Origin of the sequence: Methylobacterium brachiatum (assembly GCF_020523825.1) — a bacterium.
Taxonomy (GTDB): Bacteria; Pseudomonadota; Alphaproteobacteria; order Rhizobiales; family Beijerinckiaceae; genus Methylobacterium; species Methylobacterium brachiatum.
The window spans coordinates 500555-556982 of record NZ_JAJALK010000003.1 but is presented as its reverse complement, the minus strand read 5'-3'; the positions used below and the strand labels follow the sequence as shown (position 1 = coordinate 556982).

The 56428-nt window shown below is 67.7% G+C and carries 51 protein-coding genes, 1 tRNA gene and 1 pseudogene (2 of these 53 cut by a window edge); 16 read left to right on the top strand and 37 right to left on the bottom strand.

Going from position 1 to position 56428, the window contains the following annotated elements:
• Positions 1-727, bottom strand: a pseudogene (locus tag LGR69_RS32170) (FAD-dependent oxidoreductase) (its annotated part extends 104 nt beyond the left edge of the window); the annotation flags it as partial.
• A gap of 135 nt (positions 728-862) precedes the next feature.
• Between LGR69_RS32170 and LGR69_RS09730 the strand changes: the two are divergent.
• A complete protein-coding gene (locus tag LGR69_RS09730; RefSeq protein WP_081948533.1) occupies positions 863-1534 on the top strand; it encodes a TetR/AcrR family transcriptional regulator in 672 nt (223 codons plus the stop codon).
• Between the two features lie 599 nt (positions 1535-2133).
• Entirely contained in the window at positions 2134-2688 is a 555-nt protein-coding gene (locus LGR69_RS09725) for a GNAT family N-acetyltransferase (protein WP_051975895.1), read from the top strand.
• A 205-nt stretch (positions 2689-2893) separates the two neighbouring features.
• Here LGR69_RS09725 and LGR69_RS09720 read toward each other — a convergent pair whose 3' ends face one another.
• Positions 2894-3712 (bottom strand): helix-turn-helix transcriptional regulator, encoded by an 819-nt coding sequence (locus tag LGR69_RS09720; protein ID WP_043378391.1) that lies wholly within the window; start codon positions 3710-3712, stop codon positions 2894-2896.
• Between the two features lie 96 nt (positions 3713-3808).
• On the opposite strand from LGR69_RS09720, the gene LGR69_RS09715 reads away from it, so the two are divergent.
• Together LGR69_RS09715 and LGR69_RS09710 are read left to right on the top strand one after the other, a co-directional pair.
• A complete protein-coding gene (locus LGR69_RS09715; protein WP_043378394.1) occupies positions 3809-4354 on the top strand; it encodes a carboxymuconolactone decarboxylase family protein in 546 nt (181 codons plus the stop codon).
• 107 nt (positions 4355-4461) lie between these two features.
• On the top strand, positions 4462-4848 hold the full coding sequence (locus tag LGR69_RS09710) for an SPW repeat domain-containing protein (RefSeq protein WP_043378397.1): 387 nt from the start codon (positions 4462-4464) through the stop codon (positions 4846-4848).
• A 1417-nt stretch (positions 4849-6265) separates the two neighbouring features.
• Here the strand turns inward: LGR69_RS09710 and LGR69_RS09705 are convergent.
• The 7 genes from LGR69_RS09705 to LGR69_RS09675 all read right to left on the bottom strand — a co-directional run bounded on the left by LGR69_RS09705 (position 6266) and on the right by LGR69_RS09675 (position 14112).
• On the bottom strand, positions 6266-6586 hold the full coding sequence (locus LGR69_RS09705) for a DUF6634 family protein (RefSeq protein WP_081948535.1): 321 nt from the start codon (positions 6584-6586) through the stop codon (positions 6266-6268).
• A 328-nt stretch (positions 6587-6914) separates the two neighbouring features.
• A complete protein-coding gene (locus LGR69_RS09700) occupies positions 6915-7670 on the bottom strand; it encodes a tyrosine-type recombinase/integrase (protein ID WP_158713260.1) in 756 nt (251 codons plus the stop codon).
• Entirely contained in the window at positions 7667-9073 is a 1407-nt protein-coding gene (locus LGR69_RS09695) for a tyrosine-type recombinase/integrase (protein ID WP_081948537.1), read from the bottom strand. The genes LGR69_RS09700 and LGR69_RS09695 overlap by 4 nt, the downstream gene beginning before the upstream one ends.
• A gap of 630 nt (positions 9074-9703) precedes the next feature.
• Positions 9704-10471, bottom strand: coding sequence for a GIY-YIG nuclease family protein (locus LGR69_RS09690; protein ID WP_139239451.1), 768 nt, complete (start codon positions 10469-10471; stop codon positions 9704-9706).
• 272 nt (positions 10472-10743) lie between these two features.
• Positions 10744-12789, bottom strand: a complete 2046-nt coding sequence (locus tag LGR69_RS09685; RefSeq protein WP_051975897.1) for an AAA family ATPase — start codon at positions 12787-12789, stop codon at positions 10744-10746.
• The gene (locus tag LGR69_RS09680; protein ID WP_043378406.1) at positions 12786-13520 is read right to left on the bottom strand and encodes a hypothetical protein; all 735 of its coding nucleotides are present in this window, start codon (positions 13518-13520) and stop codon (positions 12786-12788) included. The genes LGR69_RS09685 and LGR69_RS09680 overlap by 4 nt, the downstream gene beginning before the upstream one ends.
• Positions 13521-13683: 163 nt before the next feature.
• Positions 13684-14112, bottom strand: coding sequence for a hypothetical protein (locus tag LGR69_RS09675; protein ID WP_043378410.1), 429 nt, complete (start codon positions 14110-14112; stop codon positions 13684-13686).
• On the opposite strand from LGR69_RS09675, the gene LGR69_RS32020 reads away from it, so the two are divergent.
• Together LGR69_RS32020 and LGR69_RS09665 are read left to right on the top strand one after the other, a co-directional pair.
• Positions 14096-14674 (top strand): helix-turn-helix domain-containing protein, encoded by a 579-nt coding sequence (locus tag LGR69_RS32020; protein ID WP_179239979.1) that lies wholly within the window; start codon positions 14096-14098, stop codon positions 14672-14674. The genes LGR69_RS09675 and LGR69_RS32020 overlap by 17 nt on opposite strands.
• Before the next feature lie 509 nt (positions 14675-15183).
• Entirely contained in the window at positions 15184-15588 is a 405-nt protein-coding gene (locus tag LGR69_RS09665) for a TetR/AcrR family transcriptional regulator C-terminal domain-containing protein (protein ID WP_230365904.1), read from the top strand.
• Between the two features lie 326 nt (positions 15589-15914).
• On the opposite strand, the gene LGR69_RS09660 is transcribed toward LGR69_RS09665, so the two are convergent.
• The 5 genes from LGR69_RS09660 to LGR69_RS09640 all read right to left on the bottom strand — a co-directional run bounded on the left by LGR69_RS09660 (position 15915) and on the right by LGR69_RS09640 (position 23199).
• Positions 15915-17744, bottom strand: a complete 1830-nt coding sequence (locus tag LGR69_RS09660; RefSeq protein ID WP_043378413.1) for an ATP-dependent helicase — start codon at positions 17742-17744, stop codon at positions 15915-15917.
• On the bottom strand, positions 17710-19494 hold the full coding sequence (locus tag LGR69_RS09655) for an ATP-dependent nuclease (protein WP_043378416.1): 1785 nt from the start codon (positions 19492-19494) through the stop codon (positions 17710-17712). The genes LGR69_RS09660 and LGR69_RS09655 overlap by 35 nt, the downstream gene beginning before the upstream one ends.
• Before the next feature lie 53 nt (positions 19495-19547).
• A complete protein-coding gene (locus LGR69_RS09650) occupies positions 19548-20468 on the bottom strand; it encodes a restriction endonuclease (RefSeq protein WP_043378421.1) in 921 nt (306 codons plus the stop codon).
• A gap of 1043 nt (positions 20469-21511) precedes the next feature.
• Positions 21512-22534, bottom strand: a complete 1023-nt coding sequence (locus tag LGR69_RS09645; protein ID WP_043378424.1) for an IS110 family RNA-guided transposase — start codon at positions 22532-22534, stop codon at positions 21512-21514.
• Positions 22535-22683: 149 nt separating this feature from the next.
• Positions 22684-23199 (bottom strand): metallophosphoesterase family protein, encoded by a 516-nt coding sequence (locus LGR69_RS09640; RefSeq protein WP_043378427.1) that lies wholly within the window; start codon positions 23197-23199, stop codon positions 22684-22686.
• A 122-nt stretch (positions 23200-23321) separates the two neighbouring features.
• Here LGR69_RS09640 and LGR69_RS09635 point away from each other — a divergent pair, with 122 nt between their 5' ends.
• The 3 genes from LGR69_RS09635 (at position 23322) to LGR69_RS09625 (ending at position 25566) form a co-directional block, all read left to right on the top strand.
• Positions 23322-23564, top strand: a complete 243-nt coding sequence (locus tag LGR69_RS09635) for a helix-turn-helix domain-containing protein (protein WP_043378430.1) — start codon at positions 23322-23324, stop codon at positions 23562-23564.
• A gap of 173 nt (positions 23565-23737) precedes the next feature.
• Positions 23738-24892, top strand: coding sequence for a nucleoside triphosphate pyrophosphohydrolase family protein (locus LGR69_RS09630; protein WP_230365903.1), 1155 nt, complete (start codon positions 23738-23740; stop codon positions 24890-24892).
• A 107-nt stretch (positions 24893-24999) separates the two neighbouring features.
• The gene (locus LGR69_RS09625) at positions 25000-25566 is read left to right on the top strand and encodes a uracil-DNA glycosylase (protein WP_230365902.1); all 567 of its coding nucleotides are present in this window, start codon (positions 25000-25002) and stop codon (positions 25564-25566) included.
• 102 nt (positions 25567-25668) lie between these two features.
• Here the strand turns inward: LGR69_RS09625 and LGR69_RS09620 are convergent, their stop codons facing one another.
• From LGR69_RS09620 to LGR69_RS09585, 8 genes are all read right to left on the bottom strand, one after another.
• Positions 25669-26451: a hypothetical protein gene (locus LGR69_RS09620; RefSeq protein WP_043378438.1), complete on the bottom strand. Its 783-nt coding sequence runs from the start codon at positions 26449-26451 to the stop codon at positions 25669-25671.
• The gene (locus LGR69_RS09615) at positions 26423-27109 is read right to left on the bottom strand and encodes a C1 family peptidase (protein WP_043378441.1); all 687 of its coding nucleotides are present in this window, start codon (positions 27107-27109) and stop codon (positions 26423-26425) included. Before LGR69_RS09615 ends, LGR69_RS09620 begins: the two co-directional genes overlap by 29 nt.
• On the bottom strand, positions 27106-28119 hold the full coding sequence (locus LGR69_RS09610; protein WP_081948541.1) for an ImmA/IrrE family metallo-endopeptidase: 1014 nt from the start codon (positions 28117-28119) through the stop codon (positions 27106-27108). Before LGR69_RS09610 ends, LGR69_RS09615 begins: the two co-directional genes overlap by 4 nt.
• A gap of 3 nt (positions 28120-28122) precedes the next feature.
• On the bottom strand, positions 28123-28497 hold the full coding sequence (locus LGR69_RS09605) for a helix-turn-helix domain-containing protein (protein ID WP_043378444.1): 375 nt from the start codon (positions 28495-28497) through the stop codon (positions 28123-28125).
• Entirely contained in the window at positions 28494-28832 is a 339-nt protein-coding gene (locus LGR69_RS09600; protein ID WP_051975900.1) for a hypothetical protein, read from the bottom strand. Before LGR69_RS09600 ends, LGR69_RS09605 begins: the two co-directional genes overlap by 4 nt.
• A gap of 1155 nt (positions 28833-29987) precedes the next feature.
• Positions 29988-30062 (bottom strand) — tRNA-Gly (locus tag LGR69_RS09595).
• 108 nt (positions 30063-30170) lie between these two features.
• Entirely contained in the window at positions 30171-30635 is a 465-nt protein-coding gene (locus LGR69_RS09590) for an NUDIX domain-containing protein (protein WP_230365901.1), read from the bottom strand.
• Between the two features lie 10 nt (positions 30636-30645).
• Positions 30646-31341 (bottom strand): fumarylacetoacetate hydrolase family protein, encoded by a 696-nt coding sequence (locus tag LGR69_RS09585; RefSeq protein ID WP_230365900.1) that lies wholly within the window; start codon positions 31339-31341, stop codon positions 30646-30648.
• Positions 31342-31478: 137 nt separating this feature from the next.
• Between LGR69_RS09585 and LGR69_RS09580 the strand changes: the two genes are divergently transcribed.
• The 5 genes from LGR69_RS09580 to LGR69_RS09560 all read left to right on the top strand — a co-directional run bounded on the left by LGR69_RS09580 (position 31479) and on the right by LGR69_RS09560 (position 37748).
• Positions 31479-32903, top strand: a complete 1425-nt coding sequence (locus LGR69_RS09580; RefSeq protein WP_230365899.1) for an FAD-binding oxidoreductase — start codon at positions 31479-31481, stop codon at positions 32901-32903.
• A 681-nt stretch (positions 32904-33584) separates the two neighbouring features.
• Positions 33585-34334: a bacteriorhodopsin gene (locus LGR69_RS09575; RefSeq protein ID WP_230365898.1), complete on the top strand. Its 750-nt coding sequence runs from the start codon at positions 33585-33587 to the stop codon at positions 34332-34334.
• Positions 34335-34438: 104 nt separating this feature from the next.
• Complete coding sequence (locus LGR69_RS09570; protein ID WP_230365897.1) at positions 34439-35293, top strand: Brp/Blh family beta-carotene 15,15'-dioxygenase; 855 nt, start codon at positions 34439-34441, stop codon at positions 35291-35293.
• Positions 35294-35680: 387 nt separating this feature from the next.
• Complete coding sequence (locus LGR69_RS09565; protein ID WP_039902563.1) at positions 35681-35974, top strand: DUF2218 domain-containing protein; 294 nt, start codon at positions 35681-35683, stop codon at positions 35972-35974.
• 181 nt (positions 35975-36155) lie between these two features.
• Positions 36156-37748 (top strand): ABC transporter substrate-binding protein, encoded by a 1593-nt coding sequence (locus LGR69_RS09560; RefSeq protein WP_230365896.1) that lies wholly within the window; start codon positions 36156-36158, stop codon positions 37746-37748.
• A gap of 57 nt (positions 37749-37805) precedes the next feature.
• Here the strand turns inward: LGR69_RS09560 and putA are convergent, their stop codons facing one another.
• Complete coding sequence (gene putA / locus LGR69_RS09555; RefSeq protein ID WP_230365895.1) at positions 37806-41492, bottom strand: trifunctional transcriptional regulator/proline dehydrogenase/L-glutamate gamma-semialdehyde dehydrogenase; 3687 nt, start codon at positions 41490-41492, stop codon at positions 37806-37808.
• A gap of 134 nt (positions 41493-41626) precedes the next feature.
• Entirely contained in the window at positions 41627-42403 is a 777-nt protein-coding gene (locus LGR69_RS09550; protein WP_230365894.1) for a hypothetical protein, read from the bottom strand.
• Between the two features lie 370 nt (positions 42404-42773).
• Here LGR69_RS09550 and LGR69_RS09545 point away from each other — a divergent pair, with 370 nt between their 5' ends.
• A complete protein-coding gene (locus LGR69_RS09545; RefSeq protein WP_230365893.1) occupies positions 42774-43820 on the top strand; it encodes a saccharopine dehydrogenase family protein in 1047 nt (348 codons plus the stop codon).
• Between the two features lie 15 nt (positions 43821-43835).
• Here LGR69_RS09545 and LGR69_RS09540 read toward each other — a convergent pair whose 3' ends face one another.
• The 3 genes from LGR69_RS09540 to LGR69_RS09530 form a co-directional block, all read right to left on the bottom strand.
• Complete coding sequence (locus LGR69_RS09540) at positions 43836-45815, bottom strand: hypothetical protein (protein WP_230365892.1); 1980 nt, start codon at positions 45813-45815, stop codon at positions 43836-43838.
• Between the two features lie 361 nt (positions 45816-46176).
• Complete coding sequence (locus LGR69_RS09535) at positions 46177-47700, bottom strand: UxaA family hydrolase (RefSeq protein ID WP_230365927.1); 1524 nt, start codon at positions 47698-47700, stop codon at positions 46177-46179.
• A 134-nt stretch (positions 47701-47834) separates the two neighbouring features.
• The gene (locus LGR69_RS09530) at positions 47835-48551 is read right to left on the bottom strand and encodes a DUF1194 domain-containing protein (RefSeq protein WP_230365891.1); all 717 of its coding nucleotides are present in this window, start codon (positions 48549-48551) and stop codon (positions 47835-47837) included.
• Between the two features lie 222 nt (positions 48552-48773).
• Between LGR69_RS09530 and LGR69_RS09525 the strand changes: the two genes are divergently transcribed.
• Positions 48774-48956 carry a hypothetical protein gene (locus LGR69_RS09525; RefSeq protein WP_230365890.1) on the top strand — a complete coding sequence of 61 codons (183 nt, stop codon included), beginning with the start codon at positions 48774-48776 and terminating at the stop codon, positions 48954-48956.
• Between the two features lie 10 nt (positions 48957-48966).
• On the opposite strand, the gene LGR69_RS09520 is transcribed toward LGR69_RS09525, so the two are convergent.
• From LGR69_RS09520 to LGR69_RS09475, 10 genes are all read right to left on the bottom strand, one after another.
• A complete protein-coding gene (locus LGR69_RS09520) occupies positions 48967-49740 on the bottom strand; it encodes a DUF1223 domain-containing protein (RefSeq protein WP_007561599.1) in 774 nt (257 codons plus the stop codon).
• A 7-nt stretch (positions 49741-49747) separates the two neighbouring features.
• A complete protein-coding gene (locus tag LGR69_RS09515) occupies positions 49748-50764 on the bottom strand; it encodes a lipid A biosynthesis lauroyl acyltransferase (RefSeq protein ID WP_007561596.1) in 1017 nt (338 codons plus the stop codon).
• A gap of 87 nt (positions 50765-50851) precedes the next feature.
• Entirely contained in the window at positions 50852-51874 is a 1023-nt protein-coding gene (locus tag LGR69_RS09510; protein WP_230365926.1) for a zinc-binding dehydrogenase, read from the bottom strand.
• A gap of 45 nt (positions 51875-51919) precedes the next feature.
• Positions 51920-52273 (bottom strand): type II toxin-antitoxin system PemK/MazF family toxin, encoded by a 354-nt coding sequence (locus LGR69_RS09505; protein WP_122162611.1) that lies wholly within the window; start codon positions 52271-52273, stop codon positions 51920-51922.
• Positions 52263-52616, bottom strand: a complete 354-nt coding sequence (locus LGR69_RS09500; RefSeq protein WP_091860175.1) for a hypothetical protein — start codon at positions 52614-52616, stop codon at positions 52263-52265. The genes LGR69_RS09505 and LGR69_RS09500 overlap by 11 nt, the downstream gene beginning before the upstream one ends.
• 53 nt (positions 52617-52669) lie before the next feature.
• Positions 52670-52957, bottom strand: coding sequence for an SH3 domain-containing protein (locus tag LGR69_RS09495; protein WP_230365925.1), 288 nt, complete (start codon positions 52955-52957; stop codon positions 52670-52672).
• Between the two features lie 111 nt (positions 52958-53068).
• Positions 53069-53827 (bottom strand): SDR family NAD(P)-dependent oxidoreductase, encoded by a 759-nt coding sequence (locus LGR69_RS09490; RefSeq protein WP_230365889.1) that lies wholly within the window; start codon positions 53825-53827, stop codon positions 53069-53071.
• Positions 53824-55107, bottom strand: coding sequence for a beta-ketoacyl-ACP synthase (locus LGR69_RS09485; protein ID WP_230365888.1), 1284 nt, complete (start codon positions 55105-55107; stop codon positions 53824-53826). Before LGR69_RS09485 ends, LGR69_RS09490 begins: the two co-directional genes overlap by 4 nt.
• A gap of 53 nt (positions 55108-55160) precedes the next feature.
• Positions 55161-56396: an allantoate amidohydrolase gene (locus LGR69_RS09480; RefSeq protein ID WP_230365887.1), complete on the bottom strand. Its 1236-nt coding sequence runs from the start codon at positions 56394-56396 to the stop codon at positions 55161-55163.
• Positions 56393-56428 carry the final stretch of a Zn-dependent hydrolase gene (locus tag LGR69_RS09475; RefSeq protein WP_230365886.1) on the bottom strand. The gene runs 1245 nt beyond the window's last position, so only the last 36 of its 1281 coding nucleotides appear in the window; its start codon lies beyond the right edge, outside the window; the stop codon is at positions 56393-56395. The genes LGR69_RS09480 and LGR69_RS09475 overlap by 4 nt, the downstream gene beginning before the upstream one ends.

Sequence of the window (56428 nt, the reverse complement as noted above, 5' to 3'; positions counted from 1 at the left end):
CGAACAGAACCTCTGTCAGCTCTCGCGCGTGATCGGCGAGCTCGGCGTCCGTCAGCGTGTCGGGAATGCCCTGCTCGATCAAGCGCCATATCCGCGGCGCATACCGGATCGACATAAGGAGCGACGGGCGATCGGGCTCGGCGAGCCACCCGTCCGCGGTGTCCGCCTCCTCGCTCACCTCGACATCGGCAAGGACGGCTCGAGTCGCGTAGGTCTTACCCTGCAACTCCCAGCCGAGCTGCTGCCGAACGCTGCTGTGGGAACCGTCCGCCCCCACGAGGAATCGCGCCTCGACGACGCTCTCGACGCCTTCCCCTTCGCGAAGACGAACATGCACGCACCCGCCGGCCTCATCGTCCTCGAATCGAACGAACGAGCATCCCATACGCAGCTCGATCCTGTCGTTGCGCTGGGCGTGCTCGAAGAGGACGCGCTCCGTGCGGTTCTGAGGGATGGCGAGCAAGTAGTTACACTGCGTGATCGGGTCGTAGGTTCCGAAGTCGAAGTCGATGAGGGTCTTGCGGTCTGACGCGCGGCGCAGCCGGAGGTGGGACGACTGCTCGCCGCTGACGATCAAATCCTCGACCACGCCGAGCGACCGAAAGATTTCCAGCGTCCGTGGAAACAGCGCGATTGCGCGGGAGTGAGTGTCCAGCTCCCGCTTCTGATCGACGACGATGCTCCTGACGCCCCCTCTTCGCGAGGCCGAGAGCGAGCGTGAGGCCAACGGGGCCGGCGCCGCAGATAAGGACTTCGGTGCTTTGAGGAAGGGACGACACGATGATCTCCTCGGATCATTGCCACGGCGCCGCGACCCGCTATGTTGTCAGCGACAACACACAACTGGGAGCCTTTGTAGGCTGTGTCAACATTGGATCGCGAATCCTGCTGCCCATCCGGCGCGCGGCGTTACCATCACGGTAACCTGCGCGATGCGCTGCTCGAACGGGCGGCCGAGGTGATAGGTGCGGAGGGAATCGAGGCGCTGAGTCTGCGGGCGCTCGCCCGCGACCTCGGCGTCTCGCACGCTGCACCCGGCAGACACTTCCAGACCCGGACGGACCTCCTCGCCGCGCTGGCGGAGGACGGCGTGGACAGGCTGATCGCGGCGACTGAGTCGGCGATGGCCGCATCGGGCGGTGATCCGGTCGAACAGCTTCGCTCGCTCGCCAGCGCCTATCTGCAATGGGCCAACGAACACCCCGCACACTACAACGCGGTCCGGAACCCGGAGGTCGTCCGATGCGCGAGCCCGGGCCTTAAGGCCAAGATGATGCGGTTCGCCGAGAAGCAGAGGGCAACTTTGCGGCAGGCGCAGGCCGCAGGATGGATGGTCGAGGTGGACCTCGACCTCCTGATGTTCCAGTTCGTGGCGACCCTGGTCGGGTCGGCCACGGTGATCTCCGATCCGCTCTATCGTGAGGTGCTCGGACCGATCTGCGCGCCCGACCGCGTGGGTGACATCGTCGAGCGCGCCTTCCCCCGGATGACGGCATCGCCCCGATTCGGCGAGCAGGCCAGGACGCGCGGCTGAGCAGCACCGGCATTGCGCGACCAGGTCCCGGAGAATGCAGCCACAGCAACGATCGGGGTTCACGATGGCATACGAGAAAGGCGCAGCCGCCGTTCTCCGCAACGGCTCGGCCGGAGGTTCCCGCCTCGGGCGGAGCGGGTCGTCGGCGGCAGCACCGAGAGCGCGACGCGCGTGAGGAAGAACGATCCGCCCCAACGTACGGATAGGGCGAGCAGAATCGTCTGCTCGGACGCGGTCATGCTGCGGTTCACGGAAGTGGACTTGGCGGGACGGTTCAGTCGCGGAAGGCCATCCGGTCTGCACCGCGTCCACGGGGTCGCGCATCCCGCTTCTTGCGCCGCAATCTCGATCGATCTGCCGGCGCCCGGCGGCTCAAGCCGTGATCGCCTGGTTGGGCCACAGCCAAGAGCACGGCGTTATTGGACGATCCAGCCCGCAGGCTCGGGAGACCGCCGAGAAGCGCCGGCGCGGTTGTTCGTTCATCGGATGCCTTCACCCATGACAGGCGGATCGGTCGGGTCGCGGAGGACTCCAGACCAGGAATGGCGAGGGTTGGATAACATGATGTCGGCGCACCGCCCGGGGGACTAAGCTGAACGATGACGCACGATCTGCGACAGACGGATGGGGCGCCCGAGGTCTCGACGCATCCGCCCGAAGTGACCCTCGTGGCCGGCTACCAGAGCGGTGCTCTCGCGCGCTGCACGGAGATGCACGCCCAGCACTACGCGAGGATTGCGGGGTTCGGACGCGCGTTCGAGGCACGCATCGCCGCAGGTCTGGCCGATTTCGCAGATCGACTCGATCATCCCTGCAACGGCCTCTGGCTCGCGGTTCGCCGGGGGCAGATCGTCGGCACGGTGGCCATCGACGGCGAGGACATCGGCGCGGGCATCGCGCATCTGCGCTGGTTCATCGTCGATGACGGATTGCGCGGTGGCGGCGTCGGCAGAAGGCTGTTGACCGCCGCTGTGGGCTTCTGCGAGCTGCGGGCCTTCGACGCCGTCCACCTTTGGACGTTCCAGGGCCTACATGCCGCCCGTCACCTGTACGAGTCGCACGGCTTCCGGCTTGTAGAGGAGCGGCCCGGACAGCAATGGGGGGTAGAGGTGCTGGAGCAACGTTTCGCCCGGCCGATCACGCGGGCGGGCTGACCCTCAGACGCAACGGCGCTCAATGGGCGGCGGCGTGTTCGCCTGACTTGGGTCGGAAGCGGAGCGTTCGCTGTTCCGGCGGCCCTTCTCCGAAGCGGGCGGACCGAATCGGCCAGCTCCTGCTGACGTCAAGGGGTAGCTGAACGCCTTGGACGGGTGGATTTCCGCCCGACCGCTCCCGGAGGGCGGATGCATCAAAGCAGGCTTACTCAGGAGATGCGCTGTCCTGTTGTTCGCGCGGTGAGTGCCCGACGATGCGGGAGAACACCCGCGAAAACGCAGCGGGGCTGTCGTAGCCGACCTCCGCGGCCACGCTCTTGACAGACTTGCCCTTGGCGAGGCGCTGGCGCGCCACTGTCATCCGCCAGAGCGTGAGATAGTCGATCGGTGTCCGGCCGACAACGACGCGGAAGCGCTCCGCGAAACGGGTGCGCGACATGCCGGCCACCTCGGCGAGGTTCTCGAGCGACCAAGGCTTGCCCGGCGCCTCGTGCAGCGCGGTGAGCGCACGCGCCAGCCGGGTGTCGGCGAGCCCCGCGAGGACGCCGCCGTCGACGAGACCGCTCCTCACCACGTGCCGCACGATCAGTATCAGCAGGTAATCGAACAGCCGGTCGAGCGCCGTCTGCCGGCCGTCGCCCTCCGCGAAGGCCTCGTCGACGATCAGGTCGCAGGTCGGCCCGAGCGCGGGATGGCTGGCGAGCGGCAGCACCACGAACGCCGGCAGCCCCTCGCCGATCGGGCTACCCGCTTCGCCGCCGAGGTCGACGGCAGCGCAGGCAAGGTCGGCGCCACGCTCGGGGTCGACGAGAAAGCGGTGGGTGCGGCTGCGCGGGAAGAACAGCAGCGTCGGCTCTGAGAGCATAAGGTCGGGCTCGCCACGTTGCGCGAGCGTCAGCGTGCCGGCGTTGAGGAAGTGCAGATGGCCGCCTTCGGCGAATTCTACCGCCTGGCATAGGTTGCCCGTGAAGAAGGTCCGCGCGGTGGGCGTGGCGTGGGCGAAGAGGGCGGCGAGGTGATCCATCGGGACGATCGGCAACGTTCTCGGGACCTACGCTACCGCGTCGTTCGGCATAGAGCGGGCGTGCAAGCCGCACAAACCAAGACGAGGATCTCGCCGATGCCCCGTATCGCTCCCATCGACACCGCCCATGCCGCCGCCGAAGTCCAGGCGACGCTCTCGGCCGTGAAGGCCAAGATCGGCATGGTGCCGAACCTGTTCACCACCTTCGCGCAGTCGCCCGCCGTGCTGAACGGCTATCTCGGCTTCTCCGACGCGCTCGCCAAGGGCGCGCTGACGGCCAAGCAGCGCGAGATCATCGCGCTTGCCGTCGCACAGGCCAACGGCTGCCACTACTGCCTGTCCGCCCACACGCTGATGGGCAAGGGCGCGGGCCTGACGCCCGAAGGCGTCCATGCCGCCCGCCACGGCAAGGCGCAGGACGCGCTCGACAACGCGGTCGCCGCCTTCGCCCAGCGCGTGGCGGAGGCGAAGGGCCACGTGAGCGACGCCGACATCGCCGCCGCCCGTTCGGCCGGCCTCGACGATGGCCGGCTCGTCGAGGTGATCGCCAATGTGGCGATCAATGTCCTCACCAACTTCACCAACAACGTCGCGCTGACCGACATCGACTTCCCCAAGGTCGACGTCGCGCTGGCGGCCTGACCCACGGCGGACGCGGCGTCTTACTAGCCGCCGCGTCCGACTCCCTCGACGTCCATCAACTGCGGCCTCGCCATGACGAGCGTTCGCAAAGCCAACAGGAGAGTGTCATGAACTTCCGTTTCGTCACCAAGACCGTCCACGCTTACCTCGACTATCCGGTGGCGCTGAGCCTGATAATCACCCCGTTCCTGCTGGGACTGGGCAAGACCAACCCGCTGGCGCTGTGGCTGTCGGTCGCGACTGGCGTCGCCGCTTTCGCGCTGACCTTCCTCACTGACCACAAGACCGGCGTCATCCGCGTGCTGCCCTACTGGCTGCATGTGGCGGTCGATCGCTTGGTCGGCGCCACCTTCATCGTCGCGCCGTTCGTGCTTGGCTTCGAGGGCCTCGACGCGATCTACTACTGGGCGAATGGCGCGGCGGTGCTGCTGGTGACGTTCGTCCTGAACGCGCCCGAGACCGAGGACCGCGCTCCGGTTCTCGCCGACGCTTGAGCTCCGGATGACCAGTCCTGAGGCGGCTGGACGCAGGCTCGGCCGCCATTTCATTCGCCTGGATCATCCTCCGGTGGGTTAGGCCGATGCGCAGGCGGAGAGGAGCCGGACATGACGACCACCATGGACGCGCGGCTCATCGAGGCGCGTCGGTGCGTTGTCTTTGTGCTGCACATACCGCGGGGATCCGCTGTCGATCGTGCAAGCGGGTGCAGGCGCCCGACTGCCCGCTTCTCCGGCGTACTTACGGCAAAGCGGATCAGCGGCTTTCGGCCATTCTCGGTCGTCCCGGCGCCAATCAGATTGCCGGCAATCAGACCATCCGAAAGCCTGGTCGGAAGCAGCCCCTCGCTACGGATACCAAGCATTGATTTCCGGCCGGTAGCCGCGCCGGAGAGCGACCTTACTCGGAAGCCACCATGTCCCTTCCACGAGAACTTCATCGGACGACGGTACGCCGAACGCGAAGCTAAATGCCGAACTTCCGGCACTCGATCCGCTTCCGACCTCGCGCCCTCATTCGGGCGCTCCGCAATCTGAGGTAGTACGTTCGGAGGCAGACTTCGCGGCCGTCACAAAGGAACGATCGACCGAGACTATTGCGCGATCGTGCATCGGGCCGAGGCCGGCGGGTTTGGTGCACCGTTCCATCAGGTCTGGACGGCCAAAAGGAACAGGGCAATCCATTGCCAGGCAATCGATACCGTGGCACGGGAGGGCACCGGAAGGAACCGGAAGGAGCGGAGGCCGCACTTCGACCGCCGCTCCAGGCGGGGCCGCGATGTGCGGCGCCGGAGTCGAGCGAGGTTGGCCCCATGAGGTAGATCGCGATCACGCAGAGCGGAACCGAGCCGAAAAATGGGTTTTGGCAATGGTTTTGGCAATTGGATGCCCCGTTCGTGCGTACGCGGGCCGGCAACCTCGGCCCGCGTCCGATCGACGTCCGGCCGCGCGATCCGAAGGAGTGGCGCGGCCGGGCGGACGGGCGACGGCACTTAAGCCCCATGCGGCCCGATCGGACGGGGCGCCCAACCTGAGCGTGCGCCGCCTCCCCGTATCTCATCCGCGACGGAACCATCGAAGCCTCATGAAGCGCCGGCCATTCTATGCGGCAGCAATCGCCACTTCGCGTCGGACGTCGTGCCCGGAGCCTCGTTCGCGCAATTCGCGATTCGGCGGCGGGTGCCGGGCGCGGCGCCGTCCGGCTTCCGATCGGCAACGGTCTCGGCCGAGCCGACCACGCTGGGCTGCCCACGCGTTCGCAGGCGACGTGGGCCCGCACGGAGAAGGGAATCGGGATCCCCAGGCGTCCGACCCGAGATGCAAACAGCCGGCTTCCGGAAGCCGCCGGCAAGGCCGGCAGGAGAACCGGCCAGGAGCGACCTGCAGCCACGATCGTCGCGCCGCCTAGCGGAGTTCAGTTGGCCCTTTCTCCCAGCCTGTAGAACCTCGACCTCGTGCGCGCGTAACCCAAGTCCGGTTCGAGCGTGAACAGTTCGCTGGTTCTGCAGAGTTCTCCGTCCGGTATGACAGGATGACCGAGCACGATGCCGACGAGGTGTGGCGCGGGAGCCAAGCGAAGCCTCCATTCCATCAGGAGTGGCGCATCCCTCAAATCGTCGGCACCGGGATGGTGGCCGCCGGCGATGCGTTCGAGATCCTCCGCCAACCGACGATGGCGGGCAGCGATGCGGGCGAGTTCGGGAAAAGGGCCAGGACCCTTGTGCAGGACCGACATGATCGATGTCCTTCGTTCCGACACCGTGGTCGGATGGGGGGCGACAGAGCGCATCGAGGTCGGCAGGATCGCGCCTCCGAACGCGGCGATGCGACATCGGCCATCGTCGGCCGTCGTCGGGACGGATCGTGCGGCAACTGGGCCCCGATCCTCCCGCGCGCGCCCGAAACTCGCACGGGCGCGATTCCTTTGATCGCGGCTCGAACGACGTCACCGAGCGGTCCCGTCCGAAGCCAGCGCCGGATCCCGGCGTGCGACTGCCGATCGCCTTCGGCGACACGGACTTCCGGGCGGCTTCGAAACCGACCGCCTCGCCGGAGATCGCCTTTCATCGTTGAGTCCCGACCTTCCAGGTCGACAGCCCGGGAGCCGGAACGGAATCCGGATCGTCCCCGGACCGAGATACCGGAGCTTCGCCGACCGACCGAGCCGCCGCCGAACCTGCGACTTCGTCGTAACGGGCGCCGAAGACGTGATGCCGATTGAGCAGGCGCAGTACGAAGTGCGGCGACCTCTGCCGCAGATAGAACTCCTCTCTCGAGCGTCGGGCCCGTCCGCCGCGCGCAGTCAGGTAGGCGACGAGATCCTCGGTCGCCTGGGCCCGCATGAGTGCCGCGGCGAAGGTGAGCCGCGCCGACCGGATCTGCGCACCCTTTCCGAGCGACCTGTCCCGAGCGCAGCGCGCGATCGCAGTCCTGAGATCGGCCGCGCCAAGTGGTTGCTTCGCCGACAACATGAACAGGCCGTTCCCGCCGGTCGCATATTTCCGGCGGTCGCGCATGTACGCTTCCAGAACGTTCCGGACGGGCTTGAGCAGCGGAACCGTTCTGGCGGCGTCCCGGCCGTGGATCGAGCGGCGCGCACCGACCACGATCGTCGCGATGCCGGCTTCTGTCCCGAGATCGTGAGGGTGGACGGCGCATAGCTCGTCCGGTCCTGCCCCTGTTCCTATGGAGACGGCCAGAGCAGCCGCAAGACAGCGTTGCGCTGAGGGAGGAACGTCCGGTCGTGCATGGACGACAGGATCGATCAGCGCCAGAGCGGTCGCCCTGTCGAACGGCAGAGCCGCGAACGACGGGATCATGGCGTACGTCGCCGGTTCGGTCGCTTGGACATGCGCCAATCGCGCGTCCATCTGTCACCACGACCATTGGATCTGCCGGGGTCGCTCGGCACCCGTAATGTGACGGGAGCTGCGGATGCATTGCTCCGGCGGTCCGGCGACACCTGCCGCTTTCGATGAGCGAATGCGTCCACGACCAACTCGTGGGAGTCGAGCGTATGCGAACCGTAGACGTTCTCGAGAGTTTCCACCGTCATCGAGAGGTAGTCCGCCGCAACCCAGATCGGCACCCCCTCGTTTTTCATCCAGTGCGCGCAAGTGTGCCGGAGAGTATGAGGGGTGATGCGCTCGGGGTCCAGTCCGGCGTCTTTGACGATCTGCTTGAAGGTTATTTGAATGTACGCATTGTAACCTGTACCATTTTGCTGATGGACGATGTTCAGAAGATCGCGCTTGTCGTCGTTCTCCTGCCAACGACGTATATGTGCCTGAAGCGATGTTGGGATTCTGCAAGGATTGCGGCTTTTCGAGGTATCGGCCTCGCGATCACCTCTGCGAAACAATGTCCTCAGATCGCCTGAAACGTATCCGGCCGAGTCGTTTTTCTTCCAGCGCAATCGGAGCACCGAGTCGTGCCGTGTTCCGGTCCAAGCTGCCAGCAATATGAAACGGGCGATCCCGGCACGTCGGCGCCGTGTGTAGGGATCCTTGATGACGAGACGGCCGCGAGCGTCGCGAATCCAGTCGTCCGCCTCGGGATCCCAACGACGCCCACGGCACGCTAGGAGGAGGCGGGCGACCTCGTCGTAGGTCAACCACTCGTCCCTAGGCTGAGCTTTCGGCGGAAGCTCGGCCTGTCTGATCGCGGTTAGGTTCTTCTCGCGCGCATAGCGCTGGATCGCCGAGTTCAAAACCTCGAGCTCTCTGCGAGCCGACTGTGTTCCGGTTACGCGGATCTTGGAAGAATCGGACTCCTTCGTCTGATTCTTCCAGCGCACACCCGTTCTGATGTTGCGGTATTCAACACTGGATTGCGCCGTGACATCGGACAGGTACTTTCCGCTCCAGTATTTTCGAAGTTCGGAAATGCAGAACAGGAGGTTCGTGCGATTGCGGATCTCTGCATCCGTCGCGCCCGCCTTTTCAGGGTTGGACGCCTCCATGTGGTCGAGGATGTCGTCGAGGGGAATCTCATCCGCATTGGATGGCGCCGCCGCCGTTCGCGGCCCTTTCGCTTTGTCCACCTTGTACTCGGAAAGCAGAAGATCAGCCTTCGTACCGTCGGGGTCATGCGGATCCCAGAACAGGCCCAGACTGAGCTGATTTTTTCCGTCGATGATATACCACATCCACGTTGAAGAATCCTGTTCGTCGCGCTTGCGCAACCAGAGCCGCGCACCCGCCTGTTTCCTTCTTCCAGCCATGGCCCGATCCCTTGCTTCGGTCAGCGGAACATCAAGGTGCAGTCGTTCTCGAGATGTTAACGGGAAGATCTTCTATTCCCTCCGCCGGACCTCGCTTTGGAGTCTGGTTGATGAGACCATAGTCTCACTTCTAAAAGCCGGCGGTAGAGATTCAGCGCGACTTACCAGGATCGATGGAGCAGCTTCGGCTTGCGACCCCGGCGGCGGGCGACGGACGGCACCTCCGCCTCTCGATCCGATCGCGGGCTCCTTCGGTCGTCCATGCTTTCGGCCGATCCGCACGTGTCCTTCGCATCCCGACGAAGCTGCGGCTCGAGAAGCGAGCGGACCGCCGAAGGCGTCGTGTAGAGCCTGCCTGCGATCGAAGCGGATGCGAGTTGACCGAGACGGACCGCCGAACGAAGCGATTTGACCGTCAGCGGGCCGTTCGGGAAGAACAGAGCGCGCGCCTCTTCGAGGGTCACGATCTCGTCGTCGGCCCATTGATCGACCGCCGGCCTTCCGACGAGGCGTCGAAGAGGATCCGCACGGTCGTCGATCCGGCCGCGGCTTGGACGCTCATGCCGCTGGCCGCGGTCTGCGGCCCGAGGCCGGTCGCCTCCGAACGCGTCCGGATCCGGGCCGGGAGCTTCAGAGTTCATCGATCGGCATCCAGGTGAGACGCGCGGACGCGGACGCCCCGCCGGTGACGAAGGCGGTCGCTTCGCGTGCGCTGCGGAAAGTGACGAAGGCGGCGACGGTGAGGTACCGCGCGTCGTCGCCGGGCACGAGGACGCCGGATCCGATCAGTTCGATCCGCTTCTCCCGCAACCACTGCGTGTTCGCGCATACGTCCGCGACGATCCGCGAGCCGGGCAGAAGCACGGTTTCACCGCCGCGCATCGTCGCGGTCGCCAGCGCGCCCCGCCAACGCATCGTATGTGTGGTTCGGACGAGACCGAGGGGATCGAGGCCGCGCGGGGCCATGACCACACGCGCGCCGATCGGCGCCTTCACCGGTTCGACCGCCGCGACGAGTCCCGGCATCGCCATGTCGAGGAGCGGGCGTAGATCTTCGGTCACCTGCGCCGCCGTGGCGATGTCGTGTTCCGTGGCCGTGAACCTCTCCGCGTCCTGCCTGTTCGCAATCGTCGCGAAACCATGGTTGGCGATCTCGTCGACGAACGCGCGCTGGAGGATCAGTCGAACGGTCTCGTTCATGATGCGCGGCCCGGTCGCGACGCACGCGTCCCAAACGAAATCGAGCGTCGGGTCAGCGGCGTGTGCGGCGAGACGCTCTTGAAGCATGCCCGATTCGCCGACTACAGCTCTGAGCTTCGTCGATTGCGGTGCCGGCATCCCGACCAGGATGTACAAGCCGGGACCAAGCATTGCAGGAAGGTCCAGCAGACGATCCATCGACCATATCGGACATGCATGGAGCGCGACGCCCGATGAGACGAACTCGAGTGAGACGTACCCTTCGTCCCGTGTGCCGGCCATCATTCCTCGGAACGGACGCGGACGTTTCTCCAGCATCGCGATTCCTCCTGCACATCATGTTGGGAGTCGCGATCGGTTCGTCGCGACGATCGCGCTACTTGGATCGGAAGGACCGACCGGTCGGCGACGCACCTCCGGTCGTCGACCGCATCGAGGACCGGCGGGTCGCGTCGCCGATCATCGGAACGTCAGCGGAGAAACTCCTCGACTTCGACCGAGGCGAGCGACCTTCGCGATTCGAGCATCTCGGCCAGTTCCAGGAGTCGTTCACGTCGGGTCCCCAGGAGGGCCAGCGCGGACTTCGCCGCCGACCGCAGCGCCCTCTCGACGAGAGTCCCCACCGCAGGGTCGACCATGCGTCCGCCATCCGCCGACAGCCGCCGGTCCAAACCCCAGCGGACGTGCATGTCGCGCGCGAGCGTCGTTGCGGCGAGGAGATCCGCCTCGGCTCCGGCGGAAGGGTCGCCGAACGCGAGTATCTCGGCCGCACGTCCCGCCATGAGAACGATGAGCATGTTCCGGAGCACGTGTCGGGTCACGACCCCGGGGGGCGCAAAGCCCATGTAGCCGCCCCCCCCGTGTCCGGGCGAGCGCAGGACCAGATCGCCGATCGACAGGCCGAGCGACCGCGCGGCTACGGCATGCCCGCATTCGTGGATCGCCACCCGTCTCTCGTCCTCGACTCGTGCGCGTCCGGCTGAGCCTGCGATCTCCACGAGGATATCGTTCTCGACGAGAGGCCGTCCGGCGCGGCGGGCCCGGCCTCTGGCGCGCCGCACCCAGGCGGCGCAGTCGGCGCCGGTTCCGCCCAACGCCTTTCGGGCAATGGGCCGAAGATCGGAGGCGACGAGATCCGATCCGAGATGGTGGCGCAGGATGGCGGGCAGTTCCTCGAGGGCGGGCCGGGCGATCGCGATCACCCGATCGAATCGTCCCGCTCTCAGGATCGCGGGATCGATCTGAGTGGCGTCGTTGGTCGCGCCGATCATCAGCACGCCGGCCCGGCCGCCATCGCCGTCGAGACATTCCAGGAAGCCGTTGATGACCTGGACCCCGTAGCTGCGGTTGTAATCCGCGAGTTTGCGGCGATCTCCGAAAGAGTCGAGCTCGTCGACGAGCGCGACGCAAGGCGCCATTTTTCGCGCCTCGCGGAAGAAGCCGATCATCGCCTTTAGCGTGGTCCCAAGGTGCGCTTCGCCTTCCGCCTGCCACTGTGCCAACGAACCTGCGATGAAAGGTACATCCGCTTCTCTCGCCAGTGCCGATGCGAAAATGGTCTTGCCGACGCCCGGCGGGCCGCTCAGTAGCGCACCGGGCTCGCAATCCGCCCAGGGCAGCTCACCTCTGCCGAACGCCGCCAGATCTGCCGCTGCAGCGATCCCCCATTCGGCCGCAGCGCCGTAACCCGATAGATGCGACAGACGCGGCGTAGGAGCGGCCGGCGGCTTCGAAACTCTGCGTTCCACGATCGCCCTGAGCCGGTCGATGGACCCGTCCGCTCCCCGGGAGGCATGCAGCGCGATCCGGAGATCCGTCGCGTCGACCCGCGCCGCGATCGAAGCAGGAACGGTCGTCTTCGGATCCGACCCGACGATCCGGGCTGCAATCATGGTCAAATCGTCGGGCTCGAGCGGGCCGAGCGGGATCCGCTCCTCCCACGATCGTTCCACTTCGAAGGGCAGCCGTGATCGGCCGGGGGCCGCGACGCAGATCAAGGCTTGGAAGTTCCGAAACGCTCGTCCGACGTCGACGCCCGGCGTCTCGGCTCTGATCCGAACGTCGTCGGACCGCCCCTTCACGACCACCGCCTGGCCGGCACTTCGCTGCATGCCGGGCGTTCGCTTCCATAGCGTGGATCCGGACCCGAAACCTCGTACGAGGACGTTCGTCATCGGTTCGAGCCAGCTGTCGTCGGGGCAATCCACGATGAGTACCGGCGAGCGCTCCCGGATCCGATCCAGTATCGCGGGGTCCCGCTCGATGGCGCGACCGAACAGGATCGCCGCTGCGATTTCGGCCGGGTCGTCGGGTAGGTGGGACGAAGAGGCACCCGGCTCGGCCTCGTCCGGGTCGACATCGACCGCTCGACGGCTAGAGTCGAGAAGCCGAAGCATCGCGAGGATGCCTGACGGGCGATCTTCCGCGAAGGCGACGCTTGTCGTCGGCCCGCCTTCCGCGGGCCGCTGCGTGCCCTTCGAACGGCCGAGGGACGGGATCGGACCCTGGCCGCTCATCTCGTTCCCCCGGTCGTTCCGACGAGTCCGGGACACGCGATTCCGATGAGAAAGAGGTGACGGCGGGCTTCGCGTGCGCGCTCCACCTCCCCGGCTGGAAAGTTGCATGACCACGGCGCGGCGGTTCGAACCTGCGTTCCGCCGTGCCGCAGCGCGTCCTCGATGCCGGCGACGGCCAGGGCCCGGCGCTGTGCCGAGAGAGGCAGCCCGCCCACCCAAACAACCTGCCGCTTCTCGGATGGATCCTGTCCGTGGTCTGCGCGCCTCTGATCGTCGAGCCGAAGTCGTGCCATGCTCACATCGATCGTAGGACGGCCGTTCGGATCCAGGCTGTGCACCAGCTGAAGCGTACCGCTTTCTGGAGGGCACAGACCGCACAGCAGGTCGAGATCGGCGAACCCGCTCCGAGCCACCCAGGCACAGCTCGCCCGGTCCTCGATTCTGATCGCGAAGCGCCCGAACACGTCACCGGCGAAAATGAATCGCTGGCCGTGAGGCCGCGCGTCGTGCGCACCGGCGGCTTCCGACCAGGGGCGCCCGATCTCGAAAGCATGACGCATCGCTAGTCTCGCCGCCGTGGCAGGCGTGAGGACCCGGCTTCGGGCGAGAGCCGACAACATGTCCACCGTCTCGTCGGCCACGCCGGTCAGATCGCGAAGTTCGATGGAGAGAGGCTGGCGCCCGGATACGGACTGCCGGCGCCGAAGTGCGGACGCCAGCTTCCGTGCCATGGTCGCGACTCTTCCTCGGTCGTTCGTGAGTCGTGGCATCGGTCGTCCGGTCGGGAACACGACGACGTTCTCGTTCCGCATGAGGCACCTGTCGGGTCCGGAAAGGTTCGATAGCGTTCGCGCGCCAGGATCGAAGCAAGCCGCTCGAAGGACGACGAAAGGGTCAGTCCAGGGAACGGGACGGCGAGAGGCTTCGCGGGTCGCGTCTGCACCCGGCCAAGCGGAGCAAGCCCCTTCCCGTGACGAGCACGACGCGTCGGCCGATACGGCGGGCGTCGCGCTTGACCGCGATCAGCCGACGTCTCAGATCCGGCCGCCGCCAGACGCGACCGGCCGCCGCCAGGACGATCACAGTTCCTTGGGCGCGCCGGACTGTTGCGTGCGCCAAGCCGTGGTCGGCGAGCTTCCTGTAGGATTGGATGTCCTCCAACCCCCTGGGAAGGACGGACAGGACGTCGTCGCGCGATCTCGCGACGATCTCGAGTTCGCGGGCCAATCGGATGCGCTCGCCCGCGATGCGGATGCTGCGACACAGGCTGTCATGGATGCCGCCGACGATGGCGTCACCAGATCCGGTGTACGACTTCGACATGGCACAATCTCCCGATCCGCCGAAGGAGCGGAGGAACAAGGCTGCCAAGTTTCGGGGTGCCGTCGCTTCCTCTCGCCTGCGGCGCCAAGGAAGCGCGTCGTCTTCGACAAGCATCGAAGGAATCGCCGTAGCAACGGCGTGGACCCATTTCGACGGACTTGCAGGTCGGCCAAAGATCAGGTCTTCTGGACAGACGCCTTCCGCAATTGGCGTTCCGGCTCCGTCTTCCAGCGATTCGCAGGCTGCACCAGAGATGCGTCCGCGTCAAGTATCTTCCGCGGCCAAAGTGGAAGCTTCGCAGATCCGAGGCGCCAGGGCGATGCTCGGCTGGACACAGAAGGAGCTCGCCGTCCGCTCCGGCGTCGCCAAGAGAAGTATCGCCGGACTGGAACTCGGTACCAGCACACCGAAGCCCGAAACCCTCGAGCGTTTGGTTGCCACGCTTTCGGCCGGCGGCATAGAATTCCGGAACGCCGACGCCGACGGTGTCGGCATCAAGCTTTTCAAAACTTCGAAGTTCGCCCACGGATCGAAGCCGCGGTTCGACGAGATGAAGGGCTGAGGTGATTTCGGTGTGGAATGCACCGGAATTTTCTCACCGCTCTCTGAACTGTCTCGTGTCGCCTGAGGCTGCGCGAGCGGCCAGTCGAGGAGCTTCGGCCTGAGGTGCAGCCCCAGACGACATCCCTCGTACCGTGCCCGCCTCGCGGTTGGCGGGCGCGCGGGGCCCCGAGCGAGCTCCGGATGGGGGCGGCATTCGCCGAGAGCCGCCGCTTTGATCCTCCGGTGAGCCTCCGCCCATCCGCACGCACGCTGGGGCAGCGCCGCTGTGGGCCAACTCCGATCCTTTCATAAACCGGAGGCGACTTCGTGCGTGCAGGACGGCAGGACGTCCATGATCCCGCGCGCGGCGGCCGATCAACGCCGCGCATTTCGTGCCGGCTGGGCAACCGCCGCGGCGAGCATCGGAAAGTGAATATGAAAGAAAACGCTATGTTCCTTTGAGGCCGAAGTATCGCGTCTGCGGCCGAAGTGCAGGCTCTCAAGGCGGCACCGCAGGAGGCGAAGGCTGTGCTGGACAAATTGAGCCGGTTCCTGCTCGCCTGCAGCCAGGATCCAGGATCGGCCACGCTCACGCACTACATCGTCGCGCAAGCGCTGCAGTTTCCCAACCTCGCGCGGCTCGCCTACGAGGAAGGATGGTTGGGTGGCGTGCGCGCGGTTGCACCGCTCCTGGAGGTCATGGCCGCACGGGGCCAGATCGCCGTCGACGACGTCGAGATCGCCGCGGACCTGTTCCTCAACCTTGTGCCCGGACGCAGTTCCAAGCAGGCGCTGTACGGCATCCAGGGCGACCCGGAGGCGCAGGAGAAGCGCTGTCGGGCAGCCGTCGCGCTCTTTCTCGCGGGCGTTCGCCCGCAGCGACAGGGACGGCCGCGACGAGCCGGAGTTCCGTCCCAGGCGGAACCGACGTGAACAGTCGCGTTCGTGAGCCGGTTCCGATCTGACCGCCAGCCCGTATCGACGGGTTTCAAGCTTCGCGCGAACAAATCGACCCGAGCCGTGTCGACAAACGTTAAAGGTCGGCGTTCGTGGTGATCTCGGCCTCTGCACGCGGGGCGGCATGCAGGGTACGCGGCGCGGTCGAGGTCTGGGCTGTCGGCGGAGTTCGTTGCCCGTTGCTCGCGCGGCCTCAGGCGCGGCGAGACAATCCGGAGGCCGGTCCGGTGCAGCTCATGCTTTCGGCAGGAATCCAGACAGCCGATCGGAACGGTGAGGACCGGTACAATTCGTCAGATCCTTCAGAGACCAACTCCCGCGTCCGAGTCATCGGCTTTACTCCTCTGGTATAGTTCGTTCACCCAGGGTGATTGTTGATTTTCTTGAAATATCAACCCAAGCTCTTTCCGTGGTCGGGTAACTCCCACATAGAACAGGCGGCGAGTCTCACGCAGGGCTCCGGCGGTCCTTTTGTCGCGTTCACTGGGAAAGTCTCGTGCATTCACGCCATACATGACTACGGCATCGAACTCCCTTCCCTTGACGCTGTGCAACGTGCTCAGATTGACGCGACCGGTTCCGCCCACGCGGCCGGCGAAATGGCCGAGCGGCATATCGAGACTCGAAGCCGGATCGGTGTTGGCGATCATCTCGACGCAGACATCCCACTCCTGCTCCGAATTACGGCCAATTGACCGCCAAGAGGATATCAGCTCGCGATCGAAGCGTTGCAGCCAAGCATGCGTGCCGTCGACATGTCCTATCGTCGATTGAAGGAAGCCGATGAGTTGCTCCGACAGAAATCGCTCTTCATCGGCGGTGGCGTGCCTGCCGAAGACGAGCAGCGATGCTCGATAGATCAGACGACTGTATCGCGGGTCCGCATCCCGCCAGCCCCCGACGACCCAGCGCGCACAGTCCTCGATGAAGCGAGCGAGACGCGAGCTACGTCGTACGAGCGCATTTCCATCCGTCCGCACGAAGGGAATGTCGGCTTGCTTCAGGGCGTCCGCGACTTTGTCGCCGAGGTATGCGGCTCGGTACAGCACGGCGATTTCGTCGAGCGGAATGCCTTTTTCCACGAGCTTGGGAACAACCGTCTCGGCGATCGCCCGCGCTTGCATATCGAGGCCCTGGGTCGTCGACCAGAAGGTGAGCTCGCCTTCGGGCGCGCCTGCACGTTCCCGGTAATCGCGCTCCTCGCCCAACGCGCCTAGGGAGGCGCGGACGATCTTCCTGCCGGACCGATAGTTGAAGCGCAATCTGATCGTTCGCACATCCGGTCGTTCGGTCAGGCCCTCGAGCAGTTCCGGGTTCGCTCCCGTGAAACCATATATCGACTGGTCCGCGTCGCCGACCGCGAACAATCGGATGCCTCCGCCGAAGCACGACAGGAGAACGAGCTCGTGCAGTGCATGGCCGAGATCCTGATATTCGTCGACGAACAGGATGGGAAAGCGGGCGCGAAGCGCGTCGCGTATCCAGTCATGCTCCTTGATCATGCGATAGGCCAGTAGTGGCATGTCATCGAAATCGATCAAGCCTTGCTGCCGAAGCTTGAACTCGTATGCTTCGATGAACATCGCGAGCTCCGGATTGCGTCCCCGCCACTCCGGTCGGGTGCGATCCACGTCCCGACGACGCTTCTCCGAGGCGAAGCTCCATCGGCGATGAGGGTCGTCCGTGCCGGCGATCGCGACCGCGTAGGCGGCTTCCACCGACGCGCGCATCTCGGCGCGCTTCGCGACCCGGAAATCGGCGGGCAGTCCGATCGGCACGCATCGGGCGTACGGCGCGATCACCTGGCTAAGCGCAAAGCCGTGAACCGTACCGACGAAGACGCGGTCGCCAGCTTCCATGCCGAGGCGCGCCAGCCGCATTTCGAGCTCAATCGCGCATTCGTTGTTGTAGGTGATGCATGCCACGCCGCGTGGTTCAACCACGTCCTCCGCCAGCGCGCGCGCCATTGCGGTAGTCAGCGTCTTGGTCTTTCCGCTGCCTGGGCCCGCCAGCACCACGCAATGCCCGGTCTCGCGTACGGCCGCCGACTGCTCCGGATTCGCGGCGAGTTCCTCGAGCGCCTGAAGAAGCAACCGACTACTGGACACGGCCGGCCACGAAGCGGATTGCATCGGTGATGTAGTCGGGTGGAGCCAGACCAACCGCCTTTTTCGCGAGCTTCGCGCTCAGCCGGCCTTTACCGATGTCCGCCACCATGGCCAGCAGCTGCGACGCGTCGACGGGGGCCGAGCCTGCCCTCCAGTTCGCTATGCGGGTGCTTCGGGTGGATCCGAAGCCCTGCTCATCGAGGATGTCGAGGAGAGGCTTCAGCAGCGACGGCGTATTCGCGACGGAGACTTCAAATGTCTGCTCGTTGAGAAAGATGCCGGCACCGGCCCAGGTCGATGCGAACGACACGAACTGGAGCGCCTCCCACGCTGTCCGCTGCGCGGGATGGATGGGCGGCTGCCCACGCACCTTCAGCACATCGCTCCAGAGATCGATCACACGCTTTTTTCCGAGCGGTTGTTTGGCACCATCCAAAGGATCCCAGTCGGTAATCACCGCGTAGGGCATGCCCAGAGCTTCGGCGAGCTTGACGTATGGACCGAAGTTCGTGCCGGCGACGTTGCACACCGTGATGCCGAGATCATCCAATACTTGTCCGAGAGCCGAGGCGAACACGGGAACCAGCGCCTCCTCGGCGTCGCCTTCGACGAATATCACGCCGCGGGCGAAGAGCAGCTCCGCTCGCGTGGCATCGAGGTAGTTCTCGAGATCGTCCAACTCGTCGGACGTCACCGGCAGGTTGGCAAGGGAGAATGCCTGCGTCGACCGGTTCCGTCCTTTCAGCTGGATGATCGACCGCAGCGGCGTGACCGCGGCGAGCGTCGGGGAATGGCTGGTGACGATCAATGCCTGTGCGGCATCCGCAGAAGCGAACAGCTTCTTGAAGACGGACCGCTGCAGCTGCGGGTGAAGGTGCGCCTCCGGTTCCTCGATGCACAGCAGGGAGAAGTTGCGCTCGTTCTTCCTCCGGCGCCATGCGAATTCGGCCAGCTTCAACGCCAGCAGGGCGACGTTGGCTGATCCAAGACTCGCCTCCGCGATGCCGCGCTTGCCGCCGTCGATGAACATCGCGATCGCCCGGAACAGTCGCAGCGGGTCGGACGGCGCGAATCCCAGACGTGGATCGATATCATGCGCTTCGCCGGAGAGATGAAGGATGCCGGCGCGCAGCTCGTTCTCCAGCACCTTGATCGTCGGAAACGCCTCCAGCGTCTTCGTGGCCTTGTCGAGATCGGCCGCGACCGCGGCGAGATCCTCGCGGGTCACGCTCGAAATCGCGTCCTCAAGAAGGGGGCGCAGTGGCGAACCTCTCCATGTGCCGAGATGCCCTTCGGCATCGCGCAACGCGTCGAGCACGTCGATTGCGATCCGGCGTCGAACCTTGCTGGGCACCGGCCGGGACTCCTCGCCGCCGCCGAACACGACAAATTCGAAGTCGTCGCTCGACTGCGGAATTCCAGCGACGTCGGCCTTCTTCCGGAAGATGTAGCTGAGTCGCGCAATCGTCGGATCGCCGGCGACACGATACTCCGTCAATAAGGCGAGCAGACCGAAATCGGTCGTGAATTCCGCGAAATCCAGATGGATTTCGATCGGACTGCCGTAGTCGGGCGCCGCACCATCCCAGAAGTCCGACATCTTGAGCTGACGCGCCGAGTCCGGAAGCGTAGGATCGAGAACCAAGCGTATCGCGAACAGGAGATTGCTCTTTCCGATGCGGTTTTCCCCCAGGATAACGATGTTTCCCGAGAGAGGGATATCGACCTGTAGAAAATTTCTGAAATTTCTTATGCTGAAATTACTCAACAGCATCCGCTTAGATCCGATTCTCTAAAGTGAAATAATTCAAGAGTAAGATCAGTAACCTAGAGCAGTCGCTTCCACAATAGGAAAAGACCACGGACCCGCTTGAAATACCTTCGGGTTTCCGACGCGTGCCTGATCTTTGCTGCGATGATATCCGGGATCGAGAGGCGCCGGGCCAGCGCTTCGTAGATATCCATTCCGTCTGCGAGAATGATCTTCCTGACTGTGAACGCCTGCAGACCGACTTCGGTGAATCCCGCGAAGCTAACGAAAAGACCGCGCGTCCATTTCGGACGTTCGTTCACCTTACCTTGAAAACCGCGCAAAGTACTGGCGTCGGTCTTCACGCGGTGCCACTTCGCCTCGAGCAGATACGTGTTGCCATTCAACTGGAACGAACCGTCGATCTGCTCGCCGACAACGGTGAAACCTCCGCGCGCATCCATGTCCCATGCGTTGTAGAGGTCCGTAAGTAGCCGCTCGAAATGGCGCCCTCGGGCCTGAGGATCATCCGACAATTCGTGAAGAGCAAGAAAGCGCTCCTCAAGTCGTCGCAACTCCTGCTCGTTCGAACGTAGTGCTTTCCGAGTGTTCGGCGGATTCGGATCGACGCCGCTCCGAACGATTTCGTAATCTGGAAGTAGAGGTCCGCCCAATCGCTCCACGATTAGGCTTAGACGCCGATGTGCATCGACGGCCATCTCGATCTGCTGGCTAGCGACTCGCTTCGTCTCACAGTATTCCCATAACGCGGCCAGTGCTCTTACGATCGCCCGCGGTTGCCCGACCGTCAAGAATGCGCGGAGGCGTTTACCCTTGCTGCCGCCATAGATCGCGTAGGCGCCATCATCGATATCGACCCCGACCTCCCGGTTGAAGAAATCCGCGAAAGTGTTGTTGGTAAAATCAACCACGTAGCCCGAGCTCATGCCGAACAGCTCGTCGACGAGAATTAGTTCGATTGGTCGAAGCTGCTCCATCCGTTCGACTATCCGCATGTTCGTGTGCAGCCCTGCTCCGTTCCGCGCTGTTCGCGGGACCTCCTTGCTGCGTCCGAGCCTGTGCGAACGGCCGGGCGACGCGCTTCGGCCGCAGACGCGGATTCGGGTGGCACACCGCGTAACCTGACGAGCTTGCGGCGCAAAGGGTTCGAGACCCCGAAGCGAGCCTCCGACGCGAGCGGTGCACAAGGAGTGTCGCTTCCGCCTCCCGACGGGCGGCGCCCGCTCCGACGTACATCCCGGAAGCCTGGTCGAGCGAGGCGCGTTCTACCGCTCTCCGGATTTCTGCGTGGAATGCATGAGCCGCTCCGAACCTGCCTTCGGACTGCCTCGCCTCGCATGAGATCGCGCGAGCGGCAGGGCCACGCGTTCGGTACCGCGCAGTTCATCGGCCGGCCCGGCTACCAGCGGAAGTCGGGAAAGCGGATTGTCAAAATCCGACAACGGACCGGGCGCTGTCAGCCTCCGAAAAGATTTCCGGCCCGGTCCCTGCCCGACGTCTCGCGATGAGGGGGCAGAAATCGCGAGACACGGCGGAGTGGCACAGGCTCCGAATTCGGCCCGCACCGATGACGAAAGGTGTTCAGTTCGCGCTATACGGCCAATGCAGCTCGGAGTTCGCGACACCTGCCACTTCGATCTCGTGTGCCAGCGCCTCATCACAATGGACCCGACCTCGCGGCGACAAACTAGCATACTGCGCCAACGAACTCGCTGGATGCGCCGGCTACGCGAGTTGGCAAGATGCGCCTGAACGTCCGTGTGTGGACGCCCCATCGGATTCAAGGGGGTGTTTGAGAGATCTGTGCGCGCAGGTTCAGGTGCTTCCGTGTGTCCGGCCTTTCGATGCAGCCATCCTCACGGCTGCTGGCCTGTATGGAGATCGCGGATCGGGTCCAAGTCGCTTTGGCGCGCTCGAGGCGCTTGGACGTTCACTGGTTTTCCCGACCCCGTCTTCTGACCGTTGCGCCATACCTCTCGCCTGACCTTCCCTGCCTCCCTGACGCCTCAGGCCGTGGCGGTCACGCCGTGGCCGGAGCTCTGTAGGAGCCGCCGCGGGCCATCAACGCCCAGACGATCCTCGCCATCTTGTTCGCCAGGGCGACGGTGATCAGCATGCGCGGCTTGCGCGACAGCATACCGGCCAACCACGCCCCAGCTTTGTCGGGAGCGCGCGCCGCGACCTTGGTCGCAGAACTCGCGCCCAGGATCAGCAACCGTCGCAAGCTGCGCTCGCCCATCTTAGTCGTTCGCCCCAGCCGCTCCTTGCCGCCGCTGGAGTGCTGCCGCGGGACGAGGCCGAGCCAGGCCGCAAAGTCGCGCCCGCGGCGGAAGGTACTGGCGGCCGGTGCCAGTGCCACCAGTGCGGTCGCGACCACCGGGCCGATACCCGGTACCGTCATCAGCCGCTTAGCCACGGCATCGTCCTTCGCACGCTGGGCGATCGCGCGGTCGAGGCGCGCGATCTGCGCTTGGAGCGCTTGCAGGCTGTCCGCGATGACGGCCAGGACCGGCCGTGCCTCGGCCGGAACGTCAGATGTGGGGTCGCGGACGATCGCGACGAGCTGGCCAACGTGCCCGGCCCCCTGGCGAACGACGTATCCAAACTCGGTGAGGTGCCCGCGCAGCGCGTTGATCAACTGGGTCCGCTGACGCACGAGCAGGTCGCGCGTACGGAACACCACTGCCGCAGCTTGAGCCTGCGCGCTCTTGCCCTGGACGAACCGCATCGTCGGGCGCTGCGCCGCCTCGCAAATCGCTTCCGCGTCGGCCATGTCGTTCTTCTGCCGCTTCACAAACGGCTTCACGTAGGCTGGTGGGATGAGCCGCGTGTCGTGACCTGCCACGGCTATCTCGCGCGCCCAGTAATGAGCACTGGCGCACGCCTCCATCGCGACCACGCATCGCGGAAGTGTCGAGAAGAACGCCAGCACCTGATCACGCCGCAGCTTCTTGCGGAACACGACTGCGCCACTCGGACCGGAGCCGTGAACTTGGAAAACCGATTTGGCCAGATCGATTCCGACCGTGCTAACCTCGCCCATGGACGCCTCCTGCAGTGGTGTCACAACACCTCCACTCTGGCACGCCGATGCCGTCAGGGGGCGTCCACCCCAACGCTCCCGGGAACGGCAAGGACCCGCTTCGACCGCGAGATCGGCCGGAGAGCGGCTCCACGTGCACCCGCGCCGCCTCACGAAGGTGGCGAAGCGGATTCGATCTTCCGGAGAATTTCGGGCAACGAAACCGGCCTGAAATTCCAAACGTCCACTCCGACGTCGCAGGTGGCTGGCAGGTTCGGCAAGGCTCCGTGGCTATGTCCATGCAAAGCCAGAGATCCGCGGCGGGATCCCCTCCACCCGCGCAATGCGTAATGGAACAGGACCAGCAGGCGGCCATTCGCGTCGATCTCGGCGTAGTGCTGCACCGAAGCCCAAGGCAGCGCCAGGGTTCTTCCACGGTCGTGGTTGCCGCGCACCAGATGGATCGCCCGACCGTGTAGGCGACCGAAGATCTCCGCCTGCCGATTGGGACCACAGCGGTAGGCGAAGTCGCCCAGATGCCAGACTTCGTCGCGGTCCTCGACGACGGCGTTCCAGCGTTCGATCATCGCCTCGTCCATCTCGGCCACGTCGGCGAATGGACGATGGCAGAAGCGGATGATGTTGGCGTGGCCGAAATGGTGATCTGCCGTGAACCAGAGGGTCATGGCTCCCTCCCCCATGCGCCTGCTGAGTCGCGATCGGCGCCCACTTAGAAAACCAGATTTTCTGATAATCTTCCATCCGGTCTAGCTGGCTGGTCGGCTTTCTCGATCCCGCCGACGGGCCAATGCCCAAGACCCTCAGAAGCGCACGTCATCGAAGATTGATCGAACTGCTCGTCGAAGCTCGTGAGCGATCAGGCCTGACTCAAAGCGAGCTCGCCTCGCGACTTGGCCGATATCAATCGGTCGTCGCCGCGATCGAAGGAGGGGGAAGGCGGATCGATCTGGTCGAGTTTCTCGAGATCGCGGACGCGTTGGAAATCGACGCGACGGTGGTCCTGAAGGCAGTTCGCGCGATCTCCCCCTGACGTCGGTTCAGCCCGACCAATCCTCGTCGAGGAACCCCAGGCCGGCGAAGGGCGGCTCGGGTTTGCAGCGATCGTATCGATTGCGACGGTCGCTGCGACGGCACCAGCGCCCATCGCGGATTCCGTCATTGTAGCTGGCGACAGGCTACGGCCGCACGGCTAGGATCCTCTCCATGACTGCGCCGATGGATGAATTCTCACCTCTCACGATCGCAGGCTACGCCTCGCTCGCCTCGTCCACCGACCAGCGAAGCGACGGTGGCTCGCTGGCGTTCCCTCTGCTCGGGCTCTTCGGGGAAACGGGCAGCCTTCTCAGCGAAGTCAAAAAGAAGCAACGTGATCGGGCCTCGTATCTCGGATACGCCAGCGCCGTCGTCGAAGAACTCGGCGATGTCCTCTGGTACGTGACCGCGGTCGCTTCACGCGGCGGACTCCGATTGGAGGAGATCTTCGCAAGCCCGACCCAGACCGGTGCGGCGACCTTCGCATCCCTCCAGCCCGCGATCATGCCGCATCAGGACGCGCCGAACGCGGCTTTCGAAAGGACGCTTCTCCAGCTTGCCAGCGAGGTCGGTGTGCTGCTCGCCGACCAGCACGAGGAGCGGCTCGGACAAGGCGATCTGCTTGCGGATCGGTTGAGATCGATCACACGGTCCCTGGTCGAGGCCGCCACCGAAGCGGGAGTGACGCTCGAGGCGGCGGCAGTGAAGAACCTGGAGAAGATCTTCGACAGGTGGCCGCACGAGCGCATCTATCCGGTGCCCCTCGATGCGCAGTCCGATCCGGCGGAGCAGCTGCCGCGAGACCTGTACGTCGACATCTTCGAGCGCGACGTCCGCGAGCGCAAATTCGTCTACCAGCGTTGCAACGGCATCAACATCGGCGACCGGCTGACGGACAACGCCATGCTTCAGGACGACTACCGCTTCCACGACGTCTTCCACTACGCCTACGTCGCCGTGCTCGGCTGGTCGCCGGTCGTCCGGGCCCTGCTCCGGGTGAAGCGCAAGAGCGCGCCGAAAGTGGACGAAGCGCAGGACGGCGCACGGGCGATCCTGATCGAGGAGGGGATCACGACCTGGATCTTCGGGCAGGCAGTGGACCTGGAATTGTTCGCCGGCGCTCGGCCCGGCGACATCCCGTTCGACCTCCTGAAGCACGTCCGCCAGTTCGCGGCGGGCTACGAGGCGGAGCGCTGCCCGCTTTGGATGTGGGAAGAAGCCATTCTTCAGGGCTATGCGGCTTTCCGCTTCCTGCGCGAACATCGGCGCGGGCGTATCCACATCGACATGGTCAACCACCGCCTCTCGATCGAGCACCTGCTTTGAGAACGCCCGCATCCTTCGCTGCAGCGCTCGCCGAAGTTCGGCTGCCCTCGGTCTTCAATCCGTACGGAGACGTCTGCCCGGAACATGATCGCGCCGATGCCGCCACCGTGCGTCGACGCAATCTCACGCGCTGCCTGGAAGCGGCGCTCGACGCCAACGTCGATACGATCTGGATCGCCCGCGACCTCGGATATCGCGGCGGCCGCCGGACCGGATTGCCCCTGACGGACGAGGTCCATCTCGAGCCGGCCGGCGCCCTTATGGGCGGCATCGACCTCAAGCGCGCCACCCGCGGTCCCGTCGTCGCCGAGCGCACCGCGGCGATCATCTGGCGTGTTCTCGCCCGGATAGGCGAGCCTGCGATCCTATGGAACGTCTTCCCGCTCCACCCACACGAGCCGAAGAACCCGTTCTCGAACCGATGCCACACCCGCGCCGAGCGCGACGCCACGTGGTGCCTCATGGAGGCCTTGATCGCGATGGTCGCGCCCAAGCGCATCGTCGCGATCGGGCGCGATGCGGCTCTGGCTCTTTCTGGTATCGACATCCCGCTCTCAGTCGTCCGCCACCCGAGCTACGGCGGACAGGCGGAGTTCATCTCTGGCGTGCATTCGCTCTACGGTGTCGCCCAGACGACCAAGGAGCGGCCGACGCCTGCGAGCCTGCCCTTCTGAACACGCATGCGGGCCTTGCGGAAGGGCTCCGGCGACTCCGTCCGAGACGATCGGCGGCGACGGGACGAACGTGGTCGCGGCGCCCCCTCGATCCGGCATCGGTCAGGCCGCGTATTTCTGGCCGGCATCCCGGACTCGGCTTAGAAGGGTCTTGATGTCGTTGCGACGGGTGCCCTTCGGCAAATCGACCTCAGCACGCGTGGAGACGATCGTGAGTTCGCCGAGATCGAGGCCCGTCTCACGGCAGACGAAATCCATCAGACGCCCAAGGCCGATGAGGTTTCCGAGCAATTTTTCAACGTAGAAGTGGTTACGATACATCGCCGTAAGCCCAAGCTTCTTTCCGCTGTTCTTCGCTCCGGGCACCACCTTGAAACTCAGGAAGCTGAGACATTGTCCTCCGTAGGGTGAATTGTCGACGTCGCGTGCCGCATCGAACAATGGAAGCTCGAATTTGTTGAGGGATTTGACTTTTTTGTCGTTGATCCGTCCGACGATATCCCAAAGCTGATTCGGGCTCTTCCCTTCCGGCACCGAAACGTCGATCATCCGCTCGAAGTAGTAGCCAGACCACCGCTCGTTGCGCCGAACCCTTCTCAACACCCGTTCCTGGAAGACGTCGAAGAAGGCCGGGGCACCGTATCGGTGGTAAAGACTGGCAGGGAAGATCGTGTTCGCCACGGTCCCGACCGCCTGTTGACCCTGTTGGCGGAGGAAGTCATCGACCAGAGCGACGCCTGGATCCTGCAGCGTCGTGTTCCTCGTCGGGTCCGCGATGTCGAGGACGACGTTGTAGGCGCAGTGGCTCGGCTGCGCTTCGACCATCCGTACGGCCTCGCGCCAAGCGCTGATGCAGTCAGGCTGCTGGGGGATCGGGAGATACAACGACATCCTCCGTCAGTTTCGCGGCAGCGTAGATGCGCGGGGCGATAAACGTCTCGGTGAGCCAAGCGTGGCCTCGCTTGCCCCACTTCGCGCCCCAGCTGTTCCGCACCAGGATCGCACGATGGCCGCCGGCCTTTCCGTGGCCGACGGCGACCACGGCGTGACGGCGCTGCGGCTCCGGCGTTTCGCCGGTGGCGGGATGGATCATGCCGTCCGCATCCGGTCGAAAGAAGGAGCGGGAAAGCTGGATCAGGACGATGACCGGCTGGCCGCGCTCGATCTCGCCCACGATGATGTCGAAGGCGACCGGGCGACGTTCGGATCCGCGTCTGAACAGAAGGCCGACGTCGCCCGGCGGGACCCAGGACGCAGCATCGACCGGCGTCGCCGGAAGGTAGGGCCAACCGCCCTCCTCCGGCTGCCCGTCCTCACGCAGTACGTCCAGCATGGACGCCAGCGTCGCTCCTTCATCCGGACCGAAACCCATGCGCGTCTGAGCCCGATGAAACGCGTACTCGGACGAAAGGGGGAGCCATCCGGGCCGAACCCCGGCATGGGTGTCGCTCGCAGCAAACGCGAGACAGGTCGGCCGGGGGCCCTGATCGCGCGCATGACCGAAGCGCGGCCGCAGGTCTACGAAAACCTCGACGCCGCTCATGCCGCCTCAAGCAAGCTCCGCCGCTCGGCACGAGAGAGGCCTTCCTCCTCGGGGCCGGTCAGGTCCATCTCGACGTCCAATTTGGTTAGGAGCGCGTCGGGATCCCAGGGCCGAAACTCGGCGAGTTCGATCAGTCCGCGGAAGTCGTCCGGCGGCGCGGCCGTGACGCGCCGAAGCACGTTGTCGCCGACGCTGTCTTCGGGTGGCTCCGACAATTCGTCCCCGACGATCGCGAAGCCGCTGTCTTTGAGCTGATCGATGTCCCACAGATATCCGCCGCCGCTGTGCTCCTTCAGGCGGAGCACGAAGATGTCGTTGCGGCTTCCATCGATGCGGGTTCCGGCGTCGCGTTCCGTGAGAAGCCAGACGTCGCCTCGATAGTCGTCTGGGCGGTAGGGATCCAGAAGCTCGGCCTTGAGTTCCCGCGGTTTCGTCTCGAGGAGCGCGTCGACGTGTCCGGAGGTGATCAGACGATGCCTCGCGAGCGTGTAGCAGGTCGCCGCGTAGCTGGCGCCCAGACGCAGAGAAAGCTGGTAGACGCGATCGGGTCGGACGAAGTCCCTCGCCGTCCAGCCCTGACGCGATGCGTGTGCGAAGAAGAGCCAACGCGGCATCATGAACTCGACCGCGAAGGCATCCGCTTCGACCTCCTGGAATTTCGGCGCCCTCTCACCAGCCATCGGCATGCGCCGCAGAATTCCCTCGTCGTCGAGACTGGGCTCGTGCCCAAGGGAGAAGTGCCCGAGCTCGTGGGCTGCCGTGAAGCGCTGGATGCTCATGGCGCGCTGTGTGGTCACGAGGATTCCCGGAGCCGGATCGTTCAGATAGGCTCCGAGGAGTCCCTGCAGAGGACGCAGAAGGAGTGGCAGGTCGAGCGCTCCGATCGATCCGAATACGTCGACATTGCCCCCATGCGCTTCGACCCGTGATCGTATGCCGAGATCCCGATGAAGCCGCGCGGCGGCCTGTGTACCGGCCCGGACCGCTCCTGCGTAGGTTGTCGCGACCATCGCTCAGCCTCGATCCGGCCGCGCTCTGACCCGCAGGTACTCCGCGAAGCGACCGAGCTCCTCTCTGTCCTTCTCCGAGAGCGCCGCCGCCTGCCGCGCCAAGTGGGCGACGTCGATCGGCAGTTGTGAGGAGGCCTCGTCTTCTCCGGTGAAGTAGCCCACAGGTTGGCGGTAGAGTCTGGCCAAACGCGTCAGCTCGATGGCTTCCACACGGCGCTGGCCACTCTCGATATCGGTCAAGGCAGTGCGCGGGATCTTGAGGTAGTTCGCCACCTCCTCCTGCTTCAGACCGAGATACTTCCTGGCCTCTTTCAGCCGATCGCCCAGCTTCCTGCGTTCCTCCTCGTCGCTGCCCGGAGGGCTCGAGGCTTGGTTCACGTCTTCACTCCGTTGATCTTGGCCCAGTGCTTCTCGATCCGTGGAACAAGCTGTTCCAACGCCTGCTCCACCGACGTGAAGCCACCCGCGCGTACGACGGTATCCGGCAGGTTGCAGCCGACGACACTTTCGACCGCCGTGAGCAGCGAGACGACCACCAGGGAGTCGATCTGAAACTTCGTCGTGGCGATCGCCGCCGGCGTGGGCGGCAGGGCGTCGCCTTTCACGGCCGCCTCCGATTTGACCGCCTCGATCAGCTCGTCGCGTAGGCACTTCTCGACTTCGGCCGTCGGGAAGGACGACACGGATGGAGCGGGGAACGTGGCGAGCGTCATGGCCTGTCGAAATCCGTGACTTTCCAAGAACAATAATGTCGAATTTTTCGACATGCAAGCGGCGATCAGGATGCGACCTGAAACGGCTGCGGACGCCCTGCAAAAGCGTTGGACGACCGATCGCGGCCAAGCGTATCGGAAATGCCGCATCCGATTTCGGACCGGTGGCACGACGCCGATCCGTACCTTCCATGGCCTCGCGATAGGTTGCCGAGGAAGTTACGGACAAGGAAGACGCCGGACCCAAGCCCGAACGGATCAGTCACCCGACGTGCCGAACCCGCGATCATCCGGCCTCGGGACTAGAACGCCACGCGGCCCTGCAACTGGTCGCGCCGTGTCCCGCCCTGCTGACCGCGGCGATGGCACGACGACCGATCTCGGTCGACGGTGCTGCCTCAGGCGACGCATCGCACACCCGGCCCGCCTCGCGACGAGCGGCAGGTCGATACGCGATGCGAGATCCGGATGCGGGCGAAGGACGCCGTGCGACGCTTCGGCCCGTTGGTGGATCGACCCGATCCGCACGTGAGCCGAGAAGGCACCCCCATCAAAAGGGTGTTTCGATTTTTTCGTGGGCCGACGGCGACCTCGTGCGCGTAAGAACGGCAGGACCTCCTCGATGTCCCACCGAGTGACCGCGCCCGGCGCGCGATCTCGGCCGCCGATGTGCCCGTGTCGAGTGCATAGGAAGCACCGGCCCACTTTTGAACCGCGTTCGCCGTCGGGCGGAGGAGGCGCCCGCATGGACCGCGGAGCACCGAAGGAACCAGCGTACCCTGGATCGGCATAGCCGCGGACGACGTCTGGAACGTCGAACGCCTCCGACCCTGGATATCGCCGATCGACGAGCGGCACACCCGCCTGGACCGAAGGCAGTGGATTTCTGAGCAGGTCGGAAGGAATGCGCAGGTCCCGTGTCCCGCACCTAGGTCGAGATCGAGCTACGAAGGCGCCTAAGGCGTCGGGAGATCCAGCGCGGCCGAAACCGGAAAATCGGAGTGAGCCGTCGCTTGCCCATTCCTTCGGGAGCGGACCCACACGCGGGTCCCGCAGCGTGGCATACCCGGTGCCGCCTTGGTGCTGCCTGGAAAGCTGCAACGCCGGGGTGAGGTGTTGCAACGATCCTGCAAGTACTTGCAATAATTGAAGTTTTGGAGCGGGCGAAGGGATTCGAACCCTCGACCCCAACCTTGGCAAGGTTGTGCTCTACCCCTGAGCTACACCCGCTCACTAGTGCCTGGCCACCTGGACTTGCGTGCCGGCGCCCCCCGGCGGCGCTCTCTAAACACCATTCCGCCGGGCGACGCAAGCGCCCTTTTTCAGGTTCGTGACGATTCACCAGATCGGGTCCGGCGGGAGGCCCTCCCGGACCTCGCGCAGGCGGGCGCGGGTCGCCCGGGTGGTGCCCTCCGGCAGGGCGTCGGCGGGAAAGAAGGCGCAGGCGGCGATCTCGCGATCGGGCGTCTTGGGGCGCAGCACCGCGAAGGCCGGCAGCACGAACACCGCGACATGATCCCGGGGTGCGGCGGCGGCGTTGCGGTAGAGCCCGTGCAGGCGCAGGGGCGCCTCGGCGACGATCTCCGCCTCCTCGCGGAACTCGCGCTCCATCGCACCGATGGCGGTCTCGCCGCGCTCGACGCCGCCGCCGGGCAGGTGCCAGCCGCTGATGTAGGTGTGGCGGACCAGGGCGACGCGGCCCTGGCCGTCGAGGGCGACACCGCGCACGCCCAGCGTCATCCCCCGGGACGCGAGCGACCCGAGGTGGAACAGGCGCCGCAGGAACGGGCGGTCGAGGAGCATCCTCGGCGCGTCAGACAACGTCGAGGGTGATCTCACCCAGGCCGGCGATCGCCGCGACCATGCGCTCGCCGCGCTGGACCGGGCCGACACCCGACGGCGTGCCGGTGAAGATCAGGTCGCCGGGCTGCAGAGTGAAGTAGCGCGACAGGTAGGCGACCTGCTCGGCCACCGACCAGATCATGTCGGCGAGGTCGCCCGTCTGGCGGATTTCGCCGTTCACCGCGAGGGTGATCGCCCCCCTGGCCGGATGGCCGATCGCCGAGGCGGGGAAAAGCGCGCCGATCGGGCCTGAATGGTCGGCGGCCTTGCCGAGGTCCCAGGGCCGCGACAGCTTCTTGGCCTCGTCCTGCAGGTCGCGCCGGGTCATGTCGAGGCCGATCGCGTAGCCGTAGACGTGGTCGAGGGCGTCCGCCACCGGGATGTCGCTGCCGCCGCCCGCCAGAGCCGCCACCAGCTCGACCTCGAAATGGTAGTTCCGCGTCTGCGGCGGGTAGGTGTGCGGCGCCGGCTCGGGTCCGACGATCTGCAGGGCGTCGGCCGGCTTCATGAAGAAGAACGGCGGCTCGCGATCGGGATCGGCGCCCATCTCGCGGGCATGGGCGGCGTAGTTGCGCCCGACGCAGTAGACCCGGCGCACCGGGAACAGGTCGCCGCTGCCGGCGATCGGCAGGGCGATGCGGGGCGGGTTCTGGATGACGGACAGCATCGCGGCCTCGGGCTCTGGGGCGTGCGGGGATCCGGGCGCGTGGCCGCCCGGGGGCACAGGAGCGTTGTAAGGCGTGCAGGGGCCCGCGCCATCCCGACGCTTGCAACCCGCCCGGCCTGGTCTACAAAATTTCGCCGATGACGCTGCCAGTCCCCACCCACGATACGCTGCTCAGCGCGTTGCGCGACGGGCTCGGCGCGCGCCATGTGCTGACCGAATCCGAGGATCTCGCCCCCTATCTCGTCGAGAGCCGCAAGCTGTTCACCGGCGCGGCGCTGGCGGTGCTGCGGCCGGGCAGCACCGAGGAGGTGGCCTTCGCGGTCCGGGCCTGCACGCAGGCCGGCATCGCGGTGGTGCCGCTCGGCGGCAATACCGGGCTGACCGGAGGCGGCATCCCGCAGGGCGGCGTGGTCCTGTCCCTGGAGCGGATGAACCGGCTGCGCGCGGTCGATCCGGTGGATTCCACCATCACGGTCGAGGCCGGGATGATCCTCTCGGAGGTGCAGGATGCGGCCGAGCGGGCCGGCCTGCTGTTCCCGCTCTCCTACGCGTCGCGGGGCTCGGCCCGGATCGGCGGCGGCATCGCCACCAATGCCGGCGGCATCGCGGTGCTGGCCTACGGCAACGCCCGGGATCTCGTCCTCGGGCTGGAAGTCGTACTGGCCGACGGCCGGGTGTGGAACGGGCTGAGGGCGCTCCGGAAGGACAATGCCGGCTACGACCTCAAGCAGCTGTTCATCGGCTCCGAGGGGACGCTGGGCATCGTCACCGCGGCGGTGCTGAAGCTGTTCCCGCGGCCGCGCTCCACCAGCGTCGCCTTCGTGGGGCTGGATTCGGCGCGCGCCGCCCTCGACCTGTTCGTGGCCCTGCGGACCCGGATGGACCGGGATCTCACGGCCTTCGAGTATCTGCCGCCCTTCGCGCTGGAGATCGTGCTGCGCCACGTCCCCGGCACGGTCCGGCCGCTCTCCGGGGAGCATGGCGCCTACGCGCTGATCGAGGTCTCGTCGGCGCGGCCCGATGCCGATACCCGCGCCGAGCTGGAAGCCGCCCTCGGCGACGCGCTGGAAGCCGGCCTGATCGCCGACGCGACCATCGCGGCGAGCGGCGCCCAGAACGCCGCGCTCTGGAGCCTGCGCGAGGGCGTGCCCGAGGCCCAGACCCGCGAGGGCGCCTCGATCAAGCACGACGTGTCGGTGCCGCTGTCGAAGCTGCCGGACTTCCTGGAGCGGGCAAGTGCGGCCTGCACCGCAGCGATGCCGGGCCTGCGCCCCTGCGGCTTCGGCCATTTCGGCGACGGCAACATCCACTTCAACCTGACCCAGCCGGAAGCGATGGACCGCGCCGCGTTCCTGGCGGAATGGGGCCGGTTCAACCGGATCGTCCACGACATCGTGCACGGGCTCGGCGGCTCGATCGCGGCCGAGCACGGCGTCGGCCTGATCAAGCGCGACGAGCTCGCGCATTACGGCGACCCGGTGGGGCTCGACCTGATGCGCCGGGTGAAGGCGGCGCTCGACCCCGCGGATCTGATGAATCCCGGCAAGGTTATCCCGAGCTGAGCTGCTCAGCCGCCTGACCGAGCCTGACGGCCGAACTCTGTTGCCGGGAGCGGAGGCGCAGACCGAGTTCGGCCGCGTCGCCCTAGATCCGGAAAGCGACCTCGGCCGTCCTGGGGCGAAGCGCGTCTGACCTTCCGATCCGAACGGGTGGACACAGGATCGTTCCGCCTGCCCGCCGACGGAAGATCCCGGCGGAGACCATTCAGGACACAGCTCCATCGCCCGAAGCCGCACGATATAGGCTCGGACTTGGCAACGCTCGATGTCGGGTCCGCCGGCGGCGCCGCAGATTCCCAAACGGCCGATCGGCCCGCGACCATCCGCCATCCAAAGCGACGGATGCCACCGCGACCCTTCGTCCTGTCACACCGCCCGCTCGTCCGTCTTCACGGCAGACGACGTGTCTGTGTCACCAGGCCGGCGCCGCGCGGGGTCAAATGGCTGATCGAGCTAAAAAAATATCCCCGCGCGGAGCCCTGCACGGCGATCGTGCAATCGCCGGCCTGTCGGCTTTTCTGCACCCGAGCGGGAGCGTTTCCGAACCGCGCCGGACACGCCGCTAGGCGTGGCATCTCACTCGACTGTGACCGCGGTCCTACGCAACGATCCTCATCAAGGCCGATTGGGCAGGGGTCGCACGTCCCACGGCGTGAATTCCATCCCTGTACAAACGAGATTTTGATGACGCCTCAGTTCTGGCTCTGGTTGGGCTTTGTGGGAATGGCGGCCGGTGCCGCAGTCATCCTGTTCCTGGCAAAGCGGCGGACGCCAGCCGAGGAAGCCGACGGGATCATTCACGGAATCGTGCCGATCATCGCGGCTTGCTCCTACTTCGCGATGGCGACCGGCCAGGGCAGCATCGTGCTCCCCGCCGGTCCCGACGCGGCCGAGGCGGCGCGCCAATTCTACTTCGCCCGTTACATCGACTGGACGTTCACGACGCCGCTGCTCCTCGTCGGGCTCTCGCGTACGGCGATGCATTCCGGGATGCGCCGCCCGGCCGTCGTCTGGGGGCTGATCGGCTCCGACCTGATCATGATCGTGACCGCCCTGGCCTTCGGCCTGTCCGATGTCGCCGCGGTGAAGTGGACCTGGTTCGCCATCTCCTGCGGCGCTTTCGGAGCCGTGTTCTACGGGATCTTCGTGCAGCTGCGTGAGGAGAATGCCGGCGAGCGCGCCGACGTGCGCACCGCCTTCCGGCGCAACGCGGTGTTCCTCACCGCTGTCTGGTGTGCCTACCCCGTGGTTCTGCTCGTCGGCCAGGACGGCCTGGGCTTCCTGTCGCCGACCCTCGCCCTGGCGGTGATCGCGATCCTCGATCTGACGGCGAAGGTCGTCTACGGCATCCTCGCCACGATGGAGACGACCCGCGCCGTCGACCGCGATCTCGCGGAGGGACGCCTCGCGGCGCCGCTGCGCCGGGCGGCCTGACGCGGATGGCGGCCGCGTCGTCCATCCTTTCCGAACGGGAGGTTGTCCGGGCGAGCCGCCGACGCGTCCAAGCGCCGGGGGCTGTGCTCCGACGCGTCCCCGGCGTGCTACTCGTCCTCGGGCTTACGGCCTCGGCGCTCCTGCCCCGCGACATCGCCTGGCTCGTGGCGCTGACGGTCGTCATCCTCCTCGGGGTTCCCCACGGGGCCCTCGACGGCGCCATCGCGGCCCCCCTGCTGCGCCCGCGCTATGGTCGGGCGTGGTTCGGGATCTTCGCCGTCCCGTATCTCGGGCTCTCGGCGCTGGTCCTCCTGGCCTGGCAGGTTGCACCTTTGGCGACCCTGGCGGGTTTCCTGGCCCTCTCGGTCCTGCATTTCGGTGAGGAGGATGCGGGCCCCGGCCGGCCCTTCGAGGCGATCGTGCGTGGGGGCCTCCCGGTCGCCCTGCCGGCCCTGCTTCGGCCCGATGAGACGGCCGACATCTTCGCCTGTGTCGCCCGTGTGTCGATGCCTCAGCTGCCGGCTTGGTGGATTGCATCGGCGTGGCTCTGGCTCGCCCTCACGGCGTTCTGGCTCCTCACGCACCGTCCGCGCGGCGCCGTCCTGACCGAGATGATTCTTCTGGCCGTCGCCTTCTGGGTGTTGCCGCCCCTGACGGCCTTCACCCTGTATTTCGTCGGCCTGCACGGTCCACGGCACATGCGCACGCTGGTGCGCGACCCGACCAAGGCACCCGGCATCGATACGATGCGGCGCGCATGTCTCGCCTCGCTGCCGGTCTTCGCGCTGACCCTTCTGATCAGTGCGGGGCTTTGGCCGCTTTACGCGCCGGGAGCCCACGATGCCGTGGCCAATCTGCTGACCCTGACCCTGCAGATGCTCTCCGCGCTGACCGTGCCCCACGTCATCCTCGACCGCATTGCGGCCGGGCAGCGGGCGCCGTCGTCTCCGGGCCGATGAGGGCACGCTTCAGCCGTCGCGGCGGCCGAGGCTGCAACGTGTTGCGCAACCTGACTGCGCGAACCGCCAGTCCGTCTAAGACCCGACTTATCCTCGGAGTTCGCAGGTCGAGGATCGGCGTCGCGGCCCGGGAGAGAATTTGTGCGGCGCGCCATAATTCGGCACGGCGGCGGGTGCAGGAGTTGCCGCGACGGCACGGTGTGCCGCCGCCGGACCGGGCATTAAGCGCCCGCTAACGCTTCGGGCCGACCCTCAATTCAGACGCCGGGGACGCCCGCGCCCGCCCAGGCATGGTCCTTGCTCAGGGTTCATTCATTTCGCATGTGCGAGATCAATGACCAGACGTCCACCGACAGACAGCTTTTGATTTCTTTGGAGACCGACGGAATGCCTACCTCCCAGGCCCGTGTGCAGACCGCCGAGGCGAGCCGCTACCTGCAGCAGCTCTGCCGGCACTGGAGCCACAAGTTCAAGGTCGAGGCGACCCCCGAGCACGGCACGGTGCCGTTCGGCGAGGACCGCGTCTGCACCTTCGACGCGGAGCCCGACGCCCTGGTGATGCGCATCGACAGCGCCGACCCGGTCAACCTCACCCGCCTCGAGAACGTGGTCGCCGACCACCTCGCCCGCTTCGCCTTCCGCGAGAGCCTCGGCGACATCCGCTGGTCCCGCGCCGCCTGATTTTTCGGTGGCGATGCGCTGAAGCGCACCGACCCATCACGCTCGGGCGCGTCCGGAAACAAACCGGGCAGCCTTTTTCGTCCCTCGAATATGTCTTGGCCGGTTGCTGGCGTAGGCTTTGCAACCGGGGCGGGCCAGGCGCGTCAGCGTCGGCAACCCCAGGATATGAGCGGACGACAGCATGAAGCGACGCACCCTGCTGCAAGGCGCCGGCGCCCTGATCGCCGGCGCGGTGGCACGCCCCGCCCTTGTCCGGGCCGCCTCGGCCACCACGCTGCGCTTCGTGCCCTACGCCGACTTGGCGCTCCTCGATCCGATCATCACCACCAACTACGTCACGCGCACGCATGCGCTGATGGTGTTCGACACCCTCTACAGCCTCGACGCGTCCTACCGCGCCCAGCCCCAGATGGTGGCGGGCCACGACGTGTCGCCGGACGGGCTCACCTGGCGGCTCACCCTGCGCGACGGCTTGCGCTTCCATGACGGCACGCCGGTGCTGGCCCGCGACGTGGTCGCGAGCCTCAAGCGCTGGTCCCAGCGCGATGCCTTCGGCGGAGCCCTGTTCGCGACGGTCGACGAGCTGTCCGCGCCGTCCGACACCCTGGTGCAGTTCCGCCTGAAGCGGCCGTTCCCGCTGCTGCCGGACGCCCTGGCGAAGCCGACCTCCTATCTGCCGGTGATCATGCCCGAGCGGCTGAGCGCGACGCCCGCCACCCAGGCCGTGCCGGAAATGATCGGCAGCGGGCCCTATCGCTACGTCGCGGCCGAGCGCGTGCCCGGCTCGCTCAACGTCTACCGTAAGTTCGAGGATTACCGGCCGCGCCAGGACGGCACGCCGAGCTTCACCGCCGGGCCGCGGATCGCCCATTTCGACCGGGTCGAGTGGCGCACGATTCCCGACGGCGCCACGGCGGCGGGGGCCTTGCGCTCCGGGGAGATCGACTGGTGGGAGCAGCCCCTGGTGGATCTCGTGCCCGACCTGCTGCGCCAGCGGGACGTGCGAGTCGAGCTCGTCGAAACGACCGGGCTGATCGGCCAGATCCGGCTCAACCACACCCTGCCGCCCTTCGACAACCCGAAGATCTGCCGCGCGCTGCTGTCGGCCGTGGACCAGACCGAGATGATGGATGCGGTGGCCGGCAGCGATCCGGCGATCCGGCGCGGCCCGGTCGGCATTTTCACCGCCGGCGGCCCGATGGCCTCCGACGCGGGGATGGAGGTGCTCTCCGGCAAACGCGACCTCGCCGCCGCCAAGAAGGCGCTGGCGGCCGCCGGCTACAACGGTGAGAAGGTCGTGCTGCTCGCCGGCACCGACGTGCCGCGGATCAACGCGGTCTGCGAGGTGATGGCCGATCTGTGCCGCAAGCTCGGCATGAATCTCGACGTGGTCGCCACCGATTGGGGCACGGTGAACCAGCGGATCCTCAACGCGAAACCCCTGGACCAGGGCGGCTGGTCGATGTTCGGCATCTTCTCCGGCGGCCTCGACATGATCTCGCCGGCCTATCACCTCGCGGCCCGCGGCAACGGCCGCGCCGGCGTCCCGAGCTGGCTCACAGACGCGCCGCTCGAGGAGCTGCGCGGCGCCTGGTTCGCGGCCCCGGACCTGGACGGGCAGAAGGCGTTGGCGGCCAAGATCCAGGCCCGGGCGCTTGAGGTCGGCGCCTACATCCCCTGCTGCCAATACTTCCAGCCCACCGCCTACCGGCGCGACCTGGAGGGCGTGCTCACCGGCCTGCCGCTGTTCTGGAACCTGCGCCGATCGGCATGAGCGGTTTGACGCATCGTCTTGGTCCGAAAGCCGGCGACCACCTCGCGGGCCGATGCCCTAGCCGATCGCCATCAGGCTGGCATTGCCCCCCGCGGCCGCGGTGTTGATCGCGGTCGAACGCTCCTCGATGAGGCCGGGCAGCGCGTAGAGGTCGCCCGCCACCAACGCCTCCGTCGTTCGGCCCTGGACCTGGACGATCGGCCCCGGTCGTTCGGCGAGGGCGCGGTTCAGCGCGCGCAGGCCCGGCGCATCGCCCTCGTACAGCACCGCCCGCACGGCGCCGGCCCGGTCGAGGTCGGATGCCCGCTCGATCCGGACCGCGCAATCCTCCGGCAGGGCGCGCAGCAGATCGTCGGCGTGGCCGGAGCCGATCACCACCGCCCGGTTGCCGGTCGCCAGGATCGCGCCGAGCTGGGCCAGAAGCCCGGTCTCGGTCTGCGCGACGGCCGCGACCCGCCCGTGGGGATGCAGGGCGTAGAGGTTGCGCTCGCCCACCGGTCCGGCCAGCTCGACCTCCGCGCCGTGCGGACAGCCTTCGGCGGCGAGCCGTTCCGCCAGCGGGCCGTGACCCCGGGCGCGCAGCCAATCGCCGTAGCGCCGACTCAAGCCTTCGTCGCCCGTGAGCCCGTCGAGGGCGGCGGCCGGGGGGCGCTTCAGCAGGCGGCCGAGATAGAGCGGGCCGCCGGCCTTCGGCCCGGTGCCGGACAGGCCGGACCCGCCGAAGGGCTGTACCCCGACCACGGCACCGATGACGTTGCGGTTCACGTAGCGGTTGCCGGCCCCGATGCGCCCGAGCACCCGGGCCACGGTCTCGTCGATGCGGGTGTGGAGGCCGAAGGTCAGGCCGTAGCCGGTGGCATCGATCTCGGTGAGCAGCCGGTCCAGGTCGGCGCGGGCGTAGCGCAGGACGTGCAGGACCGGCCCGAACACCTCGCGCTCCACATCGGCGACGCGGGCGATCTCGATGAGCGTCGGCGGCACGAAGGTCCCATGCGCCGCCTCGGCCGGCAGCGGGACCTGATGGACCGGAAAGCCGCGCGCCCGCATCGTCGCCACATGCCCGTCGATGCGCTCGGCCGCCGCCCGGGTGATGACCGGGCCGACATCGACCGCGAGCCGGCGCGGATCACCCAGAACCAGCTCGCGCATGGCGCTCTTCAGCATCGTGAGGGTGCGGTCGGCGATCTCCTCCTGCAGGCACAGGATGCGCAGGGCCGAGCAGCGCTGGCCGGCGGAATCGAAGGCCGAGGCGATCACGTCGGCCACCACCTGCTCGGCGAGCGCCGAGGAATCGACCACCATGGCGTTCTGGCCGCCGGTCTCGGCGACCAGCGGGACCGGCTCGCCGTCCCGGGTCAGGCGCTCGGCGAGGCGACGCTGGATCGTCTTGGCCACCGCGGTCGAGCCGGTGAACATCACTCCCTGCACCCGCGCATCGCCGATGAGCGCCGCGCCGACCTCGCCGGGCCCGGGCAGAAACTGCAGCGCAGCCTCCGGCACGCCGGCCGCGTGCAGCACCCGGATCGCCTCGGCGGCGATCAGCGGCGTCTCCGCGGCGGGCTTGGCCAGGACCGGGTTGCCGGCGGCCAAGGCGGCCGCGACCTGGCCCACGAAGATCGCCAGGGGGAAATTCCAGGGCGCGATGCAGACCACCGGGCCGAGGGGGCTGTGCGTGCCGTCGAGCGTCCGCTCGGCCTCGGCCGCGTAGTAGCGCAGGAAATCCACCGCCTCGCGGATCTCCGCCACGGCGTTGGCGAAGGACTTTCCGGCCTCGCGCACGATCAGGCCGATCAGCACCGGCATCCGGGCTTCCAGGGCGTCGGCCGCTTCGCGCAGGCGGGCGGCGCGGATCTTCGGCGCCGTCGCGGCCCAGGCTTCAGCGGATGCGTCCGCCCGGGCAAGCGCGGCCTTGATCGCAGCGGGCGACGCGGCCAGGACTGCGCCGATGACGTCCCGGTGGTCGGCCGGGTTGCGCACCGGCATATCCGCCGACGCCGGGTCGATCCCGGAGGGCACGGCCCGCCACTCCGTCCGGCCGCTTCCGGCCAGGTTTTCGGCGAGCTGCGCCAGGGCCGCCTCGTCGGCGAGGTCGAGGCCCGCGGAATTGGCGCGGCTCGGGCCGAAGAGGTCGCGGGGCAGCGTGATGCGCTCGTGCGGCGCGCCCGGGACCGGCATCACTGCGACCGCCGCCACCGGGTCGGCGATCAAGTCATCGACCGGCACCGCAGCGTCGCCGACGCGGTTCACGAAGGAGGAGTTGGCGCCGTTCTCCAGCAGACGCCTGACTAGATAAGCCAGCAGGGTCTCGTGGGTGCCGACCGGCGCGTAGATCCGGCAGGGCCGGTCGAGCCTGTCCGGCCCGACCACCGCCTCGTAGAGCGGCTCGCCCATCCCGTGCAGGCACTGGAACTCGTACCGGCCGATGGAAAAATCCGGCCCGGCCATCTCGACGATGCTGGCCAGCGTCTGGGCGTTGTGGGTGGCGAATTGGGGGAAGACCGCGTCCGGCGCCGCGAGCAGTTTGCGCGCGCAGGCGAGGTAGGACACGTCGGTGTGCAGCTTGCGGGTGAAGACCGGAAAATCCGCGAGCCCGTCCACCTGGGCGCGCTTGATCTCGCTGTCCCAGTAGGCCCCCTTCACCAGGCGGACCATCAGCCGGCGCCGGCTGCGGCGGGCGAGGTCGATGAGCACGTCGATCGCGAACGGGCAGCGCTTGCCGTAGGCCTGGACGACGAAGCCGAGCCCGTCCCAGCCGGCGAGATCCGGGTCGAAGGCCAGGGTTTCGAGGATGTCGAGGGACAGGTCGAGCCGGTCCGCCTCCTCGGCGTCGATGTTGAGGCCGATGTCGTAGCGCCGGGCGAGGCGCGCGAGGTCCCGGACCCGGGGTGCCAGCTCGGCCATCACCCGCCCGCGCTGGGAGCGGGTGTAGCGGGGATGGAGCGCCGAGAGCTTGATCGAGATGCCCGGCCCCAAAAAGATTCCGCGCCCGGCCGAGGCCTCTCCGATCGCCCGGATCGCGTCCTCGTAGGAGCGCAGGTAGCGCGCCGCGTCCTCGGCCGTGAGGGCGGCCTCGCCGAGCATGTCGTAGGAGTAGGTGAAGCCCTTCGCCTCCATGCGCTTGGCGTTGCGCAGGGCCTCGGCGATGTCGCGCCCGGTGACAAATTGCTCGCCCATCAACCGCATGGCGAGGTCGACCGCCTTGCGGATCAGCGGCTCGCCCCCGCGCCCGATCAGCCGGGTGAGCGCCGCCGACAGGCCGGTCTCGCTGCGCGTCGCCGCGAGTCGGCCGGTAACCAGCAGGCCCCAGGTCGCCGCGTTCACGAAGGGCGACGGGCTGTGGCCGAGATGGGCGGCCCAGTCGCCGCCGGCGATCTTGTCCCGGATCAGCGCGTCGCGGGTGGCGGCGTCGGGGATGCGCAGCAGCGCCTCCGCCAGGCACATCAGGGCGACGCCCTCCTGGCTCGACAGGGCGTATTCGTGGATCAGCCCCTCGACCCCGCCGTGCCGGGTCTGGCGGCGCAGGGCCTCGACCAGATGTCGCGCGGTATCGGCGACGCGCCCGGCGGCCTCGGGCGGCAGGCGCGCGCGATCGAGCAGCGGCGCGACGCAATCCGGCTCGGGCCGCCGGCAGGCCGCGACCATCGCGGCCCGCAGGGGCGACAGGGGCACGACCTCGGCCGCGAGGGCCGCGAACGGGTGCCCCTCCGCGTCGGCGGATCGCTCGGGACGGCCGGATCCGGACATGATGCGTCTCTCGGAATTGCGCGACGATTCACACCGTCGTCTCAGGCTACATCGTCCGCCGCTCTTGTTCAGGCCTTGTCGGCCGGATCCGACGTCGCATCCGGCGCCGGGCCGCCGATTTTCCGCAGCGTGCCTTACGGGCGCTTCGCGTGCGCGGCGTCGATCGCGTCGGTGAGCAGAGCCTGGACGCCTTCGCGGCGCAGGGTCGCTGTCGGGATCACCACGGTATCGGCGCAGGCTTGGACCGCGTGGACCAGATCGAACGCGACGGCGAGGCCGCCCGTCTCGGCGTCGGGCCATACCGTCATGGCCGGCGGTTCGCCCGAGAAGGTCTCGGTCACCGCCTCCCGGCATTCCTTGTCGTCCGCATCCTCCGCGCTCTTGCCGGTCTTGGGCCGGTAGGCCTGCAGGTAGAGATTGTGCAGCCGCTTGGACGACAGGGCCACCATCCTGGTCCCGTCGGCCTGGGCCTCGAGCACGACCTTGCCGGTCAGGGCGGGCGGCAGCAGGGTCGTCCAATCCACCGGCGCGCCCGTGGTGAGGTCGTAGACGATCGCCGTCGTGCTGTTGTTCGGATGCGGACCGCCGCAGGAGCTGCTGTCGTTGATGACGTAGCTCAGAAATCGGGGACCGCGCATCGGCGTCTGGACACTCCGGTCCCAGGAGGCGTACTTGCCGCCCTCTTGCTTGCAGGTTTGCGCGGCCTTGCGGACATGGGCGTCGATGCGCTTCACCGCAGCGTTGATCTTGCGCTCGGCCTCGTCGACCGGGTCGACGATCTGCGGCAGGGCGTCGATATCCGGGCCGGCGTTGCCCGGCTTCAGTTGCACGATCCGGTCGGCCGCGGCCGCGGGAACACTGGCGGCGACGAGCAAAGCCCCGAGTGCCGCAAGCCGAAGACGTACCTTCATCGATCGCTCCCAAGCACCCTGCGCCGCTGGTTCACAACGAGTCGGACCACCGAACGCGGGTCCGCTCCCGAATACGGAACGGTCTCGCGGCGCTCAACCCGCCATCTGGATGCCGATCTAACGGATCGGTGGAGATCGCCATGTCTTCGCGCGCACACCGGATCGGTTGCGAAGGATCGGGTCCGGGGCGAACATTGCCCGGTTTATGCCGGCGCGGCGGGCAGGACCGAATTTTGTCCGGACTCGACTTCCGAACGACTATCCGCGCCGGAAACCGGGCTCCCGAACATCTGACCGGCCTCGCCGCATCGACCGCGTGCCGCGGACAGCCCTTGCCGTCGCGAGCGCCCACCATGGTACAGGGGCGCCCATGACCGAGATCCTGATCTACGGCGCCACGGGCTATACCGGCACGCTGCTCGCCGAACACGCCGCCGCGCAGGGCCTGCGTCCGGTCCTGGCCGGGCGCGACCCCGGCAAGCTCCGGCCGCTCGCCGCCCGGCTGGGGCTCGGCTGGCGCGCCGCGCCCCTCGACGATCCGGGCCGGCTGCGGGAGGCGCTCGCCGGGATCGGCGCGGTTATCCACGCGGCCGGGCCGTTCTCCAAGACGGCCCGGCCGATGGCCGAGGCGTGCCTCGCCGCCGGGACGCATTACCTCGACATCACCGGCGAGATCGACGTGCTCGAATCGCTCGCCGCCCGGGATGCGGAGGCGAAGGCCGCGGGCATCGTCCTGCTCCCGGCGGCCGGCTTCGACGTGGTGCCGAGCGACTGCCTCGCCGCCCATGTGGCGAAGCGGCTACCGAGCGCCACGCATCTGCGTATCTCGATTGGCGGCTTCGGCGGCTTCAGCCGGGGGACCGCCCGCACCATGGTCGAGGGCATCGCCTGGGGGACGCGGGTGCGCCGGGACGGCCGCATCGTCGAATTGCCGAGCCCGCCCCGCGGCAGCGCCGATTTCGGCCATGGCGCCCGGCGCACCGTGGGGCTCGGCTGGGGCGATGTGTCGAGTGCGTGGTACTCGACCCGGGTCCCCAACATCGCGGTCTATTTCGAGGCCTTCCCCGCCATGGCGGCGGCCGCGGGCCTGCCGTCCGGGCTGCGCCGACTCATCGCCAGCGGGACGGCGCAGCGCCTGATCAACCGCGGCATCGACCGGCTGCCGCCGGGGCCTTCGGAAAGCGCGCGGGCCAGGGCGCGGAGCACCTTCCTAGCCGAGGCCTGGGACGGGTCTGGCAATCGGGCGGCGAGCCGCATGGAGACCCCGGAGGGCTACACGCTGACGGTCCTGACCGCCCTGGAATCCGCGCGGCGCGTGGCGTCCGGCGCGGTCCCCCCGGGGTTCCATACCCCGGTCACCGCCTTCGGCCCGGATTTCATCCTGGGCTTCCCGAGCGTCGTTCGGACCGACCTCTGAGCGGTGGACCGTGATCTAGCGCGCCGCGAACGGGCGCCGGGCCGCGAGGGCCGCGCGGACATGTTGGCCGTAGGGCGACATCCGGAGGCCGTCCGTGAGCCCTTCATACAGCTCAGCCTTCGGGACCGGCGGATCGAAGTCCGGCAGTTCCATGAACCGGTCGAGCTCGTCGAGGATCGCATCGGCGAAGGCATCGGGGGACAGCAGCGCTTCCGCGGCACCCACCAGGCCGGACGTGTCGAGATGGCCGCCGAGGATGATCACGCCGTCCCGGTACTGGATCATCGCGGCGTAGAGGCCGAAGCGGATCATGGCGGCATCGCGCCAGCCGGTCTCGGCGATGTAGGTCTCCAGGATCACGTCGCGGCTGTGGGTCTCGTGCTCGCCGTCGCGCCGGTCGAGATAGCGGCGGAACACGTCGTGCGCCCCCGGATCGAGATGGAGCAGTGCCTGCATCGCCGGGGCGAGCGCGCCCTGATTCTCCTTCGGCCCCCAGATCTGGCGATAGAGCTTCTTGGCGGCGACGATCTCGGGCTGGACGTCCAGATAGGTCGTCAGAAGCGCGCGCAGTTCCGGGACGACCGCGATGCGCTCCCGGGCGAGGCGGGCGAAGAACGCCGTCTCGGTCATCGTCCGCCCGCCGACCTTGAACGCCAGATCCAAGACATCGTCCTGCAGCAGGTCGGCCAGGCCTGTGCGGATCAACTGCGCGAGTCGCTGCAATGCGTCGGCGATGGCGGCCTGTTCGAACGCGGCCACAACCACCACGGGCCGCGGACAGGCCTTCGCCAGGAACCGCTGGATCGCCGAGGATTTCGGCCCGGCCCAGGCTGTCGGCTGGAACCCGTCCTCGTCTTCCGAGATGCGCCGCGCCGATTGATCCTCCGCACACCACGCGCGCGGGATGAAGACCGCGCCGCCGACCCAACCGGCCCTGATGGCGATCGGCTGATCCGGGCTGACATCGAGGATGTCGGGGCTCTTGAAATGGAGATAGGCCGGCCCGGTGAACCGTGACCCGTCGAAGCGTTCGAAATGGAAGACCGGCGAATGCGCCCCGTCCAGACCGATGCGCTGGAACTCGTGCTGCTCATTGCGCTTCTGCCACGGGGTGCCGGGCTCCGTTCTCTCGGCGCTGTAGCGAATCGCCTGCACCCAGACGGACGTCTCGTCCGGCTCCCAGACCATCGCGGTGATGCGCAGGTCGCGCTCCGGCACGGCCAGCCTGAGGAGCGTCTTCCGGAGTTGAGGGGGCACCGTGGTCCAGAGCTCGATCGCTCGTCCGCCGCCAGCCTCCACCCGATGCGCCGGGCTTTCGCCGGACGGTGCCGGCGCGCCGGCCGTCAGCGTGACGGCAAGGCGGCCGCTGGGGCTGAGCCACCACCATCGCGGCTCATGCGGCAGCGGCGTGTACTGCACCGACCCGTCGACGGGGTTCAGGTGGCACAGCCCATAGCCGGTCTTACCGGGATGGCACCGGTCGCCAATGAACGCCACGCCCCCCCCCGGGACCTCGAACAGGTCGGAATGGATGGTGATGTTGACCGGCGCGCCTGGCTTGCGCGGAATGGCAAGATCCTCGACGAGCCGCGCGACCGAACCATTGCCCGACCAGAGCAGGCCTTCGCCCTGCAGGATCGTCTCGAGCGTGTCGGCCCGCAGCACCGCAATGGAATGGCAGTATTCTTCCGGATCAAACGGCCGTTTATCCCCGTGGACGACGATCAACTCGGCATTACGCGCAACGAATATTCCTGCGATCGTGGCATAACGTTCCGGAATGGACCCGCGCGCGCGTTCCACGCCGAGGCGCCAGTCGATCAGGCAGAGTTCCCCGGTCTTGCCCAGGCAGACGAGCCGATCCGCGCCCACGAAGGCCGCCGCCCTGATCCTCCCCTCGCGGAAGGGCTTGAACAGCCGCCAGACACCATCCTGTTCGACGGCCGCGACGGCGCAGTAGTGGCGTTGGGTGCCGGTGATCTCCAAGCGCGGCATCAAGGCTTTCCGGGTTGGAACAGATCGTCGGCAAAATGTCGTCCGATGTCGGAATCATTCAGATCGCAGCGATCGATTAAACAAGCGCGCTGGAAACCCAAGACGTCCGACAGTCTTCACCACATTCAAACGACGCTTCAACCGGACGATATATCAACCGGACGCGCAAAGACGCCGGGCCGGCGAGAGCACGTCTTCGCGCAACCGCGATAGTTCGGACATGTGCGCTCCGGCGGCAAGCCGATCACGGTGAGCTAGGACACCGAGGCGCCGCATCCGCGACCCGGTTCGGCTCAAGGAAGCGGACGGCTCAGCCTATCGGCCCCGCGGCGCGATCACCCGGCTCGCGCTCGAATGCGTTTCACACCGTCGCGCCGAGCTGCCAGGGCGCGAATTCCGACGCGCCGAAATCGAACTGCTCGCTCTTGGTGCGCTCGCCGCTCGCCACCCGCAGGATCAGCTCGAAGATCCGCTGGCCGGTCTCCTCGACGCTTTCTTCGCCGTCGAGGATCGTGCCGCAATTGACGTCCATGTCCTCTTCGAGCCGCCGGTACATCGCCGAGTTGGTGGCGATCTTGATCGACGGCGACGGCTTGCAGCCGAAGACACTGCCGCGCCCGGTGGTGAAGCACACGAGGTTGGCCCCGCCGGCCACCTGCCCCGTGGCCGAGACCGGGTCGTAGCCGGGGGTGTCCATGAACACGAAGCCCTTGGCGGTCACCGGATCGGCGTAGCGCACCACGTCGACCAGATTGGTGCTGCCGGCCTTGGCCATGGCACCGAGCGACTTCTCGAGGATCGTGGTCAGGCCGCCGGCCTTGTTGCCCGGCGACGGGTTGGCGTCGATCTCCGAGCCCTCGCGGCGGGTGTACTCCTCCCACCAGCGCATGAGGTCGACGAGCTTCTGGCCGACACGGGGGCTCACGGCCCGCCGGGTGAACAGATGCTCGGCCCCATAGGTCTCGGTGGTCTCCGACAGGATCACGGTGCCGCCGTTCTCGACCACGCGGTCGCTGGCGATCCCCAGCGCCGGGTTGGCCGAGACGCCGGAATAGCCGTCCGAGCCGCCGCATTGCAGCGCGACGATCAGCTCGCTCGCCGGCACGGGCTCCCGGCGGACCACGTTGGCCTCGGCCAGGATGCCGGTGACGAATGCGATGCCGGCCTCCACGGTCTTGCGGGTGCCGCCGAGCGTCTGGATGTTCATGCTGCGGATCCGGTCGCCGAGGCCCTGCTCCTCCAGGAAGGCGCCGATCTGGTTCACCTCGCAGCCGAGCCCGATCATCACGATGTGCGAGAAATTGACGTGCCGGGCATAGCCCGCGAGCGTCCGGCGCAGGAGCTTCAGCGGCTCGCCCATCGCCATGCCGCAGCCGGTCTTGTGGGTCAGCGCCACCACGCCGTCGACATGCGGATAGGGGGCCAGCGGATCGAGGCCGAGGATCGGGTGGCGCCGGAACGCGTCGGCGATCAGGTCGGCGACATGGGCGCTGCAATTCACCGAGGTCAGGATGCCGACATAGTTGCGCGTCGCCACGCGCCCGTCGGGCCGGCGGATGCCCTGGAAGGTCGCCGGCGGCGTGACCAGCCGGGTCGGGCGGGCATCGACCCCGAAGGCGTAGTCGCGGGCGAACTCGCCCATGCCGAGATTGTGGACATGGACATGCCGGCCGGCGGCGATGTCGTCCTTGGCGAAGCCGATGATCTGCCCGTACTTGGTGACCGCTTCGCCGGAGCGATGCGGCCGGACCGCAACCTTGTGACCCGGCAGGATCCGCTCGGCGGCAGCGACGCCCGGAGCCACCGGCGTGCCCGGCTCGATCGCCGTCCGGGCGACCGCCACGCCGTCGTCCGGCCGCAGGGTGATGACGGGATAGGCGGACAGCCTGTCAACCGTGATCGGCATCGTGGTTCCTCCCTGGGCCGCGCCTCGCCGGGTGCGTGCGCGGGAAACGTAACGCCCCGGCAGGCAGGGCGCGAGCAGCGCGGGTGACGCGGGAGCCCGGATGTCGTCGGGTGTCAGGAGATCTCGCGCACCAATTTGGCGATCAGGGCCCGGCCGAAGGCCTCGAACCCCTCGGCCGTCATGACGAAGGCGCCCTCGCCGCCGATCACGGTCTCCCGGTAATAGGCGGCGAGGCCATTCGGGGGATTGGTGTGCTCGCGCAGGTAGCCCGGCATCCCGCCCGGGTCGGTGACGATCACGATGCCGTTGATGGTGATGCCCGACGCCAAGGCCGAATCCCGGGCCTCCGCTATCGAGCGGCCCGCATTGCCGGTGCCGTCGCCGGAGATGTCGATGACCATCCGCTCGGCGGCGTAGGGCGAGCGGTCCAGCAGCATGGCGGCGAAGCCGATCGCCGAGCCGATGGCGGTCCGGCCGTAGAAGGGGCGCGGCACCGCCGCGAGGCGCCCCGCGAAGGCCGTGGCATCCGCGGCCGTGGCGATGACCATCCAATCGACCGCGATTTGCTGCTCCCCGGGGCCCGCCCAGTCGAACAGCGCCACCGCGATGCGTCCGCGCTTGCCCTCGGCGATCGCCCGCAGGACGCGCGGATCGCTGAAGGCTTCCGCATAGCCCCGCCGCTCCAGGGCGAAGCGCTCCGCGCTGATGCTGAGCGAGACGTCGACCGCCAGCACGAGAAGGACGTCGACACCGGTCTCCGCGGCGACGGCGCGCCGTCCGGCCAGGGACAGGGCGGCGAGCATCCCAGAGAGCAGATGGCGTCGCCGCATGGCCGACACTCAGTGATGGGCGCCCACGCGGTTCGGCGGACGGCCTCAGGCAGGCAACGACCCGGCCACCCGGGCGGTTCGATGCCGCGTTCGGTCGCAGAGCGCACCGACCGGTCCGCGCTATCTGCGGACGGAACTGGATGCATCCGGCATCGCACAGATCTTGAAAGCTACACACGGACCATGCGGATTTTTCACTGGATCGGTCGCGTCGCGGATCGCGTGCTCGTTGCAGGCGTCACCGGGAGCGTCGCGCTGCTGAGCCGCGGGCTCGACGCGCTGATCGGGCTGGTCGGCCGCTCGTCCGAGCGCCTCGACGCGAAACTCGGCGACTTGGCGCGGGCGTCGGACGAACGCCGCCGCCGGGAGGGCCGTCGGCCCCTGAACCCGATCACGCTGGATTAGGCACGGGACCCTACAGGCCCGGCCCCTTGGCGGCGCCGAGGATGCGGCCGGGCCTGCCCTCCGCGGCGCCCTGGACCAGGATCACCCAGCTGTCGGCCTCGGCGATCTCGGCGAGTGTGCAGGGCACGTCGAAGCGCGTCGGCTGGCCGGTCCAGCTGCCGAGGCGCTGGATGCCGCGCACGACATTGACGTAGGTCGCGGTCCGGCCGCCATTCTCGCCGGCCTGGATCGCGATGGCCCGGCTGCGCAGCACCGGCACCAGCCAGACATCGCCGCGCGTGTCGGGCCTGGCCTCCGGCGCGGCCCCGACCTCAACGGCGATCCGGTCGCCCTTGATCTCGCCGCGGACCGGGATCGGCAATCCGCCGCGCTGCGTGGCCTCCCGCATCAGCCGCTCGAGAGCCGGACGGTCCGACCCCACAGCGAAGCCGCCGCCATCGACCACGACCTGCGGGGTAAAGACCTGCCGGGCTCCGCGAGCCCGCGCATAGGCGCGCTGGCGCTCGGTCAGCGGCCGCAAGGCCAGGGTATCCTTCCAGCCGAGATAGTCCCAGTAGGTCACCGGCAGCGTCAGGGCGACCACGCCCGGCTGGCGGGCGAGGTCGCGGATGATCGGGTCGGCACCCCGGCAGGCACCGCAGCCCTGGCTGGTGAACAGCTCCACCACGGCGCGGACCGGCTCCGCCCGCGCCTCGGCTGCGGCCGAGACGGCGCAGAGCAGCGCGGCCACGCACAGCGCGCGGCTTTCGCCGATCCAGATACGGGCGCGGTGCCGATGCGTCATCAGGCCATCAGAGCGTCTGGGAAGCTGTCTGGGAAATCACGTTGGCTTGAGAAGGTTCTACTATCGGTTGCGGTTGATTGGGCTGTTTTCTCGTCTTAGGCAACATGTCCGGGCGCCAGCGGCGGTGCATCCAGAGCCATTGGCCCGGATTCTCGTGCACCCAGCCTTCCACCACCGCGGTCATCGCCTGCATGGCGCCGGCGACATCGATCACCCCGTCGGCGTTCCGCGGCAGATCCAGGGGCGGCGTCAGCTCCAGCCGGAAGCGCCCCTTCGGCAGGCGGACGACGCGGACGCCGTGGACCGGGCAATCGTAGTGCCGGGCGAGCTTGGCGAGCAGCGGGTTGGCGAGGCACGGCCGGCCCATGAAGTCGACCACCACGCCGCGGGTGAAATGCTGGTCGATCAGCTGGCCGAGATGGCCGCCATTCTCGACCACGTCGCGCATGGCGAAGACGGCCCCGGGCGTGGAGGCGGCGAGGCCGCCCATGGAGCGACGGCGGACCTCCTGGACGAGCCGGGCGGCGGCCGGATTGTTCGGCGGCCGGAACACCGCGGTCGCGTCCAGGCCGAACTTGGCCGCGCAGATCGCCGGAAGCTCCCAGTTCGCGAGATGCGCCGAGAAGATCAGCCCCGGCTGGCCGTCATCGCGCAGGGTGGCGAAGTGCTCGATCCCGGCGACCTCGGTGCGCATCGGCTCCGTCGAGTCGGGGTCGAAATCGAACAGCGCGTCGAGATGGGCGTATTCGGCCCCCGTCCGCCCGAGATTGTCCCAGGCCTCTAGGGCGATCCGCTTCCGTTCCGCCTCCGGCATGTCGGGGAAGGCGCCGCGCAGGTTCGCCATCGCGGTGCGATGCGCCGGCAGCAGCGGCCCGACCGTGCGCAGCAGCGCGGCGCCGAACGCGGTGGCGCGATCCGGCCCGAGCGCGCGCGCCAGCCAGACCAGGCCGCGGATCAGCGGGATCATGGCGAAACCCGCGAGCCGCGGGAAAGACCGTCGAAGGATGAGGGCGAGGCGCAGCACGTTGGATTCCCGGGCACGATGCGGGCAGGCCCGGCAGTTCGCGTATAAAGCGAAGCTTAACCCATCTTCCGCGCCGTGCGATACGTTTCAGAGGCTGACGAGGATCTTCCCGAAGACCTTGCGGGATTCGAGGCGTTCGAGCCCCTGCGCGAAGTCGCCGAGCGGGTAGACCGTGTCAACGACCGGACGGATACCCAGGGCCATCTTGTCGAGCGCCTGGGCAATATTCGCCAGCGAACAGCCGAACGAGCCGGTGATGCGGTATTGCTGCTGGAACAGCTGCATCAGGTTCATGGTGGCCGAGACGCCGGAGGTGGAGCCGCAGGTCACCAGCCGGCCGCCGCGCTTCAGGCAGAGCAGCGAGCCGTTCCAGGTATCGGCGCCGACATGCTCGAACACCACGTCGACGCCCTTGCGCTTGGTCAGCCGCCGGACCTCGCCCTCGAACCGTTCGGTCCGGTAGTTGATGACGTGGTCGGCGCCGAGCTCCGCCGCCTTGCGGCCCTTCTCGTCGTCGCCGACCGTCGTGTAGACCGTGCAGCCGATCGCCTTGGCCATGCGGATCGCCGCGGTGCCGATGCCGGACCCGCCGGCATGGACCAGCACGCTCTCGCCGGGCTCCAGCCGGGCATTGTCGAACAGCATGTGCTGGACGGTGCCGAAGGCGATGCCCGCGCAGGCCGCGTCGGTGTCACTGACCCCGTCCGGCACCTTCACGGCGAGGCGGGCCGGCATGGTCACCAATTCGCGGGCGAAGCCGTCGATGTGGAAGCCCATGACGCCGGACACGTCCTCGCAGAGATTGTCGCGGCCCTCGCGGCAGGCCCGGCACTGCCCGCAGGTCATGGCGCCATAGGGCACGACCCGGTCGCCCGGGGCCAGCGCGGTGACGTCGGGGCCGACCGACTCGACCACGCCCGCCGCCTCGGCGCCGACGATGAGCGGCATCTTGCGCTTGGCGAAGGCCATGCCGCGAAAGCCCCAGACGTCGATGAAATTCAGGCCAACCGCGCGGATGCGGATCCGCACCTCGCCCGGCCCCGGTGCGGCGGGGGCCTCGACCTCAGTGAGGCGCAGGTCGCGGTCGCCGAATAGTTGCAGGGCTTGCATCGTGATCGTGTCGTCCTCGGCGGCCTCGGGAAGCCGCACCAGTGATTAGGGTTCGGCGCGATGGGACGCACCCAGGATCGCGTCCATTTGGAGCGCCAGGCGGGTGCGATCCGGTTCGCCGAGATGCCCGATCCGGCGACCGATCTGGCCGTTCGGCAGGGTGAACAGCTTACACCGAATGACCGAGCCGTGCCGGAGGCCTGCGGCGGCGAGATCGACGATCGGGACATCGCTCGGCCAGTGACTGTCGGCGCCCGTGGTTATCATGGCGGTGACGACGTGTCCGTGCGTGCCGTTGAAAGGGTTGGTCGACAGCACCACAACCGGTCGGGGCTTGCGAACCGGCACGTCGACGAAGGGGAAGAGCGCCGTCAGGACATCGTAGCGCTCAAAGTCCATCGTAGGCGGCCGCGTCTTCGGGACTGTTCCATTCGGTCAGCGTGGCACTCAGAGACAGCAGGTAGGGATCGGTTCGGGGCGCTTCGGGCTCGACGGTGATCGTCGCGCCCCGGCGCGTCTGCAACTCCCGCCAGGCGGCGGCGTCCGCTTCGTCCGGGCCGATGGCGTCGGTCGGCTGTCCGGTTGCCCGGTCCGGCACTTTCCGGAACCGCATGGGTTGTCCCTCGATCCGCAGGACGATCGGCTGATCGGGCGACAAGGTGCGGATCGCCCGGGCCAGATCAGGATCGCCCTCGATATGGCGCGCCCGAAGCACCTCGTCGCGCAGGATCATGGTCGCCATCGCAGCACCTCCGGATGAGAGGTAGCCAGCACCGCCCGGGGGATCAACACGCACTAATCCGGCGCCAGGTAGCGCCGCCGCGCCCAACCCACGGCGCGTCCAGCCTTGACCCGGCACCAGGTGGTCCGGCTCGGCGTGTCGTTGGTGCAGCCGAAGACCAGGGCGCGGGTGCGGATCTCGCCGACCTGCTCGGACGCGGCGTCTGGCTCGGCGCGGATCGAGAGGGGCTCGCCGGGGGGCAGGCCGGAGATCCGGTAGGCTTCCGGTTCGGCGTGGGCGCCGCCCGGGACGAGGGGCGCCGCGAGGCAAAATCCGGCGAGGAGGGCGAGGCGGGCGCGCATCGGCAGGTCGCTCAAGCAGGGCGCGTGCGGGGGGAAGTCCGGGCTGCGGGCTTATCACGGCCGGGGCGATAGCCGTGAGCCTGCGACGGTGACGCGCGATCACGAAAGAAATTAAGTGCGGTGGACGCCCATCATCGCGGTGAGGCCGCCATCGACCGGCAGCACCGCGCCGGTGATGTAGGCGGCGGCATCGCCCATCAGGAAGGCGGCCAAGGCGGCGACATCCTCGGGCTGGGCGAACCGGCCTGCGGGAATTTGGCGCTCCATCCCGGCCCGGTGGGCGGCGTAGCGGGCCATCATGGCGGTGTCGACGAAACCCGGGGCGATGACGTTGACCGTGACCCCGCGCTTGGCGGTCTCGACCGCGAGCGTGCGGCAATAGGCGATCAGCGCGCCCTTGGTCGCCGCGTAGGCCGCGTTGCCGGCATTGCCGCGAAGCGCCGCCACGGAACCGATCGCGATGATGCGGCCGGTGCGTGCCTGGGTCATCGGGCGGACCAGGGCCTTGGCCAGGCGGGTCAGCGCGAAGAAATTGACCTGCATGGCCGTCTCGGCCCTGTCCTGATCGAACATCGCCGCGAGGGCGTCGCTCGGCTGGCCGGCATTGTGTACGAGGCCGTGATAGCCGCAATCCTCGGCCACCGCGCAGAACGCATCGAGGGCGGCCTTGTCGGCGAGGTCCAGGGCGTGCCCGGTGAAGGTACGCTCGGGATATGCGGCACGCAGCTCGGCGAGCAGCGCCTCGGCGGCCTCCCCCGAGGCGCGGTAGGTGAAGTCGACCGCATGGCCCGTACCGGCCAGCGCGCGCACGATCGCGGCGCCGACGCCCGAGGCGCCGCCGGTGACGAGGACGCGGCGGGCGGCGCTCACGCCGGCTCCGCCCCGAACACCAGGCAGGTGTTCTGGCCGCCGAACCCGAAGGAGTTCGACAGGACGGTGCGGACCGGCAGGTCCCGGGCGGTCTCGACCACGTCGAGGCCGATCGCCGGGTCCGGCACCCGGTGGTTGATGGTCGGCGGGATGCGGCCGTTCCGGATCGTCAGCAGCGACACCGCCGCCTCGATGGCGCCGGCCGCCGTCAGCGTGTGGCCGATCATCGACTTGTTCGAGGTCACCGGCAGGGACGGCGCGCGCGCGCCGAATACGGCGGCGAGCCCCAACGCCTCCATCTTGTCGTTCTCGGGGGTCGAGGTGCCATGGGCGTTGACCGTGTCGATCCCTTCGGGTCCGAGCCCGGCATCGTCCAGGCTCGCCCGGATCGCCGCGATCACCGGCGCCCCGTCGGGGCTGGAGCGGGTGCGGTGAAAGCCGTCGCCCTTCTCGCCGCAGCCGAGCACGTAGCCGAGGATCTTGGCGCCCCGCGCTACGGCAGCCTCGGCCTCCTCCAGGACCAGGGCGGCCGCGCCCTCGCCCATCACGAAGCCGTCCCGATCCTTCGAGAACGGCTTGGACGCCTCTTCCGGGGCATCGTTGCGGGTGGAGAGCGCCGAGAGCAGCGAGAAGCGGATCAGCGATTCCGGATTCACCGAGCCGTCGGTGCCGATGCAGAGTGCCGCCGCGGTCTCGCCCCGGCGGATCGCCTCGACGCCGAGCTGGATTGCGGTGGCGCCCGACGAGCAGGCGGTGGAGAGCGAGATCGGCGAGCCCTTGGTGCCGAACCGGTCGGCGATGCGGTCGGCCACGGTGCCGAAGATGAACAGGTCGTGCCAGGCGTCGAAGCGCCGGGTCGCGGCGGCCCGGAGCAGGCCGGCATAATCGACGTCGCCATCGCCGCCGGCCGCCTCGGCCAGCGCCTGGCGCTGCGGCCATTCCATCTCCACCGGCGGCACCGCGATGAACAGCGCCCCCGGGAAATCGCCTGCCATGCCGATCCCGGCCTGCGCGACCGCCTCCTCGGCGGCCTCCGCGGCGAAGCGCTCGGAGAGGAGCGGCGCCACCAGCGGCTCGGTATCGAGAAAATCCACCGTGCCGGCGATCCGCGTCCGCAGGCCCTCCGTGGAGAACCGGCCGATGGCGTGGATGCCGGAGCGGCCCGCATTCATGGCCGCCCAAGTGTCGACTTGGCCCTGACCGAGGGAGGAGACGACGCCGATGCCCGTCACCGCGATCAGCGGCCGGCCCCTGGCGTCGCGATAGGATCGCGCGCTCATGGTGCGTCTGTACGGGATTTTGGGGCGGCGTACACCCGTTCCGCGTGCGCCGTTCAGACCCCGTGTCGTGCGGCGGAAAACGCTTTGATCGCCCCGAACAGCACCCGCGCCCCGGTCTCGATATCCGGCAGGGTCGCGAATTCCGCCGGGTTGTGGCTGACCCCGCCCCGGCAGCGCACGAACACCATGGCGATCGGCGCGATCGCCGCCACCGCCATGCCGTCATGACCGGCGCCGCTCGGCAGGGCGAGGACGGGGAGGCCCTCCGAGGCCACCGCGTCCCGGACCAGATCCGTCAGGCCGGGATCGCACGGGATTGCCGCAGCCTCGTGCAGCGGGCGCGTCTCGAGATCGAGGTGGCGACGTTCCGCGATTGCAGCGACGGCCGCTGTGATGTCGGCGAGCGCGGCGAGGCGCTGGCCGTCGTCGGGGGCACGCAGATCGAGGGAGAAGCGCACCGCGCCGGGAATCGTGTTCACGGCGCCGGGAAGCGCCTGAATCCGGCCGACGGTCCCGACCAGATGCGCCTCGCCCCGGCAGCGTGCCTCCACGGCGAGCACGCATTCGGCGGCGCCGGCCAGGGCGTCGCGCCGCTCGCTCATGGCGACCGTGCCGGCATGGCCGGCCTCGCCGGTCAGGGTGAAGTCGACGCGGCTGGCGCCGGAAATCGCGGTCACGACCCCCACCGGCAGGCCGGCCTTCTCGAGCATCGGCCCCTGTTCGATATGCAGTTCGAGATAGCCGAGAACCGCATCCGGCGATCGTGCCGCGAACGCGATCGCCGCGGGATCGAGCCCGTAATCCCGCATCGCCGCAGCGAGGGTGACCCCGTCCGCGTCGGCGACATCGAGCACAGTCGGATCGAGACGGCCCGCGAAGGCGCGGCTGCCGATCAGGGTCGCGGAGAAGCGCACGCCCTCCTCGTCGGCGAAGGCCACCACCTCCAAAGCGTGCGGCAGGCGGATCCCGTCGCGGGCAAGCGCCTCCACGCAGGCGATCCCGGTGAGCACGCCGAGCGGCCCGTCGTAGCGGCCGGCATTGCGGACCGTATCAAGATGCGATCCGACGACGAGGGCCGGACCGCCGGGCTCGGGTCCCTCGATCCGGCCGATCAGGTTGCCGACGGCGTCGTGGCGCACCGCCATCCCGGCCTCGCGCATCCAGCCCGCGACCAGGGCCTCGGCCCTGGCTTGCTCGGGCGTCAGGTAGAGGCGGGTGATCGTGCCGGGCTCGGCCGTGATCGCCGCCAGCGCGTCGAGGCGCGCCTGGATGCGCGGGGCGAAGATCATCGCGCCGGCGGTTCCATCCGCGGCGCGTTGGC

Bases quoted from the DNA above. Each gene is read 5' to 3' on its own strand.
- LGR69_RS09685 (WP_051975897.1), bottom strand. From the start codon at position 12,789: ATGAGCGGCCAGGGTCCGATCCCGTCCCTCGGCCGTTCGAAGGGCACG.
- LGR69_RS09510 (WP_230365926.1), bottom strand. From the start codon at position 51,874: ATGCAAGCCCTGCAACTATTCGGCGACCGCGACCTGCGCCTCACTGAG.
- LGR69_RS09655 (WP_043378416.1), bottom strand. From the start codon at position 19,494: ATGCTGTTGAGTAATTTCAGCATAAGAAATTTCAGAAATTTTCTACAG.
- LGR69_RS09615 (WP_043378441.1), bottom strand. From the start codon at position 27,109: ATGAGCGGCGTCGAGGTTTTCGTAGACCTGCGGCCGCGCTTCGGTCAT.
- LGR69_RS09565 (WP_039902563.1), top strand. From the start codon at position 35,681: ATGCCTACCTCCCAGGCCCGTGTGCAGACCGCCGAGGCGAGCCGCTAC.
- LGR69_RS09520 (WP_007561599.1), bottom strand. From the start codon at position 49,740: ATGACGCATCGGCACCGCGCCCGTATCTGGATCGGCGAAAGCCGCGCG.
- LGR69_RS09500 (WP_091860175.1), bottom strand. From the start codon at position 52,616: ATGGCGACCATGATCCTGCGCGACGAGGTGCTTCGGGCGCGCCATATC.
- LGR69_RS09530 (WP_230365891.1), bottom strand. From the start codon at position 48,551: ATGCGGCGACGCCATCTGCTCTCTGGGATGCTCGCCGCCCTGTCCCTG.
- LGR69_RS09495 (WP_230365925.1), bottom strand. From the start codon at position 52,957: ATGCGCGCCCGCCTCGCCCTCCTCGCCGGATTTTGCCTCGCGGCGCCC.
- LGR69_RS09640 (WP_043378427.1), bottom strand. From the start codon at position 23,199: ATGACCCTCTGGTTCACGGCAGATCACCATTTCGGCCACGCCAACATC.
- LGR69_RS09545 (WP_230365893.1), top strand. From the start codon at position 42,774: ATGACCGAGATCCTGATCTACGGCGCCACGGGCTATACCGGCACGCTG.
- LGR69_RS09725 (WP_051975895.1), top strand. From the start codon at position 2,134: ATGACGCACGATCTGCGACAGACGGATGGGGCGCCCGAGGTCTCGACG.
- LGR69_RS09705 (WP_081948535.1), bottom strand. From the start codon at position 6,586: ATGTCGGTCCTGCACAAGGGTCCTGGCCCTTTTCCCGAACTCGCCCGC.
- LGR69_RS09715 (WP_043378394.1), top strand. From the start codon at position 3,809: ATGCCCCGTATCGCTCCCATCGACACCGCCCATGCCGCCGCCGAAGTC.
- LGR69_RS09675 (WP_043378410.1), bottom strand. From the start codon at position 14,112: ATGTCGAAGTCGTACACCGGATCTGGTGACGCCATCGTCGGCGGCATC.
- putA (WP_230365895.1), bottom strand. From the start codon at position 41,492: ATGTCCGGATCCGGCCGTCCCGAGCGATCCGCCGACGCGGAGGGGCAC.
- LGR69_RS09550 (WP_230365894.1), bottom strand. From the start codon at position 42,403: ATGAAGGTACGTCTTCGGCTTGCGGCACTCGGGGCTTTGCTCGTCGCC.
- LGR69_RS09690 (WP_139239451.1), bottom strand. From the start codon at position 10,471: ATGGATCGTCTGCTGGACCTTCCTGCAATGCTTGGTCCCGGCTTGTAC.
- LGR69_RS09505 (WP_122162611.1), bottom strand. From the start codon at position 52,273: ATGGACTTTGAGCGCTACGATGTCCTGACGGCGCTCTTCCCCTTCGTC.
- LGR69_RS09645 (WP_043378424.1), bottom strand. From the start codon at position 22,534: ATGGGCGAGGTTAGCACGGTCGGAATCGATCTGGCCAAATCGGTTTTC.
- LGR69_RS09575 (WP_230365898.1), top strand. From the start codon at position 33,585: ATGACGCCTCAGTTCTGGCTCTGGTTGGGCTTTGTGGGAATGGCGGCC.
- LGR69_RS09590 (WP_230365901.1), bottom strand. From the start codon at position 30,635: ATGCTCCTCGACCGCCCGTTCCTGCGGCGCCTGTTCCACCTCGGGTCG.
- LGR69_RS09540 (WP_230365892.1), bottom strand. From the start codon at position 45,815: ATGCCGCGCTTGGAGATCACCGGCACCCAACGCCACTACTGCGCCGTC.
- LGR69_RS09650 (WP_043378421.1), bottom strand. From the start codon at position 20,468: ATGGAGCAGCTTCGACCAATCGAACTAATTCTCGTCGACGAGCTGTTC.
- LGR69_RS09635 (WP_043378430.1), top strand. From the start codon at position 23,322: ATGCCCAAGACCCTCAGAAGCGCACGTCATCGAAGATTGATCGAACTG.
- LGR69_RS09485 (WP_230365888.1), bottom strand. From the start codon at position 55,107: ATGAGCGCGCGATCCTATCGCGACGCCAGGGGCCGGCCGCTGATCGCG.
- LGR69_RS09680 (WP_043378406.1), bottom strand. From the start codon at position 13,520: ATGGCACGGAAGCTGGCGTCCGCACTTCGGCGCCGGCAGTCCGTATCC.
- LGR69_RS09720 (WP_043378391.1), bottom strand. From the start codon at position 3,712: ATGGATCACCTCGCCGCCCTCTTCGCCCACGCCACGCCCACCGCGCGG.
- LGR69_RS09710 (WP_043378397.1), top strand. From the start codon at position 4,462: ATGAACTTCCGTTTCGTCACCAAGACCGTCCACGCTTACCTCGACTAT.
- LGR69_RS09585 (WP_230365900.1), bottom strand. From the start codon at position 31,341: ATGCTGTCCGTCATCCAGAACCCGCCCCGCATCGCCCTGCCGATCGCC.
- LGR69_RS09580 (WP_230365899.1), top strand. From the start codon at position 31,479: ATGACGCTGCCAGTCCCCACCCACGATACGCTGCTCAGCGCGTTGCGC.
- LGR69_RS09630 (WP_230365903.1), top strand. From the start codon at position 23,738: ATGACTGCGCCGATGGATGAATTCTCACCTCTCACGATCGCAGGCTAC.
- LGR69_RS09700 (WP_158713260.1), bottom strand. From the start codon at position 7,670: ATGATCCCGTCGTTCGCGGCTCTGCCGTTCGACAGGGCGACCGCTCTG.
- LGR69_RS09600 (WP_051975900.1), bottom strand. From the start codon at position 28,832: ATGACGCTCGCCACGTTCCCCGCTCCATCCGTGTCGTCCTTCCCGACG.
- LGR69_RS09610 (WP_081948541.1), bottom strand. From the start codon at position 28,119: ATGGTCGCGACAACCTACGCAGGAGCGGTCCGGGCCGGTACACAGGCC.
- LGR69_RS09560 (WP_230365896.1), top strand. From the start codon at position 36,156: ATGAAGCGACGCACCCTGCTGCAAGGCGCCGGCGCCCTGATCGCCGGC.
- LGR69_RS09695 (WP_081948537.1), bottom strand. From the start codon at position 9,073: ATGGCTGGAAGAAGGAAACAGGCGGGTGCGCGGCTCTGGTTGCGCAAG.
- LGR69_RS09660 (WP_043378413.1), bottom strand. From the start codon at position 17,744: ATGCAATCCGCTTCGTGGCCGGCCGTGTCCAGTAGTCGGTTGCTTCTT.
- LGR69_RS09480 (WP_230365887.1), bottom strand. From the start codon at position 56,396: ATGATCTTCGCCCCGCGCATCCAGGCGCGCCTCGACGCGCTGGCGGCG.